This window comes from Actinomadura sp. NBRC 104412, from assembly GCF_030269515.1.
Lineage (GTDB): Bacteria > Actinomycetota > Actinomycetes > Streptosporangiales > Streptosporangiaceae > Spirillospora.
In genome coordinates, this window is the sequence record NZ_BSTM01000018.1 from 1 (window position 1) to 57,671 (window position 57,671).

At 71.8% G+C, this 57,671-nt stretch carries 48 protein-coding genes (1 of these 48 running past the window's edge); 24 read left to right on the plus strand and 24 right to left on the minus strand.

Features of this window, described 5'->3' with window-relative positions; translation table 11 throughout:
• Positions 1–143 precede the first annotated feature (143 nt).
• A complete protein-coding gene (locus QSK21_RS21815) occupies positions 144–1,184 on the minus strand; it encodes an NAD-dependent epimerase/dehydratase family protein (protein WP_285698440.1) in 1,041 nt (346 codons plus the stop codon).
• A 134-nt stretch (positions 1,185–1,318) separates the two neighbouring features.
• Between QSK21_RS21815 and QSK21_RS21820 the strand changes: the two genes are divergently transcribed.
• Entirely contained in the window at positions 1,319–2,683 is a 1,365-nt protein-coding gene (locus QSK21_RS21820) for a zinc-dependent metalloprotease (protein WP_285698443.1), read from the plus strand.
• 172 nt (positions 2,684–2,855) lie between these two features.
• On the plus strand, positions 2,856–3,419 hold the full coding sequence (locus tag QSK21_RS21825) for an NUDIX hydrolase (protein WP_285698445.1): 564 nt from the start codon (positions 2,856–2,858) through the stop codon (positions 3,417–3,419).
• Here the strand turns inward: QSK21_RS21825 and QSK21_RS21830 are convergent.
• Both QSK21_RS21830 and QSK21_RS21835 read right to left on the minus strand, forming a co-directional pair.
• Positions 3,409–4,077, minus strand: coding sequence for a hypothetical protein (locus QSK21_RS21830; RefSeq protein WP_285698446.1), 669 nt, complete (start codon positions 4,075–4,077; stop codon positions 3,409–3,411). The genes QSK21_RS21825 and QSK21_RS21830 overlap by 11 nt on opposite strands.
• Positions 4,074–4,598 carry a M48 metallopeptidase family protein gene (locus QSK21_RS21835; protein WP_285698448.1) on the minus strand — a complete coding sequence of 175 codons (525 nt, stop codon included), beginning with the start codon at positions 4,596–4,598 and terminating at the stop codon, positions 4,074–4,076. Before QSK21_RS21835 ends, QSK21_RS21830 begins: the two co-directional genes overlap by 4 nt.
• A 439-nt stretch (positions 4,599–5,037) precedes the next feature.
• Here QSK21_RS21835 and QSK21_RS21840 point away from each other — a divergent pair, with 439 nt between their 5' ends.
• A complete protein-coding gene (locus QSK21_RS21840) occupies positions 5,038–5,409 on the plus strand; it encodes a hypothetical protein (RefSeq protein WP_285698451.1) in 372 nt (123 codons plus the stop codon).
• A gap of 36 nt (positions 5,410–5,445) precedes the next feature.
• On the opposite strand, the gene QSK21_RS21845 is transcribed toward QSK21_RS21840, so the two are convergent.
• The gene (locus QSK21_RS21845) at positions 5,446–6,267 is read right to left on the minus strand and encodes an enoyl-CoA hydratase/isomerase family protein (RefSeq protein WP_285698452.1); all 822 of its coding nucleotides are present in this window, start codon (positions 6,265–6,267) and stop codon (positions 5,446–5,448) included.
• A gap of 186 nt (positions 6,268–6,453) precedes the next feature.
• On the opposite strand from QSK21_RS21845, the gene QSK21_RS21850 reads away from it, so the two are divergent.
• Positions 6,454–7,791: an ABC1 kinase family protein gene (locus QSK21_RS21850; protein WP_285698454.1), complete on the plus strand. Its 1,338-nt coding sequence runs from the start codon at positions 6,454–6,456 to the stop codon at positions 7,789–7,791.
• A 196-nt stretch (positions 7,792–7,987) separates the two neighbouring features.
• On the opposite strand, the gene QSK21_RS21855 is transcribed toward QSK21_RS21850, so the two are convergent.
• The 4 genes from QSK21_RS21855 to QSK21_RS21870 all read right to left on the minus strand — a co-directional run bounded on the left by QSK21_RS21855 (position 7,988) and on the right by QSK21_RS21870 (position 13,117).
• On the minus strand, positions 7,988–8,194 hold the full coding sequence (locus QSK21_RS21855; protein ID WP_285698457.1) for a hypothetical protein: 207 nt from the start codon (positions 8,192–8,194) through the stop codon (positions 7,988–7,990).
• A 101-nt stretch (positions 8,195–8,295) separates the two neighbouring features.
• On the minus strand, positions 8,296–8,574 hold the full coding sequence (locus tag QSK21_RS21860) for a WhiB family transcriptional regulator (protein ID WP_285698460.1): 279 nt from the start codon (positions 8,572–8,574) through the stop codon (positions 8,296–8,298).
• Positions 8,575–9,334: 760 nt separating this feature from the next.
• Positions 9,335–10,195, minus strand: coding sequence for an acyl-CoA thioesterase II (gene tesB, locus QSK21_RS21865; RefSeq protein ID WP_285698463.1), 861 nt, complete (start codon positions 10,193–10,195; stop codon positions 9,335–9,337).
• 834 nt (positions 10,196–11,029) lie between these two features.
• Positions 11,030–13,117 (minus strand): ATP-dependent DNA helicase UvrD2, encoded by a 2,088-nt coding sequence (locus QSK21_RS21870; RefSeq protein ID WP_285698466.1) that lies wholly within the window; start codon positions 13,115–13,117, stop codon positions 11,030–11,032.
• 231 nt (positions 13,118–13,348) lie between these two features.
• Between QSK21_RS21870 and QSK21_RS21875 the strand changes: the two genes are divergently transcribed.
• Complete coding sequence (locus tag QSK21_RS21875) at positions 13,349–13,636, plus strand: mycoredoxin (protein ID WP_285698468.1); 288 nt, start codon at positions 13,349–13,351, stop codon at positions 13,634–13,636.
• A 14-nt stretch (positions 13,637–13,650) separates the two neighbouring features.
• Here the strand turns inward: QSK21_RS21875 and nudC are convergent, their stop codons facing one another.
• The 3 genes from nudC to QSK21_RS21890 all read right to left on the minus strand — a co-directional run bounded on the left by nudC (position 13,651) and on the right by QSK21_RS21890 (position 16,537).
• Positions 13,651–14,589 (minus strand): NAD(+) diphosphatase, encoded by a 939-nt coding sequence (nudC, locus tag QSK21_RS21880; protein WP_285698653.1) that lies wholly within the window; start codon positions 14,587–14,589, stop codon positions 13,651–13,653.
• An 85-nt stretch (positions 14,590–14,674) separates the two neighbouring features.
• Positions 14,675–16,063: a dipeptidase gene (locus tag QSK21_RS21885; RefSeq protein WP_285698654.1), complete on the minus strand. Its 1,389-nt coding sequence runs from the start codon at positions 16,061–16,063 to the stop codon at positions 14,675–14,677.
• Positions 16,064–16,126: 63 nt separating this feature from the next.
• Positions 16,127–16,537, minus strand: a complete 411-nt coding sequence (locus QSK21_RS21890; RefSeq protein WP_285698470.1) for an HIT family protein — start codon at positions 16,535–16,537, stop codon at positions 16,127–16,129.
• A 198-nt stretch (positions 16,538–16,735) separates the two neighbouring features.
• On the opposite strand from QSK21_RS21890, the gene QSK21_RS21895 reads away from it, so the two are divergent.
• Positions 16,736–16,999 (plus strand): DUF4031 domain-containing protein, encoded by a 264-nt coding sequence (locus tag QSK21_RS21895; RefSeq protein ID WP_285698473.1) that lies wholly within the window; start codon positions 16,736–16,738, stop codon positions 16,997–16,999.
• Here QSK21_RS21895 and QSK21_RS21900 read toward each other — a convergent pair.
• Positions 16,996–17,634, minus strand: coding sequence for an HD domain-containing protein (locus QSK21_RS21900; RefSeq protein ID WP_285698475.1), 639 nt, complete (start codon positions 17,632–17,634; stop codon positions 16,996–16,998). The two genes, QSK21_RS21895 and QSK21_RS21900, sit on opposite strands and share 4 nt — an antisense overlap.
• A gap of 154 nt (positions 17,635–17,788) precedes the next feature.
• Here QSK21_RS21900 and QSK21_RS21905 point away from each other — a divergent pair, with 154 nt between their 5' ends.
• From QSK21_RS21905 to QSK21_RS21925, 5 genes are all read left to right on the plus strand, one after another.
• Complete coding sequence (locus QSK21_RS21905) at positions 17,789–18,991, plus strand: ATP-grasp domain-containing protein (RefSeq protein WP_285698478.1); 1,203 nt, start codon at positions 17,789–17,791, stop codon at positions 18,989–18,991.
• Entirely contained in the window at positions 18,988–20,508 is a 1,521-nt protein-coding gene (locus QSK21_RS21910; protein WP_502871588.1) for an IucA/IucC family protein, read from the plus strand. Before QSK21_RS21905 ends, QSK21_RS21910 begins: the two co-directional genes overlap by 4 nt.
• Complete coding sequence (locus QSK21_RS21915; protein WP_285698482.1) at positions 20,499–22,121, plus strand: IucA/IucC family protein; 1,623 nt, start codon at positions 20,499–20,501, stop codon at positions 22,119–22,121. Before QSK21_RS21910 ends, QSK21_RS21915 begins: the two co-directional genes overlap by 10 nt.
• Positions 22,122–22,135: 14 nt before the next feature.
• Complete coding sequence (locus QSK21_RS21920) at positions 22,136–23,212, plus strand: type III PLP-dependent enzyme (RefSeq protein ID WP_285698485.1); 1,077 nt, start codon at positions 22,136–22,138, stop codon at positions 23,210–23,212.
• Between the two features lie 93 nt (positions 23,213–23,305).
• Complete coding sequence (locus QSK21_RS21925) at positions 23,306–24,892, plus strand: AMP-binding protein (RefSeq protein ID WP_285698488.1); 1,587 nt, start codon at positions 23,306–23,308, stop codon at positions 24,890–24,892.
• Here QSK21_RS21925 and QSK21_RS21930 read toward each other — a convergent pair.
• From QSK21_RS21930 to QSK21_RS21945, 4 genes are all read right to left on the minus strand, one after another.
• Entirely contained in the window at positions 24,889–25,194 is a 306-nt protein-coding gene (locus tag QSK21_RS21930; RefSeq protein ID WP_285698491.1) for a hypothetical protein, read from the minus strand. The two genes, QSK21_RS21925 and QSK21_RS21930, sit on opposite strands and share 4 nt — an antisense overlap.
• A 54-nt stretch (positions 25,195–25,248) precedes the next feature.
• Complete coding sequence (locus tag QSK21_RS21935) at positions 25,249–26,049, minus strand: class I SAM-dependent methyltransferase (protein ID WP_285698493.1); 801 nt, start codon at positions 26,047–26,049, stop codon at positions 25,249–25,251.
• A gap of 169 nt (positions 26,050–26,218) precedes the next feature.
• Positions 26,219–29,572 (minus strand): ATP-dependent helicase, encoded by a 3,354-nt coding sequence (locus tag QSK21_RS21940; protein WP_285698494.1) that lies wholly within the window; start codon positions 29,570–29,572, stop codon positions 26,219–26,221.
• 119 nt (positions 29,573–29,691) lie between these two features.
• A complete protein-coding gene (locus QSK21_RS21945) occupies positions 29,692–32,931 on the minus strand; it encodes an ATP-dependent helicase (RefSeq protein ID WP_285698497.1) in 3,240 nt (1,079 codons plus the stop codon).
• Between the two features lie 139 nt (positions 32,932–33,070).
• Between QSK21_RS21945 and QSK21_RS21950 the strand changes: the two genes are divergently transcribed.
• Positions 33,071–33,988 carry a LysR family transcriptional regulator gene (locus tag QSK21_RS21950; protein WP_285698500.1) on the plus strand — a complete coding sequence of 306 codons (918 nt, stop codon included), beginning with the start codon at positions 33,071–33,073 and terminating at the stop codon, positions 33,986–33,988.
• 14 nt (positions 33,989–34,002) lie between these two features.
• On the opposite strand, the gene QSK21_RS21955 is transcribed toward QSK21_RS21950, so the two are convergent.
• Positions 34,003–35,712 (minus strand): thiamine pyrophosphate-requiring protein, encoded by a 1,710-nt coding sequence (locus QSK21_RS21955; protein ID WP_285698503.1) that lies wholly within the window; start codon positions 35,710–35,712, stop codon positions 34,003–34,005.
• Between the two features lie 210 nt (positions 35,713–35,922).
• Between QSK21_RS21955 and QSK21_RS21960 the strand changes: the two genes are divergently transcribed.
• Both QSK21_RS21960 and QSK21_RS21965 read left to right on the plus strand, forming a co-directional pair.
• Positions 35,923–37,110, plus strand: coding sequence for an LLM class flavin-dependent oxidoreductase (locus tag QSK21_RS21960; protein WP_285698506.1), 1,188 nt, complete (start codon positions 35,923–35,925; stop codon positions 37,108–37,110).
• 19 nt (positions 37,111–37,129) lie between these two features.
• Positions 37,130–38,404, plus strand: a complete 1,275-nt coding sequence (locus QSK21_RS21965; RefSeq protein WP_285698510.1) for an MFS transporter — start codon at positions 37,130–37,132, stop codon at positions 38,402–38,404.
• A gap of 30 nt (positions 38,405–38,434) precedes the next feature.
• On the opposite strand, the gene QSK21_RS21970 is transcribed toward QSK21_RS21965, so the two are convergent.
• The 3 genes from QSK21_RS21970 to QSK21_RS21980 are packed head-to-tail and all read right to left on the minus strand — an operon-like array spanning position 38,435 to position 41,097.
• Positions 38,435–38,740: an MGMT family protein gene (locus QSK21_RS21970; protein WP_285698512.1), complete on the minus strand. Its 306-nt coding sequence runs from the start codon at positions 38,738–38,740 to the stop codon at positions 38,435–38,437.
• Positions 38,741–38,799: 59 nt separating this feature from the next.
• The gene (locus QSK21_RS21975) at positions 38,800–40,254 is read right to left on the minus strand and encodes a S8 family serine peptidase (RefSeq protein ID WP_285698515.1); all 1,455 of its coding nucleotides are present in this window, start codon (positions 40,252–40,254) and stop codon (positions 38,800–38,802) included.
• Entirely contained in the window at positions 40,255–41,097 is an 843-nt protein-coding gene (locus QSK21_RS21980) for a hypothetical protein (RefSeq protein ID WP_285698518.1), read from the minus strand.
• Between the two features lie 339 nt (positions 41,098–41,436).
• Here QSK21_RS21980 and moeZ point away from each other — a divergent pair, with 339 nt between their 5' ends.
• Positions 41,437–42,618, plus strand: a complete 1,182-nt coding sequence (gene moeZ / locus QSK21_RS21985) for an adenylyltransferase/sulfurtransferase MoeZ (protein ID WP_285698521.1) — start codon at positions 41,437–41,439, stop codon at positions 42,616–42,618.
• 286 nt (positions 42,619–42,904) lie between these two features.
• Positions 42,905–43,759, plus strand: coding sequence for a carcinine hydrolase/isopenicillin-N N-acyltransferase family protein (locus QSK21_RS21990; RefSeq protein WP_285698523.1), 855 nt, complete (start codon positions 42,905–42,907; stop codon positions 43,757–43,759).
• A gap of 7 nt (positions 43,760–43,766) precedes the next feature.
• Here the strand turns inward: QSK21_RS21990 and QSK21_RS21995 are convergent, their stop codons facing one another.
• Positions 43,767–44,612: a TetR/AcrR family transcriptional regulator gene (locus QSK21_RS21995; protein WP_285698525.1), complete on the minus strand. Its 846-nt coding sequence runs from the start codon at positions 44,610–44,612 to the stop codon at positions 43,767–43,769.
• Between the two features lie 182 nt (positions 44,613–44,794).
• On the opposite strand from QSK21_RS21995, the gene QSK21_RS22000 reads away from it, so the two are divergent.
• Positions 44,795–47,179, plus strand: coding sequence for an MMPL family transporter (locus QSK21_RS22000; protein WP_285698526.1), 2,385 nt, complete (start codon positions 44,795–44,797; stop codon positions 47,177–47,179).
• A gap of 275 nt (positions 47,180–47,454) precedes the next feature.
• Here QSK21_RS22000 and ku read toward each other — a convergent pair whose 3' ends face one another.
• A complete protein-coding gene (ku, locus tag QSK21_RS22005) occupies positions 47,455–48,294 on the minus strand; it encodes a non-homologous end joining protein Ku (protein WP_285698527.1) in 840 nt (279 codons plus the stop codon).
• A 115-nt stretch (positions 48,295–48,409) separates the two neighbouring features.
• On the opposite strand from ku, the gene ligD (QSK21_RS22010) reads away from it, so the two are divergent.
• From ligD (QSK21_RS22010) to QSK21_RS22035, 6 genes are all read left to right on the plus strand, one after another.
• Complete coding sequence (gene ligD / locus QSK21_RS22010) at positions 48,410–49,384, plus strand: non-homologous end-joining DNA ligase (RefSeq protein ID WP_285698528.1); 975 nt, start codon at positions 48,410–48,412, stop codon at positions 49,382–49,384.
• Positions 49,374–50,282: a non-homologous end-joining DNA ligase gene (ligD, locus tag QSK21_RS22015; RefSeq protein ID WP_285698529.1), complete on the plus strand. Its 909-nt coding sequence runs from the start codon at positions 49,374–49,376 to the stop codon at positions 50,280–50,282. The genes ligD (QSK21_RS22010) and ligD (QSK21_RS22015) overlap by 11 nt, the downstream gene beginning before the upstream one ends.
• 70 nt (positions 50,283–50,352) lie before the next feature.
• Positions 50,353–50,568, plus strand: coding sequence for an Rv3202a family protein (locus QSK21_RS22020; RefSeq protein WP_285698657.1), 216 nt, complete (start codon positions 50,353–50,355; stop codon positions 50,566–50,568).
• A 130-nt stretch (positions 50,569–50,698) separates the two neighbouring features.
• Entirely contained in the window at positions 50,699–51,325 is a 627-nt protein-coding gene (locus QSK21_RS22025; RefSeq protein WP_285698530.1) for a TetR/AcrR family transcriptional regulator, read from the plus strand.
• Between the two features lie 122 nt (positions 51,326–51,447).
• Positions 51,448–51,681, plus strand: a complete 234-nt coding sequence (locus QSK21_RS22030) for a DUF3107 domain-containing protein (RefSeq protein ID WP_285698532.1) — start codon at positions 51,448–51,450, stop codon at positions 51,679–51,681.
• 173 nt (positions 51,682–51,854) lie between these two features.
• Positions 51,855–52,139: a GlsB/YeaQ/YmgE family stress response membrane protein gene (locus QSK21_RS22035; RefSeq protein ID WP_285698533.1), complete on the plus strand. Its 285-nt coding sequence runs from the start codon at positions 51,855–51,857 to the stop codon at positions 52,137–52,139.
• Between the two features lie 93 nt (positions 52,140–52,232).
• Here the strand turns inward: QSK21_RS22035 and QSK21_RS22040 are convergent, their stop codons facing one another.
• Both QSK21_RS22040 and QSK21_RS22045 read right to left on the minus strand, forming a co-directional pair.
• A complete protein-coding gene (locus QSK21_RS22040; RefSeq protein WP_285698535.1) occupies positions 52,233–54,089 on the minus strand; it encodes a serine/threonine-protein kinase in 1,857 nt (618 codons plus the stop codon).
• 13 nt (positions 54,090–54,102) lie between these two features.
• Positions 54,103–55,932, minus strand: coding sequence for a serine/threonine-protein kinase (locus tag QSK21_RS22045; protein ID WP_285698536.1), 1,830 nt, complete (start codon positions 55,930–55,932; stop codon positions 54,103–54,105).
• Between the two features lie 668 nt (positions 55,933–56,600).
• On the opposite strand from QSK21_RS22045, the gene QSK21_RS22050 reads away from it, so the two are divergent.
• Positions 56,601–57,671 carry the 5' portion of a DEAD/DEAH box helicase gene (locus QSK21_RS22050; protein ID WP_285698658.1) on the plus strand. It continues 516 nt past the right edge of the window, so 1,071 of the gene's 1,587 nt are visible here — the first part of the coding sequence; the start codon lies at positions 56,601–56,603; its stop codon lies off the right edge, out of view.

Here is a 57,671-nt window from a genome sequence, read left to right on the forward strand (position 1 = left end):
GCACGATCTGGCGTCAGGACTCACCCGCTCCAGGCGAAGAACCAGTACTCACCCACCGGTGGCTGTCAGGCACCGAGTCTGCCAGCGACCGACCCAGCAACACCCATTAGGCGAGGAGCGCAGCTCGCTGAAGCAATAAACACTCACACGCGCCGGCGCTGGCGGCGTCGGCGGATGGCTGCCGCGGCGCCGATGGCGGCGACGGTGGCTCCGGCGGCGGTGGCCATGGTGGCCTCGCGGCCGCCGACGCGGCGTCCGACGACGGCGTGCCGGCCGGCGGTCTCCTCCAGGAGGACGCGCAGCGCGCCGGCGTTGTCGTGGGCGGGTTTCCAGCCGGCGGCGCGAAGCCTGGCGCAGTCGACCACCCACGGGTAGGCGACGTAGCGCAGGTCGGTCGCGGGCGCCGGGGTCATGCCGAGGCGGTGCAGGCGCTGCGCCATTCCGAAGGTGAGGGCGGCGGGCAGCTCGAAGCCGCGCTTGCCGGTGATCGCGGACACCTCGTCCGCGCCGAGCCAGCCGTCGGAGCCGACGGCGATGGGTCCGGTCAGGCCCTCGGTGACGACCAGTTCGAGGGCGGAGGCCAGGTCCTCGATGTGGCAGAACTGCCAGCCGGGGGTGCTGCCCTTGACCGACAGCAGCCGGGGCGCCTCGAAGTGCCGGGTGATCACGGTGTCCACTCCGGGTCCGACCAGGGCGGCCGGGCGGACGACGGTGACGTCCACGCCGGGGTGGGTCAGGGCGGCGCCGGCGGCCAGTTCCTCGATCTCCACGTAGTCGCCGGCGATGCTGGTGTCGGCCTCGGCGAGCAGCGGGGCGTCCTCCGCGAGGGGGACGGGGTTGTCGGGTCCGGCCCCGTACACCATGGCGCTGGTGACCAGGATCACCCGCCGCACCCGGGCCGCCGCGGCGGCGGTGACCACGGTCTGCGCTCCCCGCACGTTGTGGGTACGGCGCTCGCGCGGGTCCAGTTCGGGGGAGCTGAGAAGGTCCAGGTTGACGATCACGTCCACGTCCGAGAGCCGGTTGGACAGCAGCGGGTCCCGGATGTCGGTCACCCGCCACGTGACGTTCGGTACGTCGCCGCGGTGGTCGTCGATCGCGACGACCTTGCGGATCTCCTCACGCCCGGCGAGCCCGGCGGCCAGCAGCCGGCCCGCGCCGGTGGCCGCGCCGGTGACGGCCACGACCGGGCCTTGTCTACGCCCAGGGCGAACCTTGCCCGTTGCCACGGAGGCGCCCCCTTCCTTGTGTTCGCGACTTGGCCGGGACCGGCTAACGTTGCGGATATGAGCCCATCATGCATCCCAGGGGCGAACCGATGAGCGATACCCCGTTCGGCTTCAACCGTCCCGGCGACGGTGATGACGACAAGGACAAGCCCCAGGATCCATTCAAGGCCATGGGCGGCGACATGCGGCAGTTCGCCGACATGCTCCACCGTTTCGCCGACATGATCGGCAGCCAGGGTGCGCCCGGCGCCGGTGGCGGCCCCCTGAACTGGGATCTGGCCAAGAACATAGCCCGTCACTCGGTGGCGGAGCAGGGCGACCCCTCCGTGGTGGACGCCGAGCGGCGGCAGGTGCAGGAGGCTCTGCGGCTGGCCGACCTGTGGCTGGACGAGGGCACCACCCTGCCCGCGGGCATCCGGAATCCCGAGGCGTGGAGCCGTTCGGAGTGGATCGAGCGGACGCTGCCGGTGTGGTCGAAGGTGTGCGACCCGATCGCGTCCCGCATGGTCGAGTCGATGGGCGGCGCGCTGGGCTCGGGTGAGATCCCGCCGGAGATGCAGGCGATGGCCGGTCCGCTGATCGGCATGGTGAAGCAGATGGCGGGCGCGATGGTGGGCGGCCAGGCCGGGCAGGCGCTGGGCGCGCTGGCCCGCGAGGTGGTCGGCTCGTCCGACGTGGGCCTGCCGCTGGCGCCGGACGGTGTGGGCGCGCTGCTGCCCGCCGGTGTGGAGGCGTTCGGCGAGGGCCTGGAGCTGTCCGAGGACGAGGTGCGGCTCTACCTGGCGCTGCGGGAGGCCGCGCACCAGAGGCTGTTCGCGCACGTGCCGTGGCTGCGGTCCCACCTGCTGGGAGCGGTGGAGGACTACGCCCGCGGTATCACGGTGGACCTGTCCGGTATCGAGCGGGCGATCCAGGGCCTGGATCTCAGCAATCCCGAGGCGATCCAGCAGGCGCTCGGCAACGAGCTCCAGTTGACGCCCGAGGAGACCCCGCAGCAGAAGGCCGCGCTGATCCGACTGGAGACCACGCTGGCGCTGGTCGAGGGCTGGGTCGACACGGTCGTCAACGAGGTGGCCCGTGACCGGCTGCCGGGTTCGGTGAAGCTGGCCGAGGCGGTGCGGCGGCGCCGCGCCACCGGCGGCCCCGCCGAGCGGACGTTCGCGACGCTGGTGGGCTTGGAGCTGCGGCCGCGGCGGCTGCGTGAGGCGGGCGCGCTGTGGCGTTCGCTCACCGAGCTGCGCGGCGTGCAGGGCCGTGACGCCGTCTGGGGCCACCCGGACCTGCTGCCGGACGCCGAGGACCTGAACAATCCCGAAGGCTTCCTGCACGGCAAGGACGAGATCGAGGGGCTGTCCGATCTGGACATCTCCGCGCTCACCGAGCAGCGGGACGAGGACCAGGATCGGGAGCAGGGTGACGAGCCCGGCGGTGACGGCCCGGAGCCCCGCGCGTGAGGTCGCGGGCGGGTTACTCGCGCGTTCCCGGCTGCCGTTTCGAGCCGGCCACCGCGTCCGCGCTGTTCAGGCGGGAGGTGGCGGGGGCCGGGCTGTGCTGGCAGCGTCCAAGTGACCAGGAGCGGCGCCGCATGCACCGGGCGGCCTCCCACTACCCGAGGGTCCGCCGCGTATGACCTCTGGCTCGTCCCTGTACGCGGACATCGTCAACGTCCTGACCGAATGGCGGGCGCCCTCCCCTGACCAGGAGCGCCTGCGCCAGGACTATCTGCGCCATCTGGAGGAGCATCCGGACGGCATTTGGCGCGAGTGCGTCCCGGGGCACATCACGGCCAGCACACTCGTCGTGGATGACGCGCGCGCGAACGTCCTGCTGACCCTGCACAGCAAGATCGGGGCATGGTTGCAGCTGGGCGGTCACTGCGAGCCCGAGGACGCGACCCTGGCCGACGCGGCGTTGCGGGAGGCGACCGAGGAGTCGGGCATCGAGGGGCTGCGGCTCCATCCCTTCCCGGTGCAGCTCGACCGGCACCGGGTGCGCTGCCATCCGGAAGGGTCGTGGCATCTGGACGTGGAGTTCGTGGCGCTGGCCCCGCCGGGCGCGGTGCCCGCGATCAGCGACGAGTCCGACGATCTGCGCTGGTTCCCGGTGGACGCCCTTCCCGACCCGGGCGACGATGTCGTCCGGCGCCTGGCCGGTCACGTCCGCGATCTGACGGGCCGCCTCACGAGCTGAGCGGGTGGCCTTCCAGCAGGGCCCGGGTGTTCTCCCAGCCTTCCAGGCCGGGGTCGAGGACGCCGAGGTCGGCGCGCGTCCGCAACCGGTGCCAGGCGGGGCCCTGCGGCACCTGTCCCGGACGTGGCGCGGCGGCGCGGAGGCGGGCGAGCGCGTCGGGCGTGTCGAGATCGACGTCAGCGAGGGCGGCGTCCAGCCAGGGGGGCAGCGGGAGCCGCGCGGCCAGGGCCACCAGCCCGTCCGGGCCGCCGGGTCCGCGGGCCTGGCAGGCGGACGCGGGCGCGGAGCCCAGGGCGCGGAACAGCTTGCCGATCAGCAGCGGCGGGAGGTCGGGGGCGTCCCCGGCCAGTAGCACGGCCTCCTCCGCGCCCAGCGCGCCCAGGGCGGCGAAGGCCGCGGCGAGACCGCGTTCCCGGACGATCGGGGTGCCCGGCCAGGTGATCGCCTCGGCGTCGGGCTGGTCCGGAGGGTCCAGGACGAGGGCGGGCGTGACCAGGTCGAGCCCGGCCGCGACCTCGTAGGTGTCCTCCAGCAGGGCGAGCCGGAACTCCTCGGGATCGATCCCGGGAGGGCTCGGAGGACCCCCTGAGGACGGGTCCGCGGAAGGCCGCCTCGGGGAGGACAGGACTGCGACGAAACGGGTGGTGCCGACGGTCACCCGGCGACCCCGTGGCGGTATTCGGGAGGCAGGTCGTCGCCCGCGTCCCCGGCCGCCATCTCCCCCTCCATGGGGAGGTGGGCCGCGGCGGCGACGCCTTCGAGATAGCCGCGGGCCCGCTCGGCCTTGGGGTAGTTGCCCACCAGCTTCCAGAAGTCCGCCCCGTGCCCCGGGACGATCAGGTGGGCCAGCTCGTGGACCAGCACGTAGTCGACCACCCACGGCGGCATGCCGCGCAGCCGGGTGGAGAGCCTGATGGTGCCGTCGTCCGGCGTGCACGAGCCCCAGCGGGTGCGCTGGTTGCCCACCCAACGCACGCTCACGGGCATGGCGCGTCCGCCGAGGTGGCGCCGGGACAGCTCGCGCGCCCTGGCCTCCAGATCGGCGTCGGACGGCCGGCGACGGCGTTCCCGCTCCTCAAGCCGCTCGAGGATGGTCGCGATCCACTGCTCCTCCTCGGCCTTGCTCAGCCGGGAGGGGAGCATCACGACGACCTTGTCCCCATCGCGATACGCGGACACCGTCCGCCGGCGTCGGTTGCTACGGCGGACCTCTACGTTAGGGGGCACGCCAGAACCGTACCTAAAAATTTGCTTCCTCCACAGGGGGTGTTGGGAGTTTTTGCAGGTCAACCCCATTGTTTTCCACCGTCCCCAGAGAGTTTCCACAGAGTCTTCGCACGGTTTCCACACCAACACCCCGACCCGTCCCCAGGGATCTCCACACGCTGTCCACAACCCCGCGTTGACCGTGGCGGCGGCCGCTTCTACCGTCGATGTCAAGACGGCTCCGCGCCGTCGGGTACCGCCTCGAAAGGGGAAGGGAGGCGGTTCCGGCGGCCCGGGGCCTGTTCGCTTTACCCGGCGCTTGCGCGGGTATGGACCCGGACCGTCGGGCCTGGACCGTCGAGCCGGCACGCGCGTCCGTGCCGGGAGACAGCGTCCGCGCCGGGAGACAGGGGTGATCGAGGTGGCTGGGCAACGGCGGCGGGCGAGCGGCACGGGTGCCGAGACCGCACCGGAGATCCTGGAGACACCGGACGGGCGGCGGCTGGGCACGCCGCCCCGGTCCGTGGGGTCCCAGGCGGGCGGCGGGATCGCCGGGGCGGTGGCGGGCGGCGTCGCGAGCCGGGCGCTGCGGCCGGTGGCGCGCCGCGTGGCCCGGCGGTACGGGGTGCCCGCCGACGCCCTGGTGCGCGGCATCGACATCGCCGTCCCGATCGTGCTGTCGGTGGCGATGAGCCGTCTGGCCAGGCGCCGCGCCCGCGCCAGGGCGGGCATGATCGCCACCGGCGGGTTCTCGGACGAGCCGCCGGGCCCCGTCCCGCTCTGACGTGCCTCTCGGCCCTCCGCTCCGGCGAGCCGGGCGCTATTCGCCGGTGAAGACGGGGCGGCGCTTCTCGCGCTGGGCGGTCAGCCCCTCCACCATGTCCTTCGAGGCCATCGTGATCGGCTGGGCGAGGGACTCCCAGCGCAGCGCCGACTCCAGGTCCGGGTGGCCGCCGTTGGACAGCGCCACCTTGGTGAGCCGGGTCGCGATGGGCGCCTGGGCGGCGATCCGGGCGGCCACGTCCAGCGCCTCCTGGAGCACCAGCTCGCGCGGCACCGCCCGGTTGACCAGCCCGTAGGACTCGGCCTGGGAGCCGGTGACGGACCGTCCGGTGAACAGCAGCTCGCGGGCCAGCGGCAGGCCCGCCACCTCGGGCAGCAGCCACGTCGTGGCCATGCCGGGGTGCAGCCCGAGCGAGGTGAACGGGACGGCGAGCTTGGCGTCGGCGGCCGCGTACCGGAGGTCGCAGGCCAGCGCGAGGGAGAGGCCCGCGCCGATCGCGTGCCCGTTGACGGCGGCGATGGTGGGCACCTCCAGCGTGCGGATCCCCAGCCAGGTCCGGTAGAACTCCAGCATCCGGTCGCGCAGCGCGGGGACGGCGACGGCGTTGGCGTCCGCCAGCCAGGACAGGTTCCCGCCCGAGGTGAAGGCGCTGCCGGCGCCGGTGACGACGACGCAGCGCAGTTTGTCGTCGGCGCGCAGGCCGGCGATCGCCTCCTTCCAGGCGGCGGTCATCTCGTCGGACATGGCGTTGCGCCGGTCGGGATCGTTGAGGGTGATGACGGCGACCCCGTCCGGTCGGCGTTCCAGCAGCAGGACGGGGGCGGCCTCGGGGGATGGCGTGGACGACTCGTGCGGCATGGCCCGCACGCTACCGTGCGCCCGTACGGGAGCCCGTACCACACTGCCCGGCAGGCCCGCCAGCGAGGTGAGAAAGCGCACACTTACCGGGTTGCCGCAGGTCGGGCGGGTGCGGTGAGACAACATCGGAAGGTTGTTTCGCACGCGTATGGCGAGAACGGCGACCGATCGCCGACAATGGTCGTCGTGAGCGATCTCCCCCGCCGCGCCGTGACGCGGTCAGCGAAGCTGGCGTCCCTCCCCCTCGGTTTCGCCGGGCGTACGGCACTCGGCGTGGGCAAGCGCACCTTCGGCCGCTCCGCCGAGGCGGTGGCCATGGAGATCCAGCAGCGCACCGCCGAGCAGTTGTTCACGGTGCTGGGCGAGCTCAAGGGCGGGGCGATGAAGCTCGGCCAGATGCTGTCGATCTTCGAGGCCGCGCTGCCGCCGGAGATCGCCGGCCCCTACCGGGCCACCCTCACCAGGCTCCAGGAGGCCGCGCCGCCGCTGCCGGCCGCCGTCGTCCACCGCGTGCTGGCCGAGGGGCTCGGCGAGGACTGGCGCGACCGCTTCACCTCGTTCGAGGACGAGCCCTCCGCCGCCGCGTCCATCGGCCAGGTGCACCGCGCGGTCTGGGCGGACGGCCGCGAGGTCGCGGTCAAGGTCCAGTACCCGGGCGCGGGCAAGGCCCTGGTCAGCGACTTCAACCAGCTCGCTCGGCTGGCCAGGCTGTTCGCCGTGCTGATGCCCGGCCTGGACGTCAAGTCGGTGCTGGCCGAGCTGAAGGAGCGGGTGGCCGAGGAGCTCGACTACACCGTCGAGGCCGCCTCGCAGACCGCGTTCCGGGAGGGGTTCCCGCCCGGCGACCCCGACTTCGTCATCCCCGAGGTGGTGGCCCAGTCCGGCGACGTGCTGGTCACCGAGTGGATCGACGGGACCCCGCTGTCGAAGATCATCAGCTCCGGCGACCAGGACGAGCGCGACCACGCCGCCCTGCTGTACTGCCGGTTCCTGCTGTCGGGGCCCAAACGCGCCGGGCTGCTGCACGGCGACCCGCACCCCGGCAACTTCCGGATCATGGCGGACGGGCGGCTGGGCGTGCTGGACTTCGGCGCCGTCGACCGGATCCCCGAGGACTTCCAGCACCGGATGGGGCGGCTGCTGCGGATCGGCACCATGGCCGACATCGACGAGATCGAGGACGCGCTGCGCAACGAGGACTTCATCCGCGAGGGCGTGGAGATCGACGCCGAGGCGTTGCAGTCCTTCCTGGCACCGATCACCGAGCCGTTCGTCACCGACTCGTTCAAGTTCTCCCGCGAGTGGCTGCGGGACATGGCGGCGCGGGTGACCGATCTGCGTCCCACCAACGTCGTCCGCCAGCTCAACCTGCCGCCGGAGTACGTGATCGTCCACCGCGTCCTGTCGGCGGGCACGGGCGTGCTGTGCCAGCTCGAATGCGAGATCCCCGCCCGCGCCGAGTCGCTGCGCTGGGTGCCCGGTTTCGCCGAGGACGAGCCGGCCGACCGACCGCCGTCGCGGTGACCGGCCCGTGACGCGATGGGGCCCCGCGCGCTGGTGAGACGCGCGGGGCCCGGTGTGGTCGCGTGCCCGGCGAGGGGGTCGCCGGGCACGCGCCCGGATGCCCGCCGGGAGGCCGCTCGCCCGCCAAACCATCCAAGAAGAGCGGGGCGGCCTGCTACCGCGCGGGACTCATGGTCGTGTCGTGTCGGACGTCGGGCTAACGGACGTGCCGGGTCATGTACTGAGCGGCCGTCACGTTGTACTGGACGGGGGCCGAGGTCGGAGCGAGCAGGACGCGCCTGACGCGGGCGCTCCGCGTCCTGGCGTCCCGGCGGGCTCGCCGCAGCACGCGCACGCGCTGCGCCAGCCCCTCTTCGGATTCCGGAATCCGGCCCCTGAACAGGTCATGGCCGAGCAAGGTCATGTCGTGGTCTCCGGTGGCCCGGGGGCGCGGCCCCTGTGCGGGGACCGCGCCCCCGGTTTCCCTACTGTCGGTCGTCGGTACGACGGTGGCCATCGAGGGCCTCACACGCCCACTTCGTCGGGGAGCGGGTTCTTACGCGGACGTCCACGCGGACGCTTGCGCGGCACGATCACGCCGCGGACGAACAGCTCCCCGCCCCAGACGCCCCAGGGCTCCTTGCGCTCGAGAGCGCCGGCGAGGCATTCCTTACGGAGCGGGCACTCCAGGCACAGGGCCTTGGCGAGCTCGACGTCGGCGGGAGCCTCGGCGAAGAAGAGCTCCGGGTCGGTACGGCACGGAAGCGTGAGGTCCTCCTCGCTTACTGCGAGAGCCCCCTGCATCACAGTCACCCTTGTTCCTCTCGTTGGTTCGCAACGGATGTGTCGGTGGGTCTTCCGGGCAAAGAAAGAGGCCGCGGATCCGGTGTCGGGATCCGCGGCCTGGGGGCTTTCCGGCGTAAATCTAAACCGGTCGCCTCCAGGAGTACGGACCCGAGTCGCCCTTCACGGAAGTGGCGTCCACGTGGGCCGTGGCCGGAGCGATAAGCGCGTCGTCCTCCAGGTTCATGAAGACACTGCGCCCCAGCTCACGCTGGACTGGCCGCTGGCCACGCGAGACACACTGGTCCCGCCGGACGCGCAGATCGCGCGGTGCCGGGCCGGACGGGCCGGCCTCGTACCGCTGCGCGGGCCACATGGCGTCGCCGTCGCCATACCTGGCCAAGCCGATCATGAGCGTGCTGCCAGGGCGGGCGGCGGCGGTCCAGCTCGCGGCCGATTCGGGCGTCACAGTGCTCACCGGGCTGCACACCACCTTCCTGGCTACTCGTGGCCTGCCGACGGATCCATGATCCACACGGCCGGACCGGCTGAATGCTCGCATCGAGCGTACGGGGACTTCCGCAAACCAATCAAGGTATTTTTGACCTGCGGTTTTGTGGGCGAGTTCACCCCTTGCGAGCCGAACCCGCGCCCCGTGGCGCGCGTCCAATACAAGGATGGCAGCGCCATGAAGGCGGCGCCTCCTCCCGGGGAACGAGTTCCGCTCGATATTTGCCCCACGGGAAATACCGTCCGGCATACACCCGGGTATCCGGATCGGTCAGTCCTTGGTGCGGATGAGCCCTTCCTGCATGACCGAGACCACGAGATCGCCCGACCGGGTGAAGACCTGACCGCGGGCGAGGCCGCGCGCGCCGCCCGCGAACGGGGTGTCCTGGTAGTAGAGCAGCCATTCGTCGGCGCGGAACGGCCGGTGGAACCACATCGCGTGGTCGAGGCTGGCACCCATCGTCCGCCGGTCGCCCCATGCCAGCCCATGGTTGAGCAGGACGGTGTCGAGCAGCGTCAGGTCGGAGGCGTACGTCATCAGGCAGACATGCAGCAGCGGGTCGTCGGGCAGCTCGCCGTCCACCCTGAGCCACACCTTGGACTCGGGCGTGGTTAGGGACGGGTCCTTGGCCGCCTCCCAGGTGAGCGGCGTGGCGTGCCGGACGTCGAAGGGACGCTGGTGGACGAACTCGGCGGCCCCGGTCTCGCCGAAGATCGGCCTGAGCCGTTCCAGGGACGTGGGCAGCGTCTCGGGCGGGGCGACCTCGGGCATCGCCGCCTGGTGCGACGGCCCGTCCTCGACGATCTGGAAGGAGGCCGACATGACGAAGATCGCCTTCCCCTGCTGGATCGCCGTCACGCGCCGGGTCGTGAACGACCGCCCGTCCCGCACCCGGTCGACCGTGTACACGATCGGGACGAGCGGGTCCCCGGGGCGGATGAAGTAGGCGTGCAGCGAGTGCACGGGCCGGTTCACCGGCACCGTCCGGCCGGCCGCCACCAGCGCCTGACCCGCGACCTGACCGCCGAAGACCCGCTGGCGCCGCTCCTCGGGGCTACGCCCCCGAAAGATCTCATGCTCGATCTGCTCAAGATCGAGGAGATCAAGCAGCGCCTTCAATGACTCGTTCACGGCCGCCAGTCTCCCAAACCCCAACCCCACCCACACCCCACCCCCTCAACAGCGCGCCGCAGCCCCTCAACCCAACGCACCGCAATCCCTCAACCCATGGCCAACGCCCCCGCCCGGCCTACCGCCACCCCGGCCCAGCGCGCCGCAACCTCAAACCGGCGTGACGCGGCGCCCTAGCCCAGGCCACCACGGCCTCAGCTCGGGGCGCTGCGGCCCATCAGCCTGGCCAGACGCAGCCTCTCAGCACGGGGCGCTGCGGCTTCCGGCCGACGCCCCCCAACGGCCAGCTTGAAGCACCACGGCCCCTTAACGCGGTGTGCTGCGGCCCCCAGCCCGACAAGCACCACAACCACCCAGCCCGGCGCACCAGGACCCCGGCCCGACGTAACGCGACGCCCTCACCTGGCCACCACGGCCCCAGCTCAGGACGCCGCGGCCCCCGACCAGCGCACCACAGCGCCCAGCTTGAAGCACCACGGCCCCTTAACGCGGTGTGCTGCGGCCCCCAGCCCGACAAGCACCACAACCACCCAGCCCGGCGCACCAGGACCCCGGCCCGACGTAACGCGACGCCCTCACCTGGCCACCACGGCCCCAGCTCGGGGCGCCGCGGCCCCTCAGCCTGGCGGGACGCAGCCTCTCAGCACGGGGCGCTGCGGCTCCTTAACGCGGTGTGCTGTGGACGCCAGCTCGACAAGCGGCACAACCTTCCGGTCCGGCGCACCATGACCCCGGCCAACCCTTTAGCTCGGCGCTACGCAGCCTTCCAACCCTGGCGTGACGTGGTCCCTCGGGTTGGCGTGGTGTGGGCTTTGGGGTTGGTGGCTGTGGTTTTCAGTTCGGGGTGTCTCCTGTGCAGAGGGCTAGGACAGGCTTGGCGTAGCGGTCCAGTTTGACTTTGCCTACTCCTGGGATCGCGGCCAGGTCTTCGAGGGTCTCGGGGGAGCGTTCGGCTATGGCCTGGAGGGTGGCGTCGGTGAAGACGACATAGGCGGGGATCCTCTGTTCGGCTGCCACCTTGGCGCGCCACTCCTTGAGGGCCACCAGCAGCTCTTCGTTGAGCTGGGCGGGGCAGTCCTCGCAGCGCCCCAGTTTGCGTTCGATGGCGGCGGTGAGGGGACGGCCGCACACCCGGCAGGGCTGCGGCCCTCTCGTGGTGCGGCGCTGCGCGCGTTCGGCGCGGGCGGGCGTCGGGGTCGTGGTCATGGGCGCGAGGCCGTACAGGAAACGGGACGGACGGCGCCGCCTGGAGCCGCCCGGCGAACGCGACAGCGCCCAGGAGAGGGCGACATGCTCCCGGGCCCGGGTGATGCCCACGTAGAGCAGGCGGCGCTCCTCCTCGATCTGATCGGGCGTCTCGGCGTAGACGATCGGGAGGGTGCCCTCGACCAGGCCGACCAGGAAGACCGCGTCCCACTCCAGGCCCTTGGCGGCGTGCAGCGAGGCCAGCGTGACGCCCTCAAGCGGCGGGGCGTGCTGGGCGGCGGCGCGTTCCGCCAGTTCGGCGACGAACTCGGGGAGGCCGGCGCTCGGGTCGTCGGCGGCGATGTCCTCGGCGAGCTGGGCCAGCGCGGCCAGCGACTCCCAGCGGGAGCGGACCGCGCCCGTCCCCTCGGGCGGCCGGTCGGTGAAGCCCGCGCCGGACAGGACGTGCCGGACGGTGGCGATCAGCCCGGTGCCGTCGGTCTCGGCGTCGGCGCCGGCGCGGGCGGCGCCGCGCAGCCGGATCACCGCCTCGCGCACCTCGGGGCGCTCGAAGAACCGTTCGGCGCCGCGCAGCACGTACGGGACGCCCGCGGCGGCCAGCGCCGACTCGTACGCCTCGGACTGGGCGTTGATCCGGTAGAGGATCGCGATCTCGCGCGCCGGCACGCCCTCCTCGATCAGCTTGCGGGCCCGGCGCGCCACGTCGTCGGCCTCGGCGACCTCGTCGTCGTACTCGGCGAACACCGGTTCGGGGCCGTCCGGGCGCTGCGCCACCAGCTCCAGGACATGCCGCCCCGCCGCGCCGCCGGTGGCCTGGCCGATGACGCCGTTGGCGAGCGCGACGACCTGGGGCGTGGAACGGTAGTCGCGGACCAGCTTCACCACCTTGGCGCCGGGGTGCTCGCGGGTGAAGCCGAGCAGGTAGGACGGGCTCGCCCCGGTGAAGGAGTAGATCGTCTGGTTGGGGTCGCCGACCACGCACAGGTCGTCGCGGTCGCCGAGCCAGGCGTCCAGCAGCAGCTTCTGCAGCGGGTTGACGTCCTGGAACTCGTCCACGACGAAGTACCGGTACTGCTCGCGGACCTGCGCGGCGACCTCACGGTGCTCGGTGAGCACGGCGACGGTCAGCTCCAGCATGCTCTCGAAGTCGAGCAGGTTGCGCTCGCGGCGCAGCGTCTCGTACATCGTGTAGATCCGGGCCACGTCGCCCACGTCGGCGGGCAGCTTGCGGGCGGCGGTGGCGACCGCGCCCGCGTAGTCCTCGGGACGGTGCTGGGTCACCTTGGCCCATTCGATCTCGGCCGCGATGTCGCGCAGCTCGCTGCGGCCGAAGGCCAGCCGGCAGGCGCGGGCCGCGTCCGCCACGAGTCCGATCTTGGATTCGATGATCTTGGGTGGCTCGCCGCCCACCACCCGTGGCCAGAAGTAGGACAACTGCCGCAGCGCCGCCGCGTGGAAGGTGCGGGCCTGGACGCCGGGGGCGCCGAGCCGGTGCAGCCGCGCCCGCAGCTCCCCCGCGGCCCGGTTGGTGAAGGTCACCGCCAGCACCCGCTGCGGCGCCACCACGCCCGTGAGCACGGCGTACGCGATGCGGTGGGTGATCGCCCTGGTCTTGCCGGTGCCCGCGCCCGCCAGCACGCACACCGGGCCCTGCACGGCCTCCGCCACCGCCCGCTGCTCCGGGTCCAGACCCGCCAGAACGCCCTCAGCCAGCATCCCCCCATCCTGGCAGCCCCCGGGGACGGGACGGGCACCCGCCCGCATCTGTGGATAACCTCGTCCGCGGAATGCGGGACGGCGGCAGGCTGTTGACGCAATCGCCCGGGAGTCCACATCCGGACATCCGGCCAGGCACCTCACACGAATCGCAGACATCACCACCCGACGGCAACGCCCGTACGGGGACGGCCCCTCGCGGGGACCGCGCACGAAGGAGACGACTCGCCGATGGCCACGCCCACTCCGGACCAGGCGACCGGGCCCACGGGCCCGCTCACCATGTACACCACCACCTGGTGCGGCTTCTGCCGGCGGCTGAAGAGCCAGCTGGCCAGGGACGGCATCGAGATGGTGGAGATCGACATCGAGCGCGACCCCGCGGCGGCGGAGTTCGTGATGAGCGTCAACGGCGGCAACCAGGTGGTCCCCACGGTGGTCGTCGACACCCCGGAGGCCGGGAGGCACGTGCTGACCAACCCCAGCGCCAAGGAGGTCAAGCGCCTCCTGGGCGTCTGACCGGTCCGGGGGCGCTAGAACGGCGGCATGTCGGGCAGCGGCCCCCCGTACCAGCGGACGATGAGCTGGGCGGCGATGGAGAGCGGCCCGGGCGACACCACCCGGCCGCTCTCGATCGCCTCCTTCAGCTCATCACGCGTGTACCAGGCCGCGTCCAGAATCTCCTCGGGATCGGGACGCATCTCCTGGGAGCCCTCGGCACGGGCGAAGAAGCCCAGCATGAGGCTCTGCGGCATCGGCCACGGCTGGCTTCCCATGTAACGGATGTCGCTCACCGTGATGCCGACCTCTTCGCGTACCTCGCGGACGACGGCCTGCTCCAGGGACTCCCCGGGCTCGACGAATCCGGCCAGGATGGAGCGCCGGTTCTCGGGCCAGCTCGGGCCGCGCGCCAGCAGGACGCGGTCGTGCTCGTCCCGGACGAGCATGATGACCGCAGGGTCGATACGGGGGAACTGCTCGGATCCGTCGGACGGGCACACGCGCACGTGCCCCGCCGCCGTGAGCTCGTTGGCCTTCCCGCAGCGCGGGCAGTACTGGTTGGACGCGTGCCAGTGTTCCAGGGCGACCGCGTGGGTCATCAGGCCGGAATCCCGGTCTCCCAGGATGGCTCCTACGCGACGCAGGCTGGCCGGCTCGGCGCCTTGGATGGAGGGCAGCGGTGCCTGTACGGCGAAGTAGGCCACGCCTTCGTCGTCGACTCCAAGGAGGTAGCGGTCGCCTTCGGGAGCGTCACCGGATGAGGTGAAGACCAGCCCGGGTCTCGGGTCGTAGGTGACGAGCGCGCGCCCGCTCTGGACGGCGAAGACCCGGGTACGCGGGTCCGCCCAGGCCGACGCCACCCATTCCTCGTCACGGCGGTGCTCGGCCACCCTGTCCAGGGTGCCGCGGGCCAGCGCAAGCCACTCCAGCGTCGACTCAGTGAGCGGCTCGGCGGGAACCCTTGCCTCGATGTCAGTCAACGGCTCTCCTCCTGCCCGGCCCTTCGTACGGCCCCTTGTACGGCCCCTTGTACGGCCCTCCGCCCGGCCCGGCCGGTCACTCCGGCCGCAGGGCGGTGGCCATCTCGTCCCACAAGTAGGCGGACACCTCCGCCCCCTTGAGGAGGAGGGGCATCTCGACCTTCTCGTTCGGAGCGTGAATGCGGTCGCTGTTCAGGCCCACCGCTACGAACACCAAAGGGGCTTCCAATATGTCCGCCAGGTCGGCCTCGGGTCCGCTGCCTCCCTCCCGGGTGAACAGCACCTCCTTGCCGAAGGCCCGTTCCATGGCGCGCTTGGCCGCGCGCACCCCCGCCGAATCGATGGGCGAGAAGCACGGGCGTACGTTGCCGGCCAAGGTGGTGACCTCGGCGCGTATGCCGGGTGGGGTGTGCCGCTCCACCCACGTACGGAACGACTCCTGCACCTTGACCGGGTCCTGTCCGGCGACGAGCCGGAAGGAGAGCTTGGCATGCGCCTCGCGCGGGACGATCGTCTTGTGGCCGGGGCCCGTGTGGCCGCCCCACATGCCGTTGATCTCGGCGGTCGGGCGCGCCCAGATCCGCTCCAGGGTGGTGAAGCCCTTCTCCCCGTACGCGACGCGGCTGTTCCCAGCGGTGCGCAGCCATTGGGCCTCATCGAACGGGAGCCGGGCGAACAGTTCCCGCTCCTCGTCCGTGAGCGGGACGACATCGTCGTAGAACCCGGGCAGGGTCACCCGGCCGTCGGCGTCGTGCAGGGCCGCCAGAAGCGTCGCCATGGCGTGCAGAGGGTTGGGGACGGCCCCGCCGAACGAACCCGAGTGCAGGTCGGTGTCCGGCCCGTACAGCGCCACCTCCACCTCGCTGAGGCCGCGCATGCCCGTGCACATGGACGGGACGTCCTCGGACCACATCGTCGTGTCACTGATGACGATGGCGTCGCAGGCGAGCCGCTTGCGCTGGGCGCGCAGCAGCTCGGGGAAATGCACCGAGCCCGATTCCTCCTCGCCCTCCACCAGAAGCTTGATGGTCACAGGGGGCGCGGTCGCGCCGGACGCGGTGAGCCCGGCCCTGATACCCAGGGTGTGGAAGAGCACCTGTCCCTTGTCGTCGGACGCACCGCGCCCTATGAGGCGGTCCCCCTTCTCCAAGGGGGTGAAGGGGTCGGTCTCCCACTCGTCGAGCGGTTCGACCGGCTGGACGTCGTGATGCCCGTAGACGAGCACGGCCGGGGCATCCGGGTCCGCCGCGGGCCACTCCGCGAACACCGAGGGGAGCCCGGCCGTCTCCCACACCTCGACCGTGGGGAACCCCGTCTCCCGCAGGTGGGAGGCGAGCCACTCGGCCGAGCGCCGTACGTCCGGGTGGCGGGCCGGGTCGGCGGAGATGGAGGGGATGGCCAGCCACTCCTTGAGATCGGCGAAGAACCGCTCCTTGCCGGCCGTGATGTATTCGCGAACGTCCATGGGCATTGCTCGATCCTAATGACTGTGGACCTCGCCGCCGCGTTCGGCATGAACTCCGAGGATCTACCTCGCCGCGGCCACCAGCTCCAACGTCTGTTCGAGCTCCTGCTCCGAAGCCGGCTGAGAACTCCACATCAGCCGCAGATCGTCACCATGCCAGCGCGGGACCACGTGCGTGTGAAAGTGGAAGACCTCCTGCCAGGCGGCCTCGCCAGTGGAGTGCACGATGTTCACCCCGTCTGGGGCGAACGCCGCCTTCACCAGAGCGGAGACTCGATGCACCATCCCGGCGACATGCGCATGGGTCTCCTCGGAGATCGCCCACACGTCCGGCGTATGCTCGCGCGGGACGACCAGGGTATGTCCCCGCGAGGCCGGGGCGATGTCGAGGAACGCCACGGTGTGCTCGTCCTCAAGGACACGGTAGGAGGGCAGCCGACCGGCAACAATCGCGCAAAAGGTGCAGTCGTTCACCCACCCGATGATCGCACCCAGCCCTCCCCCGAGCTAGGCGCCGCCTGCCAGGCCGCTGACGACCTCGCCTCAAGCCGCCGGCAACGCCCTCCACCAGCATCCCGACGCCCAGAGCATCCTCAGCTTCCCCTGGAGACTTGCGGGGAGAGGCGCCACAGGCATAGGACTTGACCCGGCGAAGCAGGAACGGGAGGCGCCTTGATCCTGATTGACCCGCCGCTGTGGCCCTCGCGGGGGCGCCTGTGGTCGCACATGGTCAGCGATGTGTCGTTCGAGGAACTACACACGTTCGCGGCCGATCTGGGGATGCCCACCAGGGCGTTCGAGCGGGACCACTACGACGTGCCCTCGGAGTTGTACGGGGCCGCGGTGAGCTTGGGTGCGAAGGAGGTCGGCTGCCAGGAACTGGTGCGCAGGCTGACCCAGGCGGGGTTACGCCGCCCCAAATTCGCCCGCGCCTAGCGTTGCGGGGACGTGTCCTGAGGCGGTGTGGCCTTGAGCAGGGTCAACTCGGTGTCGAGGTTGTGGCGCGCCCGGTCCTCGAAGCGTTCGCTGGCAGGCGGGGTGTGGAAGAGGGTGGGAAGGGCGAGGAGCCCGCTCAGGACTTCTGCGCGTCCGGCCCGGTAGATCTCCTCGGGGACGAAGGCGTACTCCTCCCGTACGGCCGCCGCGTACGCGGCGTACCGCTCAGGGTCCGAGCCCAGGATCGCCAGGTCGGCGTCGCTCAGGACCTGTCCGTTGCGGTCGTCCGGGGCGGGCGCGTGCGTCTCGGTGAGCCTTACCAGCCGCGCGACCTCGCTGACGGTGTCCGTCGGAAGGTCGGTGTCGGCGAGCATCCGTTCCGCCAGGCGTGCGCTGCGTTCCTCGTTGTCGGCACGTTGGGGGTCGTAGACCGCGTCGTGGAACCAGGCCGCCAGCCGTACGGTGTCGGGCGCGTCCGCGTACGCCGACAGTTCGTCCACAAGGTCCAGGACGGCGGTGAGGTGCTCGCGCGTGTGGTAGCGGCGATGCTCCTCCCCGTAACGCGCGTCCAGGTCGGCGCCGATGCGCCGTGTTCGAGGACCGGCCAGCGCGACCCAGCGCTCCACTAACTCCATGACCCCATCCTCTCGGATGCCCGCGCGCTCCGCTCACGGAGGGGCGAGACACGCGCGGCGCCTTCCTTGCAAGGGAATCGTGGCGCCGTCACTATGGTGCCTTCCTTCGGTTAGGCAAGCCTTACCTCATTACAGGAAGGTGGCCGTGGGCTCCGTGCTTCCCTCCGTGCCTCCCTCGTCGGCCCCACCCGTCCTGGCGCTCGTCGCAGGGAAGGTCACCGACTCGGTGACCTCCGGGTTCCTGCCCGCCGCCGGACGGCTGGCCACGGCCCGCGGTCTGGCGGTCGCGCTGCTGACCGACCGGCCGGAGGAGCACGGGAAGACGTCCGACGGTCCCGTGATCCCCTGCGACGTGACCGACTTCCGCGAGATCATCGCCCGTGTCGCGGACCTGCCGGGCGAGCCCGCGGCGCTGTTCTCCAACAGCGACTTCCTCCAGGCGCCCACCGCACTCGCCGCGTCCTATCTGGGACTGCCCGGCAAGGATTGGAAGGCGGCCACCCGCACCAAGAACAAGGCCCTCATGCGGCGCCATCTCCAGCGGATCGACCCGGTCTTCTCCTCGCCCGCGGAGGACGTGCCCGAGGACGCCCCGTATCCGCTCGTCCTCAAGCCACGCGAAGGGGTGGCCAGCGAGGACGTCTTTCTCGTACGGGACGCCACCGAGCTTGCCGCCCGCCGCGAAGAGGTCAAGGCACGGCGCTCCGACCCACTGGTGGTCGAGGAGTACCTTCCGGGCGAGCTGCACACCCTGGAAACGCTCGGAGACGGGCACGAGCTGCGCGTACTCGGCTCCTTCCACACGAAGGTGTCGCCTCCGCCGCATTTCATCGAGGAACGCCTTGAGTGGACCCCGCCTCCCCCCGGGACCGACCAGGTTCTCTCGCAACTGAAGGCGCTGGGGGTGGGTTTCGGGGCGTGCCATACGGAGTTCGTGGTTCACGAGGGCCGGGCACGGTTGATCGAGGTCAACTACCGGCTCATCGGAGACCACTGTGACTTCCTCATGGCCGACCTACTGAACATCCCCCTCTTCGACTGGATACTCCGCGTCCACATGGGCGAGCGCCTGCCGCCTCTTGAGGCGTCGCACGAAAGCCTGGGACGCCATGCCGTCGCCGATGTCGTCCTTGCCACACGCGATGGCGTCCTCACCGCCGCGCCCGAAGCGGTCGACCTGACCGACGGGGCCGTCCGCTTGTCGTACCGCCCCCAGCGCCCGGTCGGCGAACGCATCGCGCTGACACACACCAATCGCGACTACCTCGGAACGATCCGCGCCATCGGCCCCTCGGCCACCGAGGTGGAGGCGGCGATCGCCCGCTTCCGGGCCTCCAACACCTGGACGATCTCGTGACCGAGGCCGCACTCGCCGCACGGGTGCTGGACGCCCTGCTGCGCGAGGACTACGCGGGGCTGCGCCGGTTCGTCCAGGGACGCACGCTCGACCTGCCAGGGCGGCGTGTGCGCCTCAGGACAGGCGATGGGTTCATGGCCGAGGTGTCGGTGGACCCCGCCCAAGGGCTGCGGCTTGACGATGTGTTCGCCGCCGTCCGATCCCTGGCCGACCCCAGCGACGACGTGGCCGCCTTCGAGCGCGAGTGCAGGGAGACCTTGGCGACCGTCCGGCTCCAAGAGGCGTCCCTGGATGAGGTTCTGCGCCGGATGGCCCGCGTTCCGGATGAGGCGCGCCGTGGCCCCGGCACCTACTACGAAACGCTCGCCGCCTACACCGACCACCCCGTCCACCCGATGGGACGGTGCAGGATCGGCTTGAACGCGGAGGAGCTGAGGAACCACGCCCCCGAGTTCGCACCCGTTTTCCAACTGCGCTGGGCCGCCGTACCCCCGGATCGGGTGACCGCCCACGGCGTACGGCCCGACTGGTGGCAGGACGACGACCTCTTCCCCGTCCACCCCTTGACCGTGCCTCACCTGGACGGGATGACAGGGGTGACACTCGCCGCCGAGCCGTATCTCAGCGTCTCTCCCACGCTTTCCATGCGTACCGTCGCCGTGGACGCGTCCACGCACCTGAAGATGCCCCTGCCCACAAGCACGCTGGGTCTGCGCAACAAGAGGACGATCGTCCCGCGTACGTTGCACGACGGCGCCCTGGCCGAACGGCTTCTGCGCCGCGTCCTGGACGAGGAGCCGAAGCTGCCCATCCTGCTCGCTGACGAGCAGACCTACGGGCACGCCGGCTCCCCCTGGCTCACCTACCTCGTACGGCGATTCCCAGCCGAGACGGCCGGCGCGCATGTCATCCCGGTCGCGGGCCTGCTGGCGCCCTCTCCCCAAGGGGGGTGCGTCATCGAGCAATGGGACGTGCCCGGCCTCTTCGGTGCGTACCTGGACGCACTGCTGGCATGGAACGTCGCCCTCTTCAGGCGCGGGATCGCCTTGGAAGCCCATCAGCAGAACGTGTCGCTCGTCCTGGACGGCCACGATCTCAAGCTGCTCATCAAGGACTACGACGGAACGCTCTTCCTCGGCGAGGACGGGCTCGCCCAGGGCGCCGACGAGGCGTTCCTCGATCCCCGGATGGTGACGCCGGACCGCGAGGCTTTGGCCCGCGTCTTCGTCACCATCACCCTCCATCTGTGCGCCGCCGCGCCCGCCTTCGGGCTGGCCGAGCGGGGACTGCTGCCGCTGCGGACCGGCCTGGCGATGATCCGGGAACGGCTCGACGCGGCGCTCGGGCCGCGTGACGCCTTCCTGCGCGCACGCACCCTGGACGCCGGAACGCTGCCGACCAAGGCGATGGTCACCGCCGGGACCCTGGTCGACAAGGCGCGCACCGGATCCGCCGACATCAACAAGCACTATGGCCCGCCGGGGCCCAACTACCTACGGGACGACACGTGTTGCTGACACGACCGGCTCTCACCGCCGACGACGCCACCGCCACCGCGCTGCTGAACTGCCTCGTCCGCGAGGTGTGCGCACCCGAGCATCAGGTACGGGTGGACGGCGGGCGCCTCGTCGTCCGGCTCCCCCGCGTCGGCGTCACGCTGCGCGCAGGGTTGGCCAGGCCCCCGTCCGGTCCCACGTACCGCCTCGTTGCCCCCTTCGAGGAGCACCGTGACGGCTCGTGGATGGCCGCGGGCTGGGATCGCCTGGCCGACCTTGTGGCGGGCGAACTGGAGTTGTGCACCGGGCAGGCGAACCCGGAGTTCCTCACACAGGTGCGGGACAGCCATACAGCCTTGGCCGCGATCCTGGCCGCACGAGCGGAGCCGACGCGTTCCGGCTCGCACCCGTTGGACCGCTACCTGGAATCCGAGCAATCCCTGCTGTCGGGCCACCGTTTCCATCCCTCGCCCAAGGCCCGCCAAGGCGACCCCGCCGAATGGATGCGATACGCACCAGAGGTTAGGGCGCGGTTCCATCCCCGTTGGCTCGCCGTACGTGAGGACGTCCTCGTCCAGGAGGGTGACGGTTCCGCCTTCGCAAGGCTCGACGGCCTTGGCCCGGGCGCCCCATCCGGATTCCGGCTGCTGCCCGCTCACCCCTGGCAGCTCGCCCTCCTCAGCGACCGTCCCGCCCTTCGCCAGGCCCTCGGAACAGGGCTCATCGTCGACCTCGGCCCGGCCGCGCCCGAGGTCGTCCCCACATCGTCGGTGCGTACCGCCTACGTCCCGGACGCGGACGTGTTCTGCAAGTTCAGCCTGGACATCCGCATCACCAACTGCGTCCGCAAGAACGCCTGGTACGAACTGGCTGGTGCGGTCGCCCTCAACAAGCTCGTCCAGCCCGTCTTCGCCGCTCTGGACGATTGCACGTTCCTGGCCGAACCCGCGTACCGCAGCGTCGCCCTGGCCGACCGCAGGCTCCACGAAGGGCTCGGTGTGATCCTGCGCCAAGGTGTAGGCGCCCTCAACGGAACCCCCCTCCTGGCCGCCGCCCTCGCCGACCCGTACGGCACCACCCTCGCCACGCTGCCTGCCCTCGCCACCCCGGAAGGCGCCCTCGCTTGGTGGGACGCCTACGTACGGCACGTCGCACGCCCTGCGCTGCGCGCCTATCTGGAACACGGCATCGTCCTAGAGGCGCACCTGCAGAACGTCCTGGTCGTGGTGGACGACGAGGGCATGCCCGTGGAAACGGCCTTCCGTGACCTGGAGGGCACCAAGCTCACCCCCGCCTGGCACGAACGGATCGCCGACCTCCCTGCCCGCGTCCGCGAGTCCCTCACCTACGACCAGAACCGCGCCTGGAACCGGGTCGTGTACTGCCTGCTGGTCAACCACCTGACGGAGATAGCCGCCGCCGTGGCCGACCTCCACCCCGACCTGGACCAAGACCTGTGGTTCGCCGCCCGTCCCCACTTCGCCTCCTGCGGCGACCACCCTCAGCTTCGCGCCCTGCTGGCGGGCGTCCCCTTCCCGGCCAAGGCCAACCTGCGCGCACGATGGTCGCGCAGCGCGGACCGCACGGCCACCTACGTCCCGGTGCCCAACCCCTTCGCCGGAGTCTGCGGATGACCCCCCATGACTACATGAGGGACCTCACCCGGTTCCCCGCCTACGTGTACGACCTGAACGGACTGCGCGAGCACGTCGCGTCCATCCGAAGCGCCCTCGGGCCGGAACTCTTCTACGCCGCCAAAGCCAACCCCGACCCGGCCATACTCCGCGCACTCGCCCCCCATGTGGACGGCATCGAGGTCGCCTCCGGAGGCGAGCTGGCTCACGTACGGCGAACCCTCCCCAACGCACGCCTGGCCTTCGGCGGCCCCGGAAAGACCGACGAGGAACTGTCCCTGGCCCTGGACCTGGGAGTCGAACGCATCCACGTGGAAAGCCCACACGAGCTCGCCCGCCTCGCAGCCAAGGGCCGCCCCGCCCACGTCCTCCTCCGCGCCAACCTCAGGCTGCCCACGACCGGTGCCGCCCTCCAAATGCGCGGCGCCTTCGGCATGGACGAACAAGCCCTCACCGCGTGCGCCCGTAGCCTCGCGAGCAGCAGTCCCCACCTCACCCTGCACGGCATCCACGCCCACCTGGCCTCCGGCCTGGACGCCACCGCCATGCTCGACCTGGCACGGCACATCATCGACTGGGCGATCCCCTGGTTGGAGACGCACAACGTCGAGTCCCCGGAAATCAACCTCGGGGGCGGCATGGCGGTCGACTACACCGACCCCGAGACCCGTTTCGACTGGAGGACCTACGCCGCCGGGCTACCGGACGTGCCCGCGAAACTCCGCATAGAACCAGGCCGTGCCCTGACCGCCTACCACGGCTGGTACGTGACCGACGTGCTCGATGTGAAGACCACGCACGGCGAGACCTATGTCGTTCTGCGCGGCGGCACCCAGCACCTCCGCACCCCCGTGACGAAGGGCCACGACCAACCCTTCACGGTCCTGACCCGCACAGGGGAAACCCGAGCGGCGACCCTGGTCGGGCAGCTCTGCACACCCAAAGACGTCTTCGCCACCGACGTGCCGGTCCCCGCGGACCTGCGCCCAGGGGACCTCATCGCCTTCGCCATGGCGGGCGCCTACGCCTGGAACATCTCCCACCACGACTTCCTGATGCACCCCCGGCCTGACTTCCACTACCTGGAGTGAGCCCTCCCGGAAAGACCGGAGCGCCCGGCGGTGCATCGCACCGCGAGCATCGGGTACCTCCAGGCCGGATGGTCGAACGGAGGAGAGGGTGCCGTGCCGTTGCTCGATCGCGTCCGTACGGTGGTCGGCCTGGGGCGTCGCGCCGCCACGGCCGTGCGGGACGTGGGTGCGCTGCATCCCGTCCGCCCCGACCGGGCCGTGCGGCTGCCGTTCGTGTACCGGCGGTTCGGACCGGTGCCCGCGACGGTCGGGGCGATGGCGGCGCTGCGCTTCCCGAACCGGACCGCCCTCATCGACGAACGCGGCACGCTGACGTACGCGGAACTGGAACGACGCGCCGCGGGCCTGGCCACCGCCCTGCGCACCCGGGTGACCGAGGACGGCACGGTCGGCGTGCTGTGCCGCAACCATCGAAGGTTCGTCGAGGCGGTGCTGGCCGCGTCCCGGCTCGGCAACGACGTGGTGCTGCTCAACACCGACTTCTCGGGGCCGCAGCTCGGGCGCGTCGCCGAGCGCGAGAGGCCGGCGCTGCTGATCCACGACGCGGAGTTCGACGCGGTCGTGGACGAGGCGTCCTTCGCCGGGCGCCGCGTCCACGCCTGGCGGGACGGGTCCGGCCCGCACGAGACGCTGGACGAACTGGCCGAGACCCCACCGGAGACGCCGCGGCCGGCGAGGCACAGCAGAGTGATCCTCATGACGTCCGGGACGACGGGGACGCCCAAGGGCGCCCGGCACGACCTCTCGATCGGGGCGATCCTGCCCGTCGCGCTCAGCCACACGATGCGCGTGCCCGTACGGTCCGGGGCGCCGATGGTGATCGGGCCGCCGCTGTTCCATGTGCTCGGGTTCGCCTACCTGACGGCGGGACTCGCCCTGGGCACGCCGCTGGTGCTGTTCCGCCGGTTCGATGCGAAGCGGGTCCTGGAGGCGATCGAGGGATTACGGGCCGAGACGCTGATCGCGGTGCCGGTGATGCTTCAGCGCCTCCTGGACGCCCTGGACGGGCCGCGTCCCGCGTCGCTGCGCGTCGTGGTGTGCGGCGGGTCCGCGCTGCACCCGCACCTGTGCGAGGCGTTCATGGACGCGTTCGGCGACGTGATCCACAACGTGTACGGAGCCACCGAGACCGGGTGGGCGACCATCGCCACGCCCCGCGACCTGCGCGAACGACCCGGCACCGTGGGGCGGCCCTCGCTGGGGGTCCGGATCGGGATCCTGGACGAGCGCGGCGAGGAGGTGCCGACCGGTGAGATCGGCGAGATCTACACCGGGGGCGGGCTGCGCTTCGCCGGGTACACCGGTGGCGGCGCGAGACCGGTCCGGGACGGCCTGGTCGGCACCGGCGACCTCGGGCATGTCGACGAGCGGGGCCGGCTGTTCGTCGACGGCCGCGCCGACGACATGATCGTGTCGGGCGGCGAGAACGTGTTCCCCGGCGAGGTCGAGGACCTGCTGGGCGCGCATCCCGACGTCGCGGAGGTGTCGGTCGGCGGCGTCGAGGACGAGCGGTTCGGGCAGCGGCTGGCCGCGTACGTCGTCCGGGCGCCGGGCGCGACCGTCACGGAGGACGACCTCAAGGACCACGTCCGCTCGCACCTGGCCCGCTACAAGGTGCCGCGCGACGTCCATTTCGTGGACACGCTCCCCCGCACCAGCACCGGCAAGGTGAAGCGCTAGGCGACGCGCCCCTTGGCGGCGGAGCAGATGCGGGCCAGGTCGTTGAGGGCGTCGACACGGCGCTCGTCCAGCGGGCGGTCATCGCCCGGGGCGGCCTCCGCGAGCGTGTCGATGACCAGCGAGAACACCGGCCATTCCGCGGGCGAGATGGCCCCGCGGAAGTCGATCTCGCCGCTCTCCACGTCCTCGAGGTCGAGGTTGCGGGCGAACGTCGCCAGCGCCGCCTCCGCCGCGACGACACCGATCCGCATCGCCAGGGCGGCGGGCTCGCGCCTCCCGATGGCACGCACCGTTGAACTCATGTTCGACACCATAGAACACATGAGCGACGCGTTCGCCGAGGTCCGCGAAGCTTCTCAGGACGCGCAGGCGTGGATGAAGGCGTAGGTCTGGGTGAAGTGCAGTTCTCCGTCCCGCAGGCTCGGGCGCATGCCGGTGGCGGGGCCGCCGTCCAGCTCCTTCTGGAGTTCCGTGCGGATCTGCGCGGCGGCCTCCGGGCCGGTCCGCGCCAGCTCCAGCCACGGCTCCAGCGGGCGGACGTAGTCGAACCGGTCGGCCCGCCGCACCTCCGCGTCCGCCGACTCCAGCAGGGCGCCGATCCCGTCCTCGGTGAGCATCGTGTTGTGCGAGGGGTCGCGCAGCCGTTCGATCCGGTCCGGGTCCGTGCCCCCCGCGTCGGCGGGCCGCACCAGGTCCGCGACGATGATCGCCGCGCCCGGACGGCCGACCCGGGCCATCTCGGCGACGACCGCGGCGGGATCGGCCACCTGGTGCAGAGAGAACCGGGTCACGACCAGTGTGAACGATCGGTCGGGATAGGGCAGGGCCGTCGCGTCGCCGCGGGTGAAGGTGATGTTGGTGATGCCCTCCCGGTCGGCCTCGCCCTTGCCCTGCGCCAGCATCGCGGGCGTCAGGTCCAGCGCCGTCACATGGCGGACCCGCCGTGCGATCGCCCGCGACACCAGGGCGGTGCCCGCGGCGACCTCCAGCACGACGTCCTCCAGGTCGAGCTCCGGTTCCATGAAGTCCACCAGCCGCCCGAGATGCCGCGTGAGCGCCACGTTCAGCCGCGGATCACCGAACCCCTCGGCCTGCTTGGAGAACTCCCGCACCACCTTGTCATCGTGAGCCACCGCGTCGTCGTGAGCCACCGCCACGCTCTACCTCCGCTCGCCTCCAGGGACGCCCTCCGGCGCCGCCTACCTGCCCCCCGTTCGACCTGCCTCGCTCGATCGCCCTTCCGCTCGCGAGATGTTGCGCGCATCATCCCCGATGGCACCCAGCGTGACCAGAGTCAGGTATGTCCCTTTCGCCGAGCGGTGGCGATCACGCGGTCGGGATCGCGTCGAGCAGGGCCGCCAGACCGTCGGCGTCCAGGAGGTCGGCGGGGCGGACGGTGAGGTTCGCGCGGACGTAGTGGAAGGCGGCGCTGACCCGGTCGAGCGGGACGCCCGCCAGCTCGGCCCAGGCCAGCCGGTACGCGGCGAGCTGGACGGCGGCGAAGCGCGCGTCGTCGCCGGACGGCGGGCGGCCGGTCTTCCAGTCGACCACCTCGTACCCGTGCCCGTCGACCGTGCGGAACACCGCGTCCATCCGGCCCCGGACGAGGCGGTCGCCGATGACGGTCTCGAACGGGACCTCGATGTCGACGGGTTCGCGCGCCGCCCATTCGGACGCCTCGAAGCTCTCCCGCAGCGCGTCCAGTTCGGCGTCCTCCCCGGCGCCCTCGTCGGCCGCGCCGGGCAGCTCGTCGGGGTCGAGCAGCCGCTGCTGCCCCCAGCGCCCCTCCAGCCAGGCGTGGAACGCCGTGCCGCGCCGCGCGTACGGGGCGGGCGGGCGCGGCATCGGGCGGCGGATCCGCCGGGCCAGCTCGGCGGGGTCGCGGGCGAGCGACACCAGCGACGACACCGACAGGTGCGGGGGCAGCTCGACCAGCGTCCCGTCGCCGCCGCGGCCGCGGTCGCGCTCGGCCAGCAGCAGCTCCACGTCCCGCGCCCAGGCGGTCATGCGGCGCCGGTCGGCGTCGCTCAGCCCGGCGTTCCCGGCCCAGGGACGGGTACGGCCGAGCATCGCGTCCTCGACCATCCGGGCGGCCTCGACGACCGCCTCGTACCGCCGCCGTGACGCGCGGTCGCCCACGGCGCCCGGCTCCGGCGGCCAGGCGGACGTGTCGGGTTCGGCGAGCAGCGGGTTGGACTCGCCCTCCTCCGGTGGATCCGCCCAGGCCGGCACCGTCCCGGCACCCGCCAGGCACGCCCGCCGGATCTCCTCGAGGAACGGGGACGGGCCCAGCGGGCGCCCCGAGGCCCCCCACCAGTACCCCGTGGCGATGAGCAGGCTGGACGCCCGCGTCACGGCGACATAGGCCAGGCGCCGCTCCTCCCTCAGGTCGCGTTCGGAGCAGGCGGCGTCGAACGCGGCGAGGTCGTCCTTCTCCAGGCCGCGCAGCGCGGGCAGGTCGGCGCGGTCGCCGCGCAGCATGAACGGCAGGACGCGCGGGTTGGCGGTCCAGCGGGTGGCGTTCTGCGGCGGCGAGGGGAAGATCGACCCCTTGGCCGGGGCGCCGTTCTTCCGCGCGCTGGAGGACAGGCCCGGCACGATGACGACCGGCCACTCCAGCCCCTTGGACGCGTGCACGGTGAGCAGCTTGACGCTGTCGGTCTCGCCGACCCGCCCGGCCTCCAGCCCGAACTCCTCGCTCTCGGCCGCCTTCAGGTACGCCAGGAAGGCTCCCAGCGTCGGGTCCTCGGCGTCCCCGGCGAAGGTGGACGCGGCGTCGATGAACGCGTCCAGGTCGGCGCGCGCGGTGACCGGGTCGAGGCCGGTGCGGGCGGCGACCTCGATGTCGAGACCGAGCGCCCGTTCCACCTCGTTCACCAGGTCGGGCAGCGGCAGCCCGACCTGGCCGCGCAGATGCCGCAGCTCGTCGCGCAGCCGCCGCAGCCGGGCGTAGCCCTCCGGGGAGTACGCGACCGGCGGGCCGAGGTCGTCGAGCGCGTCGACGAGGCTGCCGGTCTCCTGGTTCAGCTCGCCGACGAGCTGCCGGAGCGGATCGTCCTCCGCCGGGGCGGCCTCCTCCTCGGCCGGTTCCACGCCTTCGGGAGGCGTGAGGTCGCGGGCGGCCTCCTGCGCGAGGGCGCGGGCGCGGCGGCCGAGCGCGACCAGGTCGCGGGGGCCGAGCCGCCAGCGCGGCCCGGTCAGCAGCCGGGCGAGGGACGCGCCCGCCGTCGGGTCGTGCATCACGCGGAGCGTGGCGACCACGTCCTGCACCTCGGGGACGGTCAGCAGCCCGCCGAGCCCGACCACCTCCACCGGCACGCCGACGTCCTCCAGGGCGCGCCGCAGCACCGGGAACTGGGAGCGTTTGCGGGCCAGGATCGCGATGTCGGAGAACCGCAACGGCTCGGGTCCCGGCCACTCGCCGCCGTCCGGGGCGACGAACGGATCGGGGGCCATGAGCGCCACGACGCGGGCCGCGATCCGCCGCGCCTCCTCCTCGATGGTCTCGAACAGCGCGCACTCGACCCGTCCGCGTCCCTCGCGTCCGGCGCCCGGGACGAGACGCGGCACGGCGGCGGTGTCCGCCCGCAGCTCCTCCTGGATCGTGGCCGCCGCGTCCAGGATGTGCTCGCCGTTGCGGAAGCTGCGGCTGAGCTGCACCACCGGCGCCGGTTCCGGACGCCGCCCGGCTACGGGCGCGCTCAGCGGGAAGTCGTACGCGAACCGCAGCAGGTTGCCCGCGCTCGCGCCGCGCCAGCCGTAGATGGACTGGCAGGGGTCGCCCACCGCCGTCACCGGATGGCCCCCGGAGAACAGCGATTTGAGCAGGACGAGCTGCGCGTGGCTGGTGTCCTGGTACTCGTCCAGGAGCACCACCGAGAACCGTGACCGCTCGATGACGCCGACCTCGGGGTGTTTGTAGGCGATGCGCGCGGCGAGCGCCATCTGGTCGCCGTGGTCCATGACCTCGCGGTCGGCCTTGGCGCGCCGGTACGCCTCGACCAGCGGCATGAGCTGCTCGCGCACCGCGTGCTTGGCCAGGATGTCCTTCTGCGGCTTCAGCGGCCTGCGCAGCGCGGCGAACCGCTCGTCCAGCCAGGCCCCGACCTTGCGGACGTCGTCGGCGGTGCGCAGGTGCTCCGACAGGTCCCCGGACAGCTCCATCACCGCCTTGGTGACCGTGTCGGGCTGCCATTCGATCTTGTCCATGGGCCCGTCGTAGGCGTCCACCGCGCGGGAGCAGATCTGCCACGCCACCGCCGGGGAGATCAGCCGCGTGGTCGGCTCCAGCGCCTCGCGCAGCGCGTGGTCGCCGAACAGCCGCGCCGCGTACGAGTGGTACGTCGACACCACCGGCTCGCCGTCGAACAGCGACTCGCCGCCGAGCCGCGCCAGCTCGTCGGCGGGCAGCACCTCCCGCAGCCTGTCCAGGCGCCTGCGCACACGGGTGCCCAGCTCGGCCGCGGCCTTGCGGGTGAAGGTGAGCCCGAGGACACGTTCGGGCCGCACGAACCCGTTGGCGACCAGCCACACCACCCGCGCCGCCATCGTCTCGCTCTTGCCCGAGCCCGCGCCCGCGATGACGGCCATCGGCGCCATCGGCGCCTCGATGACCCGGGCCTGCTCGTCGGTCGGCTCGGGAATCTCCAGCAGCCGGGCCAGCTCCGCCGGAGTGATCACCCGCTCTCCCCCCTCACGCCGCGACGACTTACGAGGGTCTCATGCCGCGCCGACGCGTTCCCAGCCGCTCCCAGCCGCTTCCGGCCGTTCCCGGCTCGTCACAGCGGACTTCCGATGGCTTACGGGCCGACCTGGCCGCCCTCCTCGTGCACCGGGCAGCAGGACCGGACCGGGCAGGTGCGGCACTTGTCGTTGGCGCGGGCCTGGAACACGTCCCCGGCCATGCCCGTCGCGACGAGCTCGACGAGCTTCTTCGGCCACTCGGGGTCGGGGTCCTCCCCCGGCGGCGGCTGCTCCTGCTCGCGCGCCTTCGCGGTGAACGACGCCTTGCCGACCTGGACGAGCTTGGCGCCGCCCGGCTCGATCAGCCCGTGCCGCTCGAACGCGCCGAGCATCACCGCGTACTGGTACACCCCGAGCTGCGGATGCCGGGCCAGGTCCTCCTTCGGGACGGCGGTGGACCCGGTCTTGATGTCGATGATGACCGCGCGGCCGTCCTCGTCCCGCTCGGCCCGGTCGATCCGGCCCTTGATGACGATCCGGCCCAGGTCGACCTTGAACGACTCCTCCAGCGCGACGACCTCGTTGGGGTTGTCGCGGTGCCAGTCCAGGAACTTGTCGACCATCTCGGCGGCCTGCCGCCGCTGCTTGTCGGAATACCAGGAACTGCGGAACTCCAGGTCGTTCCAGATGTCGTCGAGCCGCCGCGCCAGGTCGACCTCGGTGACGCCGTCGTCGGCGCCCGCCAGCTCCGCGACCGCGTGGATCACCTTGCCCATGGTGCTGAACTCGTCCGGCCCGCCCTCCCGCGCGCCCACCGCCGAGGCCAGCAGCCACCGCAGACCGCAGGTGGTGAACGTCTCCACCTGGGACGGGGAGACGGTGATCCGCTCGTCCTCCTCGAACGCTGGCCCGGGGTCGGACAGCGCGGTGATGGCGTACCAGTTCTCGGGACGGGCGCCGCGCACCCCCGCCCGCGCGAGCCGCGCCAGGTGACCGGCGGCGGCGCGCCGCAGCGGTTCGGGACGGGACGGGTCGCCCGCCACCGAGCGCAGGTCGGCGACCAGCGCGGGCAGCGACAGCCAGCGGGTCCTCTCGTCCAACTGGGAGCGTTCGATCGCGCCGGGCAGCAGCTCGTTCAGGAACCGGGACGGGCGTTCCTCCGCGTCGTCGCCGCCGACCGCCGTGACCACCAGCCGGTGCCGCGCCCGGGTGACCGCGACGTAGAAGAGCCGCCGTTCCTCGTCCATCATCTTCGCGGCCATCGACGCGCCCGCCGCGGCGGCCGTCCCGCCGCCGTCCCGTCCACCGCCGCGCGTCAGCGCGTAGTCGCCCGCCTCGCGTTCCAGCTCGCTGCCCGCCGCCAGCTCGATGAGCTCCTCGATGCCCAGCAGCGACCCGCGCAGCCGCAGATCGGGCCAGACGCCCTCCTGGACGCCCGCGACCACCACGACGTCCCATTCCAGGCCCTTGGAGCGGTGCGCGGTCAGGATCCGCACCGCCTCGCCCTGCGGCGCCTGCTCGGCGAGGGTGTCACCGGCGATCTCCTGCGCGGCGATGTTGTCGACGAACAGCTCGGGTCCCGCCTGCGGCACCCGGTCGACGAAGCGCGCGGCGTGCTCGAACAGCGCGACCACCGCGTCCAGGTCGCGGTCGGCCGCGGCGCCGCGCGTCCCGCCCTTGACGCTCTGCTCCAGCAGCTTGTCGGCCAGGCCGCTCTCGCGCCACACCGCCCACAGGACGTCCTCGGCGGTGCCGCCCTGGCTCGTGGTGTCGCGGGCCAGCTTGACCAGCGCCGCGATCCGCTCGGCGGGCGCCCGCACCTTCTCGTGGACGGGGATCAGCTCGCGCGGGTCCTCGATCGCCGCGACCAGCAGCTCGTTCAGCGGACGGCGCCCTCCCGACAGGTCCTCGAGGTCGCGCAGCGCGCGCTTCAGCCGCCGCATGCCCAGCGCGTCCGCGCCGCCCAGCGGACCGGTCATCAGGTCCTCGGCGACGACCTCGTCCAGGAACCCCTTCTTCAGCGCGGCGCGCAGCAGGATCAGGATGGGCCGCACCGCGGGCTCGGCGATCAGCGGCACCTCGTCCCCCGCCACGACCACCGGCACGCCCGCCTGCGCGAGCGCGCGCCGCAGCGCGGGGACCTGCCGGACCGCGCTGCGCACCAGCACCGCCATCCGCGACCACGGCACCCCGTCCAGCAGGTGGGCGCGGCGCAGCTCGTCGGCCACCAGCGCCGACTCCTGGCTCTCGGAGTCCGCGATGACCGCCCGCACCTCGTCGCCCACGCCGTCGCTCTCGGGACGTTCGATGGGACGCAGGGCGCGGTGCTCGGCCGACGCCACGCCGGCGGGCAGCCGCCGCGCGATCCGCCGGGACGCGCCGAGGATCTCCGGGCCCATGCGGCGGCAGTCACGCAGCGCCACCACCGGCGCGGGGTCGCCGTGGATCGTCCGGAAGCGCTGCGGGAACTCCAGGATCCCGCGCACGTCCGCGCCGCGGAACCCGTAGATGGACTGGTCGGGGTCGCCCACGACCACCAGGTCGCGCCCGTCCCCCGCGAGGCGCCGCAGCAGCGCCTCCTGGGCGGGGTCGGTGTCCTGGTACTCGTCGACGAACACCACGTCGTAGGCGCCACGCTCGCGGTCGAGGACGTCCTCGTCCTCCCCCAGCAGCCACGTCGCGGTGTGGATCAGCTCGGTGTAGTCGTAGGTCTGCACGGGGTCCACCGCGAACCGCGCCGTGTACCGGTCCATGAACCGGCCGATGGCCGTCCAGTCGTCCCGACCGCGGGCGCGGCCCGCCGCCACCAGGTCTTCGGGCAGGAACCCGCGTTCGGAGGCGCGCAGGATGAAGTCACGCAGCTCTTCGGCGAACCCGCGCGTCCCCAGAGCGGCCCGCAGGTGTTCGGGCCAGTCGCGCGCCCCGTCGGCGAGCTCGCCTTCGAGCAACCGGCGTACCTCCAGCAGTTGCTCGGGGCCGGACAGCAGGCGCGGCGGGTCCTCCCCGTTCATCACCGCGCTGCGGCGCAGCAGCGCGTACGCGTAGCTGTGGAAGGTCAGGGCCAGCGGCGTGCGCGTCGTGCGGCGCAGCCTCCCGGTGATCCTCTCCCTGAGCTCGCCCGCCGCCTTCCGGCTGAAGGTGAGGACCAGCACCCGCTCGGGATCGGTACCGCGGTTCTCGATGCGGTCGACGACGGCCTCCACGATGGTGGTCGTCTTGCCCGTCCCCGGCCCGGCCAGCACCAGCATCGGCCCGCCCGCATGCTCGACCACCCGCCGCTGCCGCTCGTCGAGCACCGGCGGGACGGCCCGCGCGGGACCCGCGCGGCGCACGAGACGGTAGGAGGCTTGTGGCACAACAGTTCATTGCAGCAGATCACCGAGGCTTCTCTGACCACATCGGCCGCATGTCGCGGATGAGACCGTCGGCACGTGCGGGTTTCCGGCCTGCGGTTGCGGCGTTGGCGGACCCCGGTCCGCGGAGCACAATCGGCGCGTGGAACTGAGGCATCTCAGGTACTTCGTCGCGGTCGCCGAGGAACTGCACTTCGGGCGGGCCGCGGAGCGGCTGCACGTCGTCCAGCCCGCCCTGAGCAAGCAGATCTCGGCGCTGGAGAAGGAACTGGGCGTCCTGTTGCTGGAACGCACCAAGCGCCGGGTGCGGCTCACCGACGCGGGCATCGCCTTCCTCGCCGACGCCCTGGACGTGCTCGCCCGCGCCGAACGGGCGGCCGGACGGGCACGGGCGATGGGCCGCGGCGAGGGCGGCGAGCTGGTGATCGGGTTCATCCCTCCGGCGCTCAACAGCGTCCTGCCCCCGGCCCTGCGTGCGTACCGGGAGAAATACCCCGACGTGCGGCTGGTGGTACGCGAGCTCACCAACCGCGCCGCCATCGACGGCGTGCTGACCGGGAAGCTGCACATCGCCTTCGCCCGGATACCGTTCGAGTCCGGCGATCTGCGGCACGAGACCGTGTACGAGGAGCCGGTGGTCGCCGCGATCCCGGCCGAGCACCCGCTGGCGTCGCTCCCCGAGGTGCCGCTGACCGCGCTGAAGGACGAGCCGCTGGTGATGATCCCCCGCTCGCAGGAGCCCGAGCTGCACGACTACTACGTGACGCTGTGCCGCGAGGCCGGGTTCGACCCGCGCGTCGAGCATGGCGTGACCACCACGCTGGTGGCCGTCGGGCTGGCGGCCTCCGGCGTGGGGATCGCGTTCGTGCCCGCGTCCACACGGGTCATGGCCCGCGCGGGCGTCGTCTACCGTCCGCTGCGCGACCCGGAGCCGCGGTTCAGGCTCGCCGCGGCCTGGCGCGGCGACCCCGGGCCGCTGCTGGACGGCTTCCTGCGCACCCGTCCCTGGCACGCGGAACAGGCACCCGGCCTGGGCGAGGGCGGGCCGGGCGCCTGTTGAGGCCGGGCCGGAGGTCAGCCTCCCGACGGGAGACGGGCGTCGATGACGGCGCAGCGCCCGTCCGCCTGGGCCTCCAGGGCGCGGCCGAGCGCGGCGGGCAGGTCGTCGGGACGTTCCACGACCTCGCCGTGACCGTCGAACGCCTCGGCGAGCCGCGCGTAGTCCGGCGCGGGCGACAGCACGGTCTCGGGGAAGTCGCGGCCCTCGACCGCGCTGCCGCCCGGGAACAGTGCCTGCACCGGCAGCCGGGACGCCCGGTACTCCTGGTTGTTCAGGATCACCGAGACGAACGGCGCGCCCGCGTTCCGCGCGGTCCACAGCGCCGCCGTCGGCACGCCGAAGTTGAACGACCCGTCCCCCGTGATCGTCACCACGGGCGCGTCGGGACGTCCCAGCTTGACGCCGAGCGCGCCGGCCACGCCCCAGCCGAGCGCCGGCGACCCCGTCTCGAAGTGCTGCCCGGGTTCCCGGACGATCTGCCGGGCCACCGCGGGCTTGTTGGTGACGGCCTCCTCCAGCACGACCGCCTCCGGCGGCAGCGCCTTGTTCAGCGCGTGCAGCATCGCGTCGGCTGCCGCGTGGGGTTCGGAGGAGCCGCCGAGCGCCTCCCACGCCAGGTGCAGCTCGGCCATCGCCGCGGCGGCCTCCTCGCGGCGGGACGCCCAGCGGGCTTCACGTTCGGGTGTGGCCAGGCCGCGCAGTTCCTCCGCCAGCAGAGGAAGCGCGAGCGCGGTGTCGGCGTTGAGGGCGACGTCCACCGGATAGGTCCAGGTGGGCATCGTGGCCTTCACGCAGTCGATGTCGATCTGCACGATGGCCGCGTCAGCGGGCGGGCCTTCGAGCGCGGGCACCCAGGGCACCTCGGTGTCGAGCAGGAGGACGGCGTCGGCCGTGCGCAGCGGCGTGGTGTCCGCGCCCGCGTACAGCCGGTGCCGCGGCGGGAAGTTGAGCCGGTGCTTCTGGTCGATGACCGGCGCGCCCAGCAGCTCGGCCACCGTGACGAGCGCGCCGACGGCGGCCGGGTCGGCCCCGGTCCGTGCGGTCACGATGACCGGGCGGCGCGCGTCCGCCAGGATCGCCGCGAGGTCGGCCAGGCCGGAGGGGTCGGGCGCGGCGGGACGCGGCGTCAGCAGGCGGGCCGCCGGTGCCCGCGAACCCGGCTCCATCAGCGCCTCGCGGGGCAACGTCACGTACGCGGGGCCGGTGGGGGTGGAACGTGCCACCTGGTAGGCGCGGCGCACGATCGTGCCGAGCTCACGGCCGCGCGGCACCTCCATCGTCCACTTGACGAACCCGCGCATCACGCCCTGCTGGTCCGGCTGCTCCTGCGGCCAGTGGATGAAGGTGTCCCGGTGGCCGGGCACGTCAGGGGACGTGCTGTACGGCGTGCGGCCGGCGAACACCACCACGGGCAGGCGGTTGCGCTGGGCGTTGTGGATCGCGCCCCCGAGGTTCAGCGTCCCGGCGTCGACGTGCACCATCACGGCCTGCGGCTCTCCGGTGGCGAAGTAGTGCCCCATAGCGGCCGACAGCGCGATGAACTCATGCGTGCACAGGATCGAGCGGGGGTGCGGGGTGCCCGCCACGCGCGCCGCGGCGAGGGCCTCCTGGACGGGCGCGGTGTCCGTCCCCGGGTTGATGAACAGATGGGTGACGCCCTCATCGGCCAGGGTCGCGACCAGCTCCGATGCGGCGGGGGGTGCCGTCTCACTCTCATGGATCATGTGCCTTTCATAGCGCGGCGGGGACCCCGTGCCCAGGGAGGCGCCACTGATGACTTTGAGTCATCAGTGATGCACGAACAATTATTTGTCGCCATGAATGGCCGGGGTTACCGTGATCGTGAACTAGTTGAAATATCAGCGGACCACGCTTTCCACCCCCCTTCGCTCCCTTCCTCCGAATCCAGGGAAACGTCGGCCGAATGGAGCTTCATGGAAGTCGTCGTCTTCGATCTCATGCCCTACGCCGCCCGCGTCGACCACCTGGTCGAGAACGGCGAACTGCCCTGGCCGCTGGAACGGCGGCACTTCGACCCCGACACCGCGGTCCGCACCTACGCCGACCATCTGCGCGCATGGGAACTGCTCGACGAACTGGGATATGACGGTGTCGGCTTCAACGAGCACCACACCTCTCCCTACGGCCTGATGAATTCGCCGAACCTGCTCGCCGCCGCCGCGTCCCAGCGCACCCGGCGGCTGCGGCTGCACATTTACGCCAACCTGCTGCCGCTGCACGAGCCGCTGCGCGTCGCCGAGGAACTGGCCATGCTCGACTGCATGTCCGGCGGCCGGGTCGTGGCCGGGTTCGCCCGCGGCATCCCGCGCGAGCACACCGTCTACGGCGTGCCGATGGCCGAGTCGCGGGCGCGCTTCGAGGAGGCGTACGAGATCGTGCGCGCCCTGTGGACCGACGAGGTGACCACCTACAAGGGCCGGTTCTGGTCCTACAGCGACGTGGCGATCTGGCCCCGTCCCGTCCAGCAGCCGCACCCGCCGACCTGGGTGCCGGTCACCAGCAGCAAGGAGACCATCGAATGGGCGGGCCGCAACAACGTCGCCATCACACCCGGCCTGGGGCATCCCGGGCTGCGTGACGACGTCCTGCGCTACTACGCGTCCTGCCTGCGCGAGGCCGGGCACACGCTGACACCCGACCACGTGCACCTGAACGTCGACGCGTACGTCGCCGACGACAAGGCCCAGGCCGTACGGGAGGCCGGGCCGCACCTGCTCTACTTCAACCGCACGCTGTTCAGCCACGGCAACGAGACCGAGGTCGGCGCGCAACGCAAGACCGGGTATGTCAGCGCGAGCTCGCTCGACTACGTCCGGCCGGAGAACCTGCCGGCCGCGCGCCGCGCCAAGTCCGACTATCGCGACCAGACCATGGCCGACATCGAACGCGAGGCCGCGAACTGGGCGTGGGGGTCGCCCGACGAGGTTCGCGACCGCATCCTCGACCAGGCACGGCAGGCAGGCGCCGGCAAGGTCCTGGTCAACCTGAACCGCGGGTCGATGCCGGGCGAGATGTTCCAGGAGCAGATCCGCCGGTTCGCGCGTGACGTGCTCCCCGCCCTGCACGAGTACGAGCCCGCGATCCCCGAATCGCTGCGATGAGCCGAGGCGGAGGTCCGCCATGCCCGCAATGCCAGTCGCGCCCGCTGCCCGCGGGCCGATCATCCCGCGTCCCTGGCTGGTGCTCGGCCTGCTGACCGCCTTCTGGGGGCTGGTCGGGCTGAACCGGCTGGGAATCTCCTACCTGTTCCCCGTGATCATCCCGGAGTTCGGGCTGACCTACACCCAGGCCAGCCTGCTCATCTCGGGCACCTCGTTGGCCTGGGCGTTCTCGAGCTGGCTCGCCGGCTGGCTGTCGGACCGGCACGGGCGGCGAGCCGTGCTGATCCCCGGCGCCACGCTGGCCTGCGTCTCCACGGCGGCCATGGGCGGCACGTGGAACTTCTGGTCGATGTTCGTGGTCCGCGAGTTCGTCGGTCTCGGCGACGGCGTCGGGTGGCCGAACGCGCAGGCCGTCCTGGCCGCGGAGTTCCCCGCCAAGCGGCGCGCGCTCGTGCAGTCGATCTTCACCGCCGGGTACCCGCTGTTCGGCAGCGTCCTGGGCGCGGTCATCATCACCCGGATGGCCGACGCGTTCGGCTGGCGTCCGGTGTGGCCGATCATCGGCGGGGTGTTCCTGCTGGTCGTCCTCGGCCTGTACGTCGTCATGCGGGAACCGGCGCGGCCGGCCGGCAAGGAGGAGAAGCCCGGCCTGCTGGAGGCCCTGAAGGTCGTGCGGAACCGCCGGGTGGTCGCGCTCATGATCGTGCAGAGCGGCGCGCTGGGCTGGCTCCAGGTCTCGGTGGCCTTCAACGCGGTGTTCCTCACCGACGCGCGCGGGCTGAGCCTGGTGGACGCGGGCTCGGTGCTCGCGGTCTTCGGGCTCGCCACCCTGACGGGCACGCTGGTGCTGCCGACCGTCTCCGACTACATCGGGCGGCGCACCATGCTGGTCGGGGCGGGGCTGGCCAGCGGCGTGTTCCTCACCTTCTACGTGCTGGGCGGGTTCGGCGTCGTCATGTCCGCCGCGCTGCTCGCGGCCAGCGGGTTCTTCCAGGGCGTGCTGGTCCCGCTGGGCTCGGCGACCTGCGTGGTCGAGCAGGTGCCGGCGCGGATCCAGGCCACCGCCATGGGCGCGGTCAACTTCGCCGGCGTGATCATCGGAACCACGCTGCTGCCGATCATCGGCGGGCAGCTCGGCGACCGTCTCGGGCTGACCGCGCCGATGCTGCTGGCCGCGGGGGCCGTGGCCGTCGCCGGGCTGGCCGCGATGTCGGTCCAGGAGACGGCACCGCGCCTCGTGGCCCGGCGCAAGGCGGCCATGCCCGAGGGGGCGGCGGACGGCCTCAAGGCGTGAGCGCGCGCGGCGCGCTCACCGCCGGGGTGGTCAGCGGCCGTCCCAGCGGGCGCGGCGCATGTCCACGCGGCGGCCGTCCGGACGCAGGGGCGTGCCCTCGGCCCGGTACTCCTTCAAGGCGCTGACCTCGTGCCCCTGAGGAGGACTGCCGTCCGCGCGGATCACCCGCCACCACGGCACCCCTCCCCCGTACAGGGACATCACACGGCCCACCTGGCGTGGCCCGCCGCTGCCCACCATCTCCGCCACGTCGCCGTACGCCAGGACGCGGCCGGGCGGGATCCGCTCCACGGTGTCCAGCACGGCTTCGGCATAGTCGTCAGGATCCGCTCGCACCCGCCGATTCTGGCCCACCGGCGGTAGGCGTCGCCACCACAGGCGGACGCACCCGCCGTTCAGCGCGGAGAGTCCGGCCACTTCCACTCCGGGGCGGGGTCCCCGTCGTCGGGCTCCGGAGGTTGCAGCCGTGGCCGGCCGACCGGAGCGCCCGCGCCGGGCGAGCCCGGTTCGGGGGCCGTCCAGTAGTCCCGCCGGGCGGGCGGATACGTGGCACCCGCCATCGCGAAACCGCCGCCACCGGCCGGTCCGGCGAGGCCCATGGCCGCGAGGTCCGGCCGCTGGTTGCGCGGATGACGGCGGGCCAGGGTGATCGCGATGGCGACGGCGGCCAGCGCCCCGACGACGCCCATGCCGACGACGACGATGATGACGACCGTCACCCAGGCGGGCCTGGGAACGACCTCGACCGGGCCCTGCTCAGCGGCGCCGAAGCGCTGCCCGGCGGGCTTGCCCGCGGCGCCGGGACGCGGCTTGGTCAGCGCGTCGGCGGCGGTGAGGGCGCGGGCGGCGTTGACCTCCCCGAAGCCGACATCGGGGCTGTAGGTGCCGCTGGGCCCGTACCGGGTCCCGGCGATGATGGCCTGGGCGACCAGCGTCGGCGGCAGCTTCGGATGCCTGGACCTGATCAGCGCGGCGATGCCCGAGACCAGGGCGGTGGAGTCGCTCGTCCCGTCGGTCAGGAAGTACTCGCCGCCGGGCGCCGCCACCGGGAGCCCGGAACCGGGCGCGGCGACCAGCACCGAATAGTTGCGGTTGGAGAACGGCGCGCGGGCATGGTCCTCGCCGGTGGCCGCCACGGCGATCACACCGGGATAGGAGGCCGGGTACATGTAGGGGGCGAAACCGTCGTCGTCGAGCAGCCCGCGCTTCGTGCCATCGTTGCCTGCCGCGGACACGACCACGACGCCCTTGGAGATGGCGTAGGCGACGGCCGCCCGGTCGTCCGGGTTCTCCTCGTTCCGGCCGAGCGAGAGGTTGATGACGTCGGCGCCGCGGTCGACCGCGTACCGGATGCCGCGCGCCACCGCGCCCTGCGCCCGCTCGGAGGCGCGGAACGCCGGGAACGAGGCGTCCTCGCGCTCGGCGATGGCGCGGATCGCCAGGATCCTCGCCTCCGGCGCGACGCCCATGACCCCGTCCCGGCGTCCCGGCCCGTGCCCGTGCCCGGCGATCAGCGAGGCCATCCCGGTGCCGTGCAGCCGCGCCGGCCGGGTGCCCGCGTCGACGGACCTCAGCATGTTGGGCCCGGTGGTGACCGAGCCGGTCAGGTCGGCGTGGCTCGCGTCCACGCCCGAGTCCACCACCGCGACGGTCACCCCGGCGCCCCGGGTGACGCGCCACGCGGACTGCACGTCCAGCGTGGTCATCATGGCGCGCTGCCGGTCACGGACCTCGTCGGCGGCGGCCGCGGGAACCGGTCCGGCGGGGACGAGAACGGTCGCGCACCCGCCCGCCAGCACGGCCAGGGCCGCCACAACGGCCCGGCGGGCACCACCCCCGAACGAACCCATTCAGCACCGCCATTCTCGGCTGGAGCAGTCCGGCACGGCCCTCGCGGACAGTGGCCGGACGACCGCGTCGGCAAGCTGGGCCGCGAACGCGTACGGGTTCCCCGGGAGCCTCTTGGTGATCGCGGCCGCCGGACGGCCGTCGCTGTGGCCGGCGGTCGTCAGCATGACGTACGGGCCGCCGCGGTCGCTGGTTCGGTCCTGGCGGGCCGCGTCCAGGAACCGGGCCGACGCCGTACCGGGGAACGAGACGGCGCGCAGCGCGGGGCGCACGCCGCTCGACCGGTCCGCCGCAGGATTCTTGGGCAGTTCCCGGTACGCGCGGTCGGCTTTCCATGCGTCGGGGAACGCGGCCACGCCCACCGTCACGACGATCCCCTGCAACTGGTCCGCGTACGTGGCGCGCAGCACCGCGCGGCAGCCGTGCCGGCTCAGCACCGAGGCGATCTCGGGGTCCACGGTGTTCTGGCAGTTGCCCTCGGCGGCGATGCCGAGCCGGGACGCGTACTCGGTCTTGTCCCTGCGGACCGTGTAGGGCAGCCGCTCGGGGAAGATCCGTCCCGCGGGCCAGACCTGCCAGCGCCGCGCCACCTCCGCGTTCGCGGCGCGTTCCAGCTCGGCGGTGGTCGGTTCACGGGTCAGCGTCGTCCACGCGGCGACACCCGCCACGGCGCACACCATCGCGTAGCAGCATCCCAATACGATCGCCACGACCATCCACTGCCGCGCACGCAACCCGAGGACGGTCGCCGGGTTACCCCCATAGAAGGCAGAAGCGCCTTGTATGGGCACCCCCTGCACCGTGCCGGGCATCGGCCCCTGCGGCACGTAATGAGGCCCCGTCATGGACGGACGGGCACCGGGCAGGGGAGCGGCCCCAGGCCGACCGCCGGGCGGCTCAGCCGCCGGAGGGCCGGGCGCGCCTGGGGGGTGTGAAGGGGGCAGGAACGCCACAAGCGCCAAGATTAGCTGTCAATCGCCCCGTTCCGCCCTTGCGTCAGGGTGATCAGTCAGGATCCCGGTCCCGCACACCGCCTCGCGCAAAGCCGGGCCATACCCTTTGACGTGCGCCTTCCACCACACGGGCGTTCGGGGAATGCGCAAAGGCATGGCAAGGTTGTGCCGTGGTGGGACGTTACAGTCCCCGCCCCGTCACAGCCCAGCGTCAGCACAGGAGCACCCACAGTGTCGTTGCCACCTCTGGTAGAGCCCGCCGCGGAGCTCACCCGCGATGAGGTCAACCGTTACTCACGACATCTGATCATTCCCGACGTCGGGATGGCCGGTCAGAAGCGGCTCAAGAACTCCAAGGTCCTGGTGGTCGGCGCCGGCGGCCTCGGCTCCCCGGCGCTGATGTACCTGGCCGCGGCGGGCATCGGCACGCTCGGCATCATCGACTTCGACGTGGTGGACGAGTCCAACCTGCAGCGACAAGTCATCCACCGGCAGTCGTCGCTGGGCCGGCCCAAGGTCGAGTCGGCCGCCGCCACCGTCCGTGAGATCAACCCGCTGATCGACGTGATCGAGCACAACACCGCGCTCGACCGCGACAACATCATGGAGATCTTCTCCGGGTACGACCTGATCCTGGACGGCACCGACAACTTCGCCACCCGCTACATGGTCAACGACGCGGCGGTGCTGCTCGGCAAGCCGTACGTGTGGGGCTCGATCTACCGCTTCGACGGCCAGGCATCCGTCTTCTGGGCCGAGCACGGCCCCTGCTACCGCTGCCTCTACCCCGAGCCGCCGCCGCCCGGCATGGTGCCGTCCTGCGCGGAGGGCGGGGTCCTCGGCGTCCTGTGCGCGTCGATCGGCTCCATCCAGGTGAACGAGGCCATCAAGCTCCTCGCGGGCATCGGCGAGCCGCTGGTCGGCCGCCTGATGATCTACGACGCGCTGGAGATGACCTACCGCCAGGTCAAGGTCCGCAAGGACCCCGAGTGCCCGCTGTGCGGCAAGAACCCGACGCAGACCGAGCTGCTGGAGGACTACGAGGCGTTCTGCGGCGCGGTGTCGGACGAGGCCGCCGAGGCCGTCAAGGACTCCACCATCTCCGCCACCGAGCTGAAGGCCATGCAGGACCGCGGCGACGACATCTTCCTGGTGGACGTCCGCGAGCCCAACGAGTACGAGATCGTCTCCATCCCGGGCGCCACGCTGATCCCCAAGGGCGAGTTCCTGGACGGCAGCGCCCTGGAGCGCCTCCCGCAGGACAAGAAGATCGTCCTGCACTGCAAGTCGGGCGCCCGCAGCGCCGAGGCGCTGGCCGTGGTCAAGAACGCCGGCTTCTCCGACGCCGTCCACGTAGGCGGCGGCGTCCTGGCCTGGGTCAAGCAAGTGGACCCAAGCCTCCCCTCGTACTGACCCCGTACTAACCCGTACTGACCCCGAGCCGGCCCCGAGCCGGCCCCGAGCCGGCCCCGAGCCGGCCCCGAAGAGCCCCGGCCTCCAGGCCGGGGCTCTGGCCGTCCAGGGCGAACGGTGATACAGAACAAGCGTGAGCCTCTCCGCGCCGCGGCCCCGACCAGCACATCTAGGGCTTGCGTTCATCCTCCCCGTCGCCCTGGCCGCGACCTTCCTGTGGTGGCAGCCCTCCCGATCGTCCGACGGGTTCACAGCGGACGAGGAACGCTCCCTCGCGACACTGCGCGTGATCGACGCGAAGCTGCCCCTCCTGGCCATGACGAACCACGGCCCGTACGACGCGACCCGGCCCGTCGCCAAGGCACACGTCGGCCGCTCGTTCGCGTGCTCCCTCTTCGTCGCCACCCGAGGCCCACGCGGCCCGCTCTTCGGCCGCAACTTCGACTGGGCCCCGAACGCGGCGATGCTGGTCACCAACCGCCCACCCCGCGGCCCCACGTCGGTCTCCCTCGTCGACCTCTCGTACGTGGCCGTGACTCCCCAAGAGGCCATGCGCGCTCGGAACGACCCGGCCGTCCAACGCAAGCTCCTACAAGCCGTGAAGCTGCCCTTCGACGGCCTGAACGAGCACGGCCTCGCCATAGGCTTCGCCCAAGTCCCGGCCGCCCAGCCTCCACGCGTACCGAACCGCCCCACAGTCGGCAGCGCCCGCATCCAACGCCTGGTCCTCGACCAGGCCCGCACGGTGGACCAGGCCATCGCCATCTTCGGCCGCTACAACGTCGAGTTCCCCCCGGACGAGCCGGCGCTGCACTACCTCCTCGCCGACGCGACCGGCCAGGCCGCGGCCATCGAGTTCGTCAACGGCCGCATGCACGTGATCCGCGACGCCCCGCACGCCATCACCAACTTCGTCCTGACCGGCACCACCGACCGCAAGGACCTCCGCTACCGCACCATCGCCAGCAAGCAAACCAACAAGGGCAGCCTCAACCCAACCCAGGCGATGGACCTCCTCTCCGAAGTAGCCCAACGCCACACCCGCTGGTCAGCCGTCTACGAACTGACCCAAGGCACCCTCCACCTGACCCTCGACCGCGACTACAGCAAACGCCACACCTTCCACCTCAAACCAAGCTGAGAACCGTTCAGCGGTGATCCGGCTCTTCGTTGTCGGTGGGGGGCTTGGGCCAGTGTTTGGCGTGGCCGTTGCCGCTGCGGCCTCGGCCGGCGGCCTTGGCGGGGTCGCCGGGTGGGGGTGTGTACTTGAGGCCGAGCTGGGGTGCCATGTCGGCGAGCATCAGCTCGAACATGGGCTCCGGGTCGTCCAGGGCGAACTCCAGGTGGCCGAAGATCTCCAGGCTGACGGCGCCTTGGAGCCTCACCCAGGACTGGAGGAAGGTCTGGATCACGCCCAGCGGGAGTTCCGCGCCGCCCTCCAGGGTGAGGTCGCGGTAGCGGCGGAGCTGGCCGCGCAGGCGCGGTTCGATCTCATCGTCGGAGGGAACCGGGAAGGGCGCCTTCTGCCAGAGTTCGAGGAACAGGGAGAGGAAGGTCCAGCCGAACTTCTGGGCGCTCTCCTCCGCGACGTCGATCTGCTTGCGGTTGGTCAGGCCGGGCAGCGGGGAGCCGAACAGGAGCCCGTACTCGCGCCGGTGCGCGAACGCCCACCGGCGGAAACTGCGGGCGACCGCCAGGAGCCGTCCGCTGAGGTCTCCGTCGGGGACGGCGCGCAGCCCCTCCTCCAGGGCCGCGGTGAGATCGTTGAAGATGTCGCCGACCACGTGCCGCAGCAGTTCGGCATGGCTGCCGAAGTAGCGGTAGAGCCCGGGCGCGGTCATGCCCATCTCGCGGGCGATCGCGCGCAGCGTCACCGCCTCGGGTCCCTGGTCGACCAGAATGCGCCGGGCCGTCTCGGTGATCTCCTGGACGGTCGCCGCGCGCAGCCGGTCGCGCCGTGACTCCCCCAAGCCGCCCACAGTCACCTCCGCCATGTCGCCTCTATGCCTGCATGTCCACCGATGTCCGGTTCAGGTCCGGAACCGCGGACCAGACTTGCATGTTCTCTCACTAACGCCGTTGACGGAAGCTTACGCCGTATGCGAAGTTAACACTATTCGCGAGTAAACGTTGTTCACTTCCGTGACGACGTGGAGCGAGGACGCGGGTGAGGCCCATGTTCGCAGCCTGGGGCCGGTTGACCTACCGGTGGCGCCGCACCATTCTCGCGGCGGCGCTGACCGCCGTCTTCACCGTCGGGGTGTGGGGTACGGGCGTGTTCGGCGCGCTCACCGCGTCCGGCGGCTTCGACACTCCGGGCAGCGGCAGCGACCTCGCCGAACGGGTCGCCGCGTCCGAACTCGGCCGCGACGACGCCGACGTCGTGGTGCTCTACCGCTCGACCGACGGGCGGACGGTGGACGACCCCGGATACCGGCGGGCCGTCCTGGGATCGCTCGACTCCCTGCCCGGCCACCTGATCACCTCCAGCGCCACCTACTGGGACACCGGCTCACCCCAGATGGTGGGCCGGGACCGGACGATCACGTACGCGGTGCTCCGCCTGGCCGGGGACGAGGCGGCACGGCAGAAAGCCTACGAGGAGATCCGCGACGACCTGCATGACGTGGGCGGCGGCGTGACCGCGTCCGTCGGCGGCGCGCTGGTCACGCAGACCACCATCAACGAGCAGGTGTCCTCCGACATCGGCAAGGCCGAGGGCATGGCGTTCCCGGTGCTGCTGGTGCTGCTTCTGGTGATCTTCGGCGGGGCGGTGGCGGCGAGCCTGCCCCTCATGGTCGGCGGCCTGGCGATCCTCGGCTCGTTCGTCGCGCTGCACGCGCTCACCTACGTCACGGACGTGTCGATCTTCGCGATCAACATCACCACGTTCCTGGGGCTCGCCCTGGCCATCGACTACGGGCTGTTCATCGTCGGCCGCTTCCGTGAGGAGCTGCGCCGGACGTCCTCGGCCGGGCGGCAGGTCCCGGCGAACAGCATGGCCACCAACGGGTACGGGCAGTTCATCCCGCCTGTGAAGGTGCAGTTCAACTTCTCTGTGAACGGGAACGGGAACGGTCACCCTAACGGGAACGGGCACTCCAACGGGAACGGGCACTCCAACGGGAACGGGAACGGGCGTGTCGCCAAGGGCGTGCCGGACGTCGAACGGGCGCTGGCCGCGACCATGGCCACCGCCGGCCGCACAGTGGCGATCTCCGGGATCACCGTCGCGGTGTCGCTGGCCGGGCTGCTGCTGTTCGACCAGACCTTCCTCCTCTCCATGGGGTACGGCGGCATCGCGACCGTCTTCGTCTGCATGCTCGGCGCGCTCACCGTCCTGCCCGCACTGCTCGCCGTGCTCGGCACCAAGGTCGACGCCCTCCCCGTACGGCGGCGCAAGAAGCAGGCGAAGGGGTCCGACGAGCCGGGACGCTGGTGGCTGCGGCTCGGGCACAGCGTCATGCGCCGTCCCGTCGTGTACGCCGTAGCGACCATGGCGCTGCTGCTGGCGCTCGGCGCCCCCTTCCTCCGCATCAACTGGGGCGGATTCGACGCCGAAGTGCTGCCCGAAGGCGCGGAGCCCCGGGTCGTCGCCGAAACGATGGAGACCCAGTTCCCGCGCAACATCACCAGCCCGATCGTCGCCGTCGTCCACGGCACCGACGACCAGGCGGCCATCCAGGCGTACAAGACGCGGCTGTCCACGGTCCCCGGCATCACCAGCGCGGCGATCACCGGTCAGGAGGGCAGGACCACCAGGATCGCGCTGCTGTACGACGCCGACCCCAACTCCGACGCCGCCCGCGACCTCGTCGGCAAGGTCCGCGACGTGCAGGCGCCCGCAGGCGCGCAGGTGTACGTGGGCGGCGTCACCGCGATCGTCGTCGACCAGCTCGAAAGCATGGGCTCGCACCTGCCATGGCTCGCACTGACCGTCGGCGTCGCCACGTTCGTGCTGCTCTTCCTCGCCTTCGGCTCACTGGTGCTGCCCGTCAAGGCGATCGTGATGAACCTGCTGTCCCTCTCGGCCACCTTCGGCGCCGTCGTGGTGATCTTCCAGGACGGGCTGCTGTCCGGGGCGCTGGACTTCACCGCGACCGGATCCATCGCCCCCGCCATGCCGATCCTGATGCTCGCCATGCTGTTCGGGATCTCCATGGACTACGAGGTCTTCCTGCTGTCCCGCATCCGCGAACGCTACGAGGCCACCGGCGACACCACCCTCGCGGTCGCCGGCGGGCTACGCCGCAGCGGCACGGTCATCACCAGCGCCGCGCTGCTGTTCGTCGTGGTCATCGGCGCGTTCGCCACCTCCGGGATCACCTTCATCAAGATGGTCGGCATCGGCATGGTCATCGCGATCGTGGTGGACGCCACGATCGTCCGCGCCCTGCTCGTCCCCGCCACGATGCGGCTTCTCGGCCCGGCGTGCTGGTGGGCGCCCGGCCCTCTCGCCCGCATCCACCGCCGGTACGGAATCAGCGAAACGCCACCACCCGTCCGCGAACGCGCCAACGAAACCGCGGACGAACGCACGCTGGAACCCGCCGGCACCTAGACCTGCCACGGGGAGAACGGGGCGGGAGAAACGGCCCCGGCGGTTGGACCAGGCCGCCGGGGTCGCGTCATTGTGGGGGGGCGACCCCCCACACCCCCCGATGCGGGGCCAGCGATCCCCGCCGCTCGCCTTGACGGCTCGCGGCGGTGACCGCTGACCCCGGTAGGGGCTCCGCCCCTACGACCCCGGCAGGGGGCTCCGCCCCCTGCACCCCCTTGGGGCTTCGCCCCTTGCCCCCTGGGGGCTTCGCCCCTTGCCCCCGTTGGGGCCTCTTACTAGGCGGATTTGCGGCTGCGGGACTTGGTGCCGGTCTTCTTCTTGGAAGCGGGTTTCTTCTCGCCGCGTTCCTTCTTGGCGGCTTCGACGCTGGCGCGTAGGGCGGAGAGGAGGTCCGCGGCCGGTTCCTCCTCGGGGGCGGCTTCGGGGCGGGTGACCTCGCGGCCCTCGATCTTGGCGTCGATCACGTGCTGTAGTGCCTCGCGGTAGGCGTCCTTGTACTCGGAGGGGTCGAAGTCGCCCTGCATGCTCTCGATCAGTGAGGTGGCCATGCTGAGCTCCTGCTTGCGGATCTCGATGTCCTCCTCGAGGAAGGGGAAGTCGGGGGTGCGCACCTCGTCCGGCCAGAGCATCGTCTCCAGGACGAAGACGCCCTCGCGGACGCGCAGGGTCGCCAGGGACTCGCGCTGGCGCAGCGCCACCTTCACGATGGCCACCTGGTCAGAGCGTTCCAGGGCGTCCCTCAGCAGTACGTACGGCTTGGCTCCCTGGGCGTCGGGTTCCAGGTAGTAGGACTTGGCGAAGTAGATCGGGTCGACCTCGGACTCCTCGACGAACTGCAGGACGTCGATCCGCCGGCTGGTGGACAGCGGGAGGTCGGCGAAGTCCTCGTCGGTCAGCACCACCATCTCGCCGTTGGGCAGCTCGTAGCCCTTGGCGATGTCGGAGTAGGGGACCTCCTCGCCGTCCAGGGTGCAGACCCGCTTGTACCTGATGCGGCCGCCGTCCTCGCGGTGTACCTGGTGGAAGGACACGTCCCGCTGCTCGGTCGCCGAGTAGACCTTCACCGGTATCGTGACCAGCCCGAAGGAGATCGCACCCTTCCAGATACTGCGCATGATCCGTCCTTACCCCGACGCCTTGTTTCCTTAGCCTCGCAAGCGGGTTCGATTTACGCCAGAACGCGCTCTTGATCCTTTTTTCCCTGGAGTGAGGGGAGGGTAAGACGCGACTATGACCATGCCGTGGCCCGTACAGCCGATGATGGCCGCAACCGGAGATCTCCCCGGCGACACCGGGCGCTGGGGGCTGGAGCTCAAGTGGGACGGCGTCCGCGTGATCGCCTATGTGTCGGCCGACGGGGTGCGCGCGAGCGGGCGCCGCGTCACCGAGCTGGCCGGGCGCTACCCCGAGCTGTCGGCGCTGTCCGACCTGCTGCCCCACCATGACGTGGTGCTGGACGGGGAGGTGGTGGCCTTCGACGACGGGCGCCCCAGTTTCGAGCGGCTGCAGCGACGGATGCACATCGCCCGCCCCGACCCGCGGCTGATCCGCGAGGTGCCGGTCCGGTACGTGGTGTTCGACGTGCTGTACCTGGACGGGCACCTGCTGTACGACCTGCCCTACACCGACCGCAGGACGCTGCTGGCCGACCTCGACCTGGGCGGTACCGGGCCGATCGAGGTGCCGCCGTACCTGGACGGGGGCGACAGCGCGCAGGTCGCCGAGCTGATGGAGTTCACCAAGGAGCAGCGGCTTGAGGGGCTGATGGCCAAGCGGCTCGACTCGGTGTACCGGCCGGGGCGGCGGGTGGACTTCTGGCGCAAGGTCAAGAACTTCCTCACCCGTGAGGTGATCATCTGCGGGTGGAAGCCGGGCAGGGGACGGCGGGAGGGCGGCGTCGGCTCGCTGCTGCTCGGCGAGTACGACACCAAAGGGCGGCTGTGTTTCGTGGGGCATGTCGGCACGGGTTTCACCGATCGCGCCCTGGACGAGTTGTACGAGACGCTGTGGCCGTTGCGGCGTCCCACTCCCCCCTATGACGAGCCGGTTCCGCGCGAGTTTGCGCGGGACGCGCAATGGGTTGAGCCGCGCCTGGTAGGGGAGGTCGCCTACAGCGTCCGTACCAGGGACGGCCGGCTGCGTTTCCCATCGTGGCGCGGCCTGCGCGACGACAAGGACCCCCTTGAGGTGATCAGTGAGCCCTAGTTCCAACAAGACGAGCGTGCGGGTGGAGGACCGGGAGCTGACGCTGTCCAACCTGGACAAGCACCTGTATCCGGACTTCACCAAGAGCGAGATCATCGACTACTACGTGCGCGTCGCGCCCGTGCTGCTCCCGCACCTCAAGGACCGTGCCGCGACCCGTATCCGCTGGCCGGACGGCGTCAACGGATCCAAGTTCTACGAGAAGAACGCCCCCTCCCACACGCCCGACTGGGTGCGCACCGTGAACATCCCCACGCCGGGCAGCTCGAAGGGACGCAAGTCGCTGGACTTCATCGTGGTGGACGACCTGCCGACGCTGGTGTGGTGCGCCAACCTGGCGGCGCTGGAGCTGCACGTGCCGCAGTGGAAGGTGGGACCGCGCGGCAAGCTGCACGACCCGGACCTGATGGTGTTCGACCTGGACCCGGGGGCGCCGGCGAGCGTCGTGGAAGCCTGTGAGGTGGCCAAGCTGCTGCGCGATCTGCTGGCCGCCGACGGGCTCGACTCCTATCCCAAGACCAGCGGCAAGAAGGGCCTGCACCTGTATGTGCCGATCAAGGAGAGCCGCCGGACGTCCGAGTACGCCAAGGAGGCCGCCGAACGGCTCGCGGCCGACCACGGAGACCTGGTGGTCAGCAGGATGGAGCGGCGGCTGCGCAAGGGGAAGGTCTTCGTCGACTGGAGCCAGAACAACCCGGCGAAGACGACCGTCGCCCCGTACTCGCTGCGCGCCACCGACGTCCCGTCCGTGTCCACCCCGGTCACGTGGGAGGAGCTGGAGAGCTGCGACAGGGCCGGGGATCTGCGGTTCTCGCCCGAGGAGGTCCTGGAACGGGTGGACGAGCACGGCGACCTCCTCGAACCGCTGCTGGGGCCGCACGAGCAGTCCCTGCCATGAGCCCGCGGGCATAGAACGTCCCGGCTCCGGGTACGTCCTGGCAGCCGGCCCAGGAGGAACAGTGAGCGAGATGGACCAGGACGGGTTCGACCCCGTTCCACAGGACCAGCAGCCGGACGAGTTCGACGAGGAGGCGCCCGAGGCCGACGCGGCCGAGCAGCGCGCCCCGGTCGGCGGCGAAGAGGGCGCCACGGGGTGGCCGGGACAGGTACCCTTCGACGCGAACGAGGCCGACGCGGCCGAGCAGTCCTGGGTGGTCGAGCTCGACGAGGACGACTACCGCTGACCCCGGCGGGCCTCGATCGGCCCTGGCGTTGTGGTGACCTGTGAGGTTACCGGCGCGTAGGATGTTGGGGATGTATCCCGGCGGCGGGTTCCCTCCTCCCGTCGCACCGACTCGGTGATCGGAGAGTGTGGTGACCGCTACCCCGGACGCCCGCCCTCGTGGCACGCGGCTGCCGCGACTGGCGCGCCGCAGGCAGCTGCTCGGCGCGGCCCAGGAGGTGTTCGTCGCCCAGGGCTATCACGCCGCCGCGATGGACGAGATCGCCGAACGCGCGGGGGTCAGCAAGCCCGTGCTCTACCAGCACTTCCCCGGCAAGCTGGAGCTGTACCTGGCCCTGCTGGACGAGCACGCCGAGGCCCTGGTCAAGGCCGTGCGCGAGGCGCTGGAGTCCACCACGGACAACAAGCTGCGCGTCCAGGCCAGCATGCGCGCGTTCTACGACTTCGTGGCCGGTGAAGGCGAGGCGTACCGGCTGGTCTTCGAGTCGGACCTGCGCAACGTGGCCCCCGTCAGGGCCCGGGTGGAGCGCACCAACCACCAGTGCGCCGAGATGATCGCCCGGGTGATCGCCGAGGACACCGACGCCCCCAGCGACGAGGCGTACCTGCTCGGCATGGGCCTGGTCGGCATGGCCGAGGTCAGCGCCCGCTACTGGCTGTCGCAGCACCGCGCCGTCCCCAAGGAGACCGCCGAGAAGATCATCGCCCGGCTGGCCTGGCGCGGCATCTCGGGTTTCCCGATGACCCCGCCCGCCTGAGCGCCCGAACGTTTACTCAGGGCGAAAGGGCCTGGAGTGACGGGCCGGCCGGTCGGCGTGCCACCATCGGAGTCAGGACGTCCCGCCACGGTGGCGGGACGGCGACCGCAGGGGAGCATCGCGTGCAGGTTCGCATCGGCGTCCAGTTCGTGCCGAAGGAACTCGTGGTCGAGACCGGGGACTCCGCCGACGACGTGCAGCGGGCGCTGGCCGACGCGCTCGCCGAGGAACGAGGGGTGCTGGTGCTCCGCGACCAGCGCGGAGGCCGGGTGGTGATCCCGGCCGACCGGGTCGGATATTTGGAGATCGCCGAGGAGGAGCGGCAGGCGGTGGGCTTCGGCAGCCAGTACGCCTGACCTGGCCGTCTCCGGCCCGGCCGGGCTTGACCGGGTCATTGCCCGGCATGGGCGACGGTTGAATCCGACATGACGGGCATATCGATTGCCGACCACGGGCCGTGGACGCGGAACCCGGACCTCCTCCGGAACCGCCGCGGCGGCCCTCTCGAACAACGGATTGGTGATCGACCATGCTCACGACGATTCTCTGGTTCATCGTCGTCGGTGCCGTCGTCGGTGCCCTCGCCCGGTTCATCGTGCCGGGCCGCAACCCCATCGGCGTCCTGCTGACGATCCTCGTCGGGATCGCCGGAGCGATCCTCGGCGGCGTGGTGGCGGACGCCCTCGGCGCGGGCACGCTCGTCGCCGTGGTGTTCGCCGTACTGATCGCCGCGCTCGGCGTGGCGGTGCTGACCTCGGTGAACGCCAAGGGACGCGGCGGCCGAGGCTGGGGTGCCAGGCGGCACACGCACTGACGCGCATCGGCCGTCCGGCCCCGCCGTGCGGCCACACCGACGAAGGCCCCCGCGCCCTGCACGCGGGGGCCTTCCCTTGTGCGCAAGCCCTCGCTAGGACCGGCTCGGGGACGGCGTCGGGGTGGCACCGCGCACCTCGGCCACGATGCGCGGCACCATGAGATCGGCCAGTTCGCCCACCGGAACGTCGGCCCCCACCGTCTGGCAGACCTGCCCCTGCATGGTCATGTCCAGCCGCTCCACGGCGATCTCGAACCGCACCTTCCCCGCGCCGAGCGCGACCTGGATGGGCGAGCCGTCCCGTTGCAGGTCGGACAGCCTGATCCGGAACGGCTTCAGGGGCTCGCCGAACGGCTCGGGCTCCAGGCAGTCGGGCCGGTCGTGCGGCTTGATCCGGTCCGCCAGCCTGGCCAGCCCCGCCGGGGTGAGCGTGGCGGCCGTGAACAGGTCGGCGGCGCCGAGCACGCGGCCGGTCAGCAGGTCGACGGTGACGGTGGCGTCGCTGGTGAAGTTCTTCACCCAGTTCCCCAGCGAGCCGGGCGTGGGGGTCACGCTGAACAGGTAGGAGACCGAGATGAGCCGGTTGGTCTTCAGCAGCAGCTCGGCTTGGGAGTTGACCTCCTGGACGTCGCCCCGTCCCGCGTAGTCCCGCCGGTAGCGGTTCAGCTCCCGGTCGGACGCGGCGCGCAGCGCGGCGTTGATCCGCCGCTCCACGGCCGGGTCGGGATGCCCGCTGATCGCGACGTACTGCTGCTCCGAGGCGGCCGCGGCGGCGCCCGGCGGCCGGTTCGCGGTCACCACCCGCGCGGCGACCTGGACGAGCCTGGGCGTGGCGGTGCTCCGGCCCGGGTCGTCGCCCCGGGATCCGGCCGCGTAGGCGCCGACGCCGCCCGCCGCGAGGGCGGTGGCCGCCACACTCGCGGCGATCTTGGTGCCGGTGGCGGCGAGGATGCCGCCCGAGACCCCCGAGGCCGTGGTCGCGCCCCCGGCCGCCGCCCCTCCGGCCGCCGCCGTGCCGCCCGCCGCCGCCGTGCCGCCCGCGGCGACGGCGGCACCGGACGCCGACGGCACCAGCCCGGCCGCGATCAGCGGGAACAGCGCGGCCAGCGCCACCGCCGCACCCGCCATGGCCCGGATCCCCCGCTGCTCCCAGCCCGGCCCGTACGCCGCCGTCGCCACCGACTCCAGTTCGGCGACGAAGTGCGCGGCACCGGGCGGACGCTCGGTCGCGCCCTTGGCCATGCCGCGCCGCACCAGTTCCCGCAGAGGGCCCGGGACGACCTCCAGAGGCGGTTCCCGGTTCAGGTGCCCCTCGCGCAGGGCGCCCAGGCCCTCGCCCGTCCCGAAAGGGCGGCGTCCGGTGACGCACTCGAAGAACACGCAGGTCGCCGAGTACACGTCCGTCGCCGGGGACGCCGGCTCGCCCCGCCACACCTCCGGAGCCATGTACGCCGGCGTCCCCGAACGCGAATCGTCCCCCGCCAGCGCCGCCACCCCGAAATCGATCAACTTGCTCAGCCCGTCACCCCGAACCATCACATTCGCCGGCTTGTAATCACGATGAACCACCCCCACCGCGTGCGCCGCCGCCAACCCCAGCAACGACCCCTTCAACACGGTCAACGCCGCCTCGGGCCCCAGCGCCCCATGCCGCGACAGGATCTCTTTGAGCGAGACCCCGTTCACCGCCTCCATCACCAGAGCGGCGCCCTGGGAGCTCGTGACGAACCGGTAGAGCCGCACCACGTGCGGATCGGTGACCCGCCCCAGCATCACCGCCTCTTCGCGCAGCCGCTCGATCGCGCGATCGTCACCGTCCCGTCTGATCAGGTACTTGATCGCGACGGGGGTTCCGGCGGTGGAGTGGCGGGCCAGCACCACCCGCCCCTGCGCGCCGGTCCCCAGCTCGCGGACCTCGTCGAAGCCGTCGATCCGCCAGTTTCCGCTCATGTCCGCTGTCCGCTCATGTCCGTTCCGGGGTCGGGGACGCCGCCGCCGGAAGCGCGGCGGCCACGTCGGGTTGTATCAGGTTCATGATCGCGGGATAGGGGACGGGCCAGACGGCGCCCCGGCCGCAGTCCGGGTTCGACACGTCGATGTTCAGCTCCATCCGCTCCCGGGTGAAGCTGATCTCCACCACCGGCCTGCGCCCGTCCCGCTCGCGGAAGTCGCCGGGGTCGAGACCGTCGGGGAGGCAGAAGCGGTCGTCGGGCGGCAGCTCGGGCATGGCGCGGGCCAGCGCGGCCACGCCGCCGGGACCGGTGTCGCGCAGGATGTCCTGCGCGCGCAACGCCCGGCCGGTCCGCAGGTCGACGTTGACGGTCAGGCTGCCGTCCGGGTCCTCGTCCGCGACCGTGCAGGTCGTGGTGTTGAACGAGTACACCGCCGAGACCAGGAGCGGGCCGCTGTAGCGGATGCTCGCCCTGGCGGCCACCGTGGCGCAGCGTGGCACCGTCACCGGGCTGGTGTGCGGGCCCGCCACGTAGCCACGGAAGGACGCGACGGTCCGGTCGAGCGGGCCGCGCAGGGCGGTGTTGACGCGCTGCTGCAAGACCGGGTCGCTCAGGCCCGTCACCCTGACGACCTGGGCGTTCTGGATCTGGAGTGCCGGGCGTCCGGGCAGCGTGGTCGTCTGGTTGACCGTGGCGATGGCCGCGACCGGCCGCGGGGCGGGGCCGTTCCCGCCGCCGCCTCCCTCGGACGCGATGTACGCCGCCGTACCGCCTCCGGCCGCCACCGCGGCCGCCGTGCCGACCGCGACCGCGACCTTCGCGCCGGTCGCGGCCAGCACGCCGCCACCCGCCGCGGCCCCCGCTCCCGCCCCCGCCGAGCCGCCGCCGACCGAGGTCGCGGCGACGGCGGTCCCGGAGGCCGCCCCGGCCGCGGACCCGGCCGCGCCGCCCGAGCCGAGTGCCGCCGCGCCCAGCGGGAACAGGGCGGCGAGCGCGACCGCGCCCATCGCCAGGGCTCGCACCCCACGCCGTTCCCAATCGGACCCGTACGCGCTCGTCGCCGCCGCCTCAAGCTCGGCCACGAACACCTCGGCCCCCGGAGGGCGCCCGTCCGCCTCCTTGGCCATGCCCCTCGCCACCAGGTCGCGCAGCCCTTCCGGGACGGCCTCCACCGGTACGTCGTCGTTCAGGTGCCGGGCCATCAGCGCCGCGACCCCTTCGGCGACGTACGGGCGGTGCCCGGTGACGCACTCGAAGAACACGCAGGTCGCCGAGTACACGTCCGTCGCCGGGGACGCCGGCTCGCCCCGCCACACCTCCGGAGCCATGTACGCCGGCGTCCCCGAACGCGAATCGTCCCCCGCCAGCGCCGCCACCCCGAAATCGATCAACTTGCTCAGCCCGTCACCCCGAACCACCACATTCGCCGGCTTGTAATCACGATGAACCACCTCCACCGCGTGCGCCGCCGCCAACCCCAGCAACGACCCCTTCAACACGGTCAACGCCGCCTCGGGCTCCAGCGGCCCGCTCGCGGCCAGCAGCCGCTTGAGCGACACGCCGTTCACGGCCTCCATGACCAGGGCCGCGCCATGCCGTCCCGAGACGAACCGGTAGAGCCGCACCACGTGCGGATCGGAGACGCGGGCGAGCATGGCCGCCTCGGCGCGCAGCGCCTCGACGGCCTCGTCGTCACCCTCCCGGCGCGCCAGGTACTTGATCGCGACCGCGCCGCCGCCCTCGTCATGGCGGGCCAGCACCACCCGCCCCTGCGCGCCGGTCCCCAGTTCCCGCAGCTCGGTGAACCCGCCGAGCCGCCACCGGCCCTCGTCCACCCGCATAGCGCACCCTCCGCACACCGCCAGGTCGTTCCAGGATCCGCAAGATCTTGGACAACGGCGACCCCGCGCGGGTTCGGCCGCGGCGGGACGGAACGTTCCGGCACCGAGCCATGGCCGACTGTGGCCATGGACGAACGCTTTCGGGATACGGACGGAACGTGAAGATCATCACCCCGGCGGGCCCCCGGCCCTCGTCGTCCACAGGGAACCAACCGCCCCATATACACCATCGTCCGCGCCAGGGGAATAGCCCATACGAGCGGAGGCGTTGACTTGAAGAACCGCCCATTGGTGTAAGCATCCGGTGGTCGGTACACTGCGTCGCGGAGCGTGACCGCGCGCAGCCACGGAGAGTGACTGCTTTCAACCCCTGACAGCGGTCGCCTAAGGAATCTTGATCGACGGCTGGTCCCTCCCGCGCGAGCGCGCGGCCACAGGTGGCGAACCGGCGGCCCGTCCCAGGGGGACGGCCCTGCCGGCACCGGTGTGTCCGACCGGCCCGGTGCCCCGTGACGACGCGGAGCCGGGGCGGGGAGCGAAACGTCCCCCGGCCGCACCGTACGCAGTGGCACCAGGGCCCGGAGCGACGCCGCCCCGGGAGCGAGGACCCCGCATATTGGAGGCTGAAAGCCCTGACTACCTTTCGTGAACTCGGGGTCGTACCCGAGATAACCGATGCCCTTGAGGCCGAGGGCATCGTCGACGCGTTCCCCATCCAGGAGCTCGCCCTGCCCATCGCGCTGGGCGGCCACGACATCATCGGGCAGGCCCGTACCGGCACCGGCAAGACCCTCGCCTTCGGCGTGGCGCTGCTCCAGCGCATCACGCACGGGGGCAGGAAGCCGCAGGCCCTGGTCGTCACCCCGACCCGCGAGCTGGCCCTCCAGGTCACCGACGACCTGCTGGTCGCCGGCGGCAAGCTGGGCACCCGCGTGCTGTCGGTGTACGGCGGCCGGGCGTACGAGCCGCAGATCGGCGCGCTGCGCGACGGCGTGGACGTCGTCGTCGGCACCCCGGGCCGGCTGCTCGACCTGGTCAAGCAGAAGCACCTCGACCTCTCCGAGGTGGGCGTGCTGGTGCTCGACGAGGCCGACCGCATGCTCGACCTGGGCTTCCTGCCCGACATCGAGCGGATCATCGAGCTGATCCCGGCGCAGCGGCAGACGATGCTGTTCTCGGCCACCATGCCGGGCGAGATCGTGGCGCTGTCCCGCAAGTACCTCACCCGGCCCACCAACGTGCGGGCCGAGTCGCACACCGAGTCCGAGGCCACGCCGCAGGTCGTCCAGCACGTCTTCCAGGCGCACCAGATGGACAAGCCGGAGATGCTGGCCAGGCTGCTCCAGGCCGAGGGCCGCGGGCTGACCATGGTGTTCTGCCAGACCAAGCGGGTCTGCGACCGGGTCGCCGCCGACCTGGCCGGGCGCGGCTTCGCCGCCGCGGCGGTGCACGGCGACCTCGGCCAGGGCCAGCGGGAGCGGGCGCTGCGCGCGTTCCGCAACGGCAAGATCGACGTGCTGGTGGCCACCGACGTCGCCGCCCGCGGGCTGGACGTCGACGACGTCACCCACGTCGTCAACTACGAGTGCCCCGACAGCGCCGACACCTACGTCCACCGGATCGGCCGCACCGGCCGTGCCGGCAAGGAAGGTGTGGCGGTCACCCTGGTCGACTGGGCCGACCTGGCCCGGTGGAAGCTGATCAACGGCACGCTCGGGCTGGACTTCGCCGCCCCGGAG

Excerpts from the sequence above, each read along its gene's own strand:
- QSK21_RS21920 (WP_285698485.1), top strand. The coding sequence starts at position 22,136 with ATGAGGGACCTCACCCGGTTCCCCGCCTACGTGTACGACCTGAACGGA.
- QSK21_RS21870 (WP_285698466.1), bottom strand. The coding sequence starts at position 13,117 with ATGCTGGCTGAGGGCGTTCTGGCGGGTCTGGACCCGGAGCAGCGGGCG.
- QSK21_RS21860 (WP_285698460.1), bottom strand. The coding sequence starts at position 8,574 with ATGCAGGGGGCTCTCGCAGTAAGCGAGGAGGACCTCACGCTTCCGTGC.
- QSK21_RS21825 (WP_285698445.1), top strand. The coding sequence starts at position 2,856 with ATGACCTCTGGCTCGTCCCTGTACGCGGACATCGTCAACGTCCTGACC.
- QSK21_RS22040 (WP_285698535.1), bottom strand. The coding sequence starts at position 54,089 with ATGAGCGGAAACTGGCGGATCGACGGCTTCGACGAGGTCCGCGAGCTG.
- QSK21_RS21820 (WP_285698443.1), top strand. The coding sequence starts at position 1,319 with ATGAGCGATACCCCGTTCGGCTTCAACCGTCCCGGCGACGGTGATGAC.
- QSK21_RS21975 (WP_285698515.1), bottom strand. The coding sequence starts at position 40,254 with ATGGGTTCGTTCGGGGGTGGTGCCCGCCGGGCCGTTGTGGCGGCCCTG.
- QSK21_RS22035 (WP_285698533.1), top strand. The coding sequence starts at position 51,855 with ATGCTCACGACGATTCTCTGGTTCATCGTCGTCGGTGCCGTCGTCGGT.
- QSK21_RS21900 (WP_285698475.1), bottom strand. The coding sequence starts at position 17,634 with ATGGAGTTAGTGGAGCGCTGGGTCGCGCTGGCCGGTCCTCGAACACGG.
- ligD (WP_285698528.1), top strand. The coding sequence starts at position 48,410 with ATGACCATGCCGTGGCCCGTACAGCCGATGATGGCCGCAACCGGAGAT.
- QSK21_RS21965 (WP_285698510.1), top strand. The coding sequence starts at position 37,130 with ATGCCCGCAATGCCAGTCGCGCCCGCTGCCCGCGGGCCGATCATCCCG.
- QSK21_RS21980 (WP_285698518.1), bottom strand. The coding sequence starts at position 41,097 with ATGACGGGGCCTCATTACGTGCCGCAGGGGCCGATGCCCGGCACGGTG.
- QSK21_RS21955 (WP_285698503.1), bottom strand. The coding sequence starts at position 35,712 with ATGATCCATGAGAGTGAGACGGCACCCCCCGCCGCATCGGAGCTGGTC.
- QSK21_RS21875 (WP_285698468.1), top strand. The coding sequence starts at position 13,349 with ATGGCCACGCCCACTCCGGACCAGGCGACCGGGCCCACGGGCCCGCTC.
- ku (WP_285698527.1), bottom strand. The coding sequence starts at position 48,294 with ATGCGCAGTATCTGGAAGGGTGCGATCTCCTTCGGGCTGGTCACGATA.
- QSK21_RS21960 (WP_285698506.1), top strand. The coding sequence starts at position 35,923 with ATGGAAGTCGTCGTCTTCGATCTCATGCCCTACGCCGCCCGCGTCGAC.
- QSK21_RS22000 (WP_285698526.1), top strand. The coding sequence starts at position 44,795 with ATGTTCGCAGCCTGGGGCCGGTTGACCTACCGGTGGCGCCGCACCATT.
- QSK21_RS22045 (WP_285698536.1), bottom strand. The coding sequence starts at position 55,932 with ATGCGGGTGGACGAGGGCCGGTGGCGGCTCGGCGGGTTCACCGAGCTG.
- QSK21_RS21845 (WP_285698452.1), bottom strand. The coding sequence starts at position 6,267 with ATGCCGCACGAGTCGTCCACGCCATCCCCCGAGGCCGCCCCCGTCCTG.
- QSK21_RS21885 (WP_285698654.1), bottom strand. The coding sequence starts at position 16,063 with ATGGACGTTCGCGAATACATCACGGCCGGCAAGGAGCGGTTCTTCGCC.
- QSK21_RS22020 (WP_285698657.1), top strand. The coding sequence starts at position 50,353 with ATGGACCAGGACGGGTTCGACCCCGTTCCACAGGACCAGCAGCCGGAC.
- QSK21_RS21855 (WP_285698457.1), bottom strand. The coding sequence starts at position 8,194 with ATGACCTTGCTCGGCCATGACCTGTTCAGGGGCCGGATTCCGGAATCC.
- QSK21_RS21930 (WP_285698491.1), bottom strand. The coding sequence starts at position 25,194 with ATGAGTTCAACGGTGCGTGCCATCGGGAGGCGCGAGCCCGCCGCCCTG.
- QSK21_RS21995 (WP_285698525.1), bottom strand. The coding sequence starts at position 44,612 with ATGGCGGAGGTGACTGTGGGCGGCTTGGGGGAGTCACGGCGCGACCGG.